General features: G+C 66.1%; 45 protein-coding genes (1 of these 45 running past the window's edge). 25 read left to right on the forward strand and 20 right to left on the reverse strand.

Going from position 1 to position 57,671, the window contains the following annotated elements; all coding sequences use genetic code 11:
• Window positions 1–425: 425 nt before the first annotated feature.
• From NT151_07690 to NT151_07735, 10 genes are all read right to left on the reverse strand, one after another.
• Window positions 426–1,598 carry a hypothetical protein gene (locus NT151_07690; protein MCX6538798.1) on the reverse strand — a complete coding sequence of 391 codons (1,173 nt, stop codon included), beginning with the start codon at window positions 1,596–1,598 and terminating at the stop codon, window positions 426–428.
• A gap of 10 nt (window positions 1,599–1,608) precedes the next feature.
• Window positions 1,609–1,806 carry a hypothetical protein gene (locus tag NT151_07695; protein ID MCX6538799.1) on the reverse strand — a complete coding sequence of 66 codons (198 nt, stop codon included), beginning with the start codon at window positions 1,804–1,806 and terminating at the stop codon, window positions 1,609–1,611.
• Between the two features lie 276 nt (window positions 1,807–2,082).
• Window positions 2,083–4,170, reverse strand: coding sequence for a hypothetical protein (locus NT151_07700; GenBank protein MCX6538800.1), 2,088 nt, complete (start codon window positions 4,168–4,170; stop codon window positions 2,083–2,085).
• Window positions 4,171–4,300: 130 nt separating this feature from the next.
• Window positions 4,301–4,975 (reverse strand): response regulator transcription factor, encoded by a 675-nt coding sequence (locus NT151_07705; protein MCX6538801.1) that lies wholly within the window; start codon window positions 4,973–4,975, stop codon window positions 4,301–4,303.
• A 217-nt stretch (window positions 4,976–5,192) separates the two neighbouring features.
• Window positions 5,193–7,235, reverse strand: a complete 2,043-nt coding sequence (locus NT151_07710; protein MCX6538802.1) for a HAMP domain-containing sensor histidine kinase — start codon at window positions 7,233–7,235, stop codon at window positions 5,193–5,195.
• A 58-nt stretch (window positions 7,236–7,293) separates the two neighbouring features.
• On the reverse strand, window positions 7,294–9,393 hold the full coding sequence (locus tag NT151_07715) for a tetratricopeptide repeat protein (GenBank protein ID MCX6538803.1): 2,100 nt from the start codon (window positions 9,391–9,393) through the stop codon (window positions 7,294–7,296).
• 76 nt (window positions 9,394–9,469) lie between these two features.
• The gene (locus NT151_07720) at window positions 9,470–10,144 is read right to left on the reverse strand and encodes a response regulator transcription factor (protein ID MCX6538804.1); all 675 of its coding nucleotides are present in this window, start codon (window positions 10,142–10,144) and stop codon (window positions 9,470–9,472) included.
• Window positions 10,145–10,247: 103 nt separating this feature from the next.
• Window positions 10,248–12,158, reverse strand: coding sequence for a HAMP domain-containing sensor histidine kinase (locus NT151_07725; protein ID MCX6538805.1), 1,911 nt, complete (start codon window positions 12,156–12,158; stop codon window positions 10,248–10,250).
• Window positions 12,159–12,401: 243 nt separating this feature from the next.
• A complete protein-coding gene (locus NT151_07730; protein MCX6538806.1) occupies window positions 12,402–13,604 on the reverse strand; it encodes a hypothetical protein in 1,203 nt (400 codons plus the stop codon).
• A 204-nt stretch (window positions 13,605–13,808) separates the two neighbouring features.
• Window positions 13,809–14,903 (reverse strand): VCBS repeat-containing protein, encoded by a 1,095-nt coding sequence (locus tag NT151_07735; protein MCX6538807.1) that lies wholly within the window; start codon window positions 14,901–14,903, stop codon window positions 13,809–13,811.
• 410 nt (window positions 14,904–15,313) lie between these two features.
• Between NT151_07735 and NT151_07740 the strand changes: the two genes are divergently transcribed.
• Window positions 15,314–18,733 (forward strand): S41 family peptidase, encoded by a 3,420-nt coding sequence (locus tag NT151_07740; GenBank protein ID MCX6538808.1) that lies wholly within the window; start codon window positions 15,314–15,316, stop codon window positions 18,731–18,733.
• A gap of 149 nt (window positions 18,734–18,882) precedes the next feature.
• On the opposite strand, the gene NT151_07745 is transcribed toward NT151_07740, so the two are convergent.
• Window positions 18,883–20,712 (reverse strand): ATP-binding protein, encoded by a 1,830-nt coding sequence (locus NT151_07745; GenBank protein MCX6538809.1) that lies wholly within the window; start codon window positions 20,710–20,712, stop codon window positions 18,883–18,885.
• A 103-nt stretch (window positions 20,713–20,815) separates the two neighbouring features.
• On the opposite strand from NT151_07745, the gene NT151_07750 reads away from it, so the two are divergent.
• The 8 genes from NT151_07750 (at window position 20,816) to NT151_07785 (ending at window position 30,152) form a co-directional block, all read left to right on the forward strand.
• Window positions 20,816–21,790 (forward strand): ABC transporter permease, encoded by a 975-nt coding sequence (locus tag NT151_07750; GenBank protein ID MCX6538810.1) that lies wholly within the window; start codon window positions 20,816–20,818, stop codon window positions 21,788–21,790.
• Window positions 21,787–22,806 carry an ABC transporter permease gene (locus NT151_07755; protein MCX6538811.1) on the forward strand — a complete coding sequence of 340 codons (1,020 nt, stop codon included), beginning with the start codon at window positions 21,787–21,789 and terminating at the stop codon, window positions 22,804–22,806. The genes NT151_07750 and NT151_07755 overlap by 4 nt, the downstream gene beginning before the upstream one ends.
• Window positions 22,807–22,915: 109 nt before the next feature.
• Window positions 22,916–25,561 (forward strand): serine/threonine-protein kinase, encoded by a 2,646-nt coding sequence (locus tag NT151_07760; GenBank protein ID MCX6538812.1) that lies wholly within the window; start codon window positions 22,916–22,918, stop codon window positions 25,559–25,561.
• A 61-nt stretch (window positions 25,562–25,622) separates the two neighbouring features.
• Window positions 25,623–26,504, forward strand: coding sequence for a dihydrodipicolinate synthase family protein (locus NT151_07765; GenBank protein MCX6538813.1), 882 nt, complete (start codon window positions 25,623–25,625; stop codon window positions 26,502–26,504).
• Window positions 26,505–26,578: 74 nt separating this feature from the next.
• Window positions 26,579–27,607: an alanine--glyoxylate aminotransferase family protein gene (locus tag NT151_07770; GenBank protein MCX6538814.1), complete on the forward strand. Its 1,029-nt coding sequence runs from the start codon at window positions 26,579–26,581 to the stop codon at window positions 27,605–27,607.
• 17 nt (window positions 27,608–27,624) lie between these two features.
• Window positions 27,625–28,359 carry a monofunctional biosynthetic peptidoglycan transglycosylase gene (gene mtgA / locus NT151_07775; GenBank protein MCX6538815.1) on the forward strand — a complete coding sequence of 245 codons (735 nt, stop codon included), beginning with the start codon at window positions 27,625–27,627 and terminating at the stop codon, window positions 28,357–28,359.
• A 93-nt stretch (window positions 28,360–28,452) separates the two neighbouring features.
• Window positions 28,453–29,322: a hypothetical protein gene (locus NT151_07780; GenBank protein ID MCX6538816.1), complete on the forward strand. Its 870-nt coding sequence runs from the start codon at window positions 28,453–28,455 to the stop codon at window positions 29,320–29,322.
• A 125-nt stretch (window positions 29,323–29,447) separates the two neighbouring features.
• Entirely contained in the window at window positions 29,448–30,152 is a 705-nt protein-coding gene (locus tag NT151_07785) for a hypothetical protein (protein MCX6538817.1), read from the forward strand.
• Between the two features lie 48 nt (window positions 30,153–30,200).
• Here NT151_07785 and NT151_07790 read toward each other — a convergent pair whose 3' ends face one another.
• Window positions 30,201–30,716, reverse strand: coding sequence for a C40 family peptidase (locus NT151_07790; protein MCX6538818.1), 516 nt, complete (start codon window positions 30,714–30,716; stop codon window positions 30,201–30,203).
• 187 nt (window positions 30,717–30,903) lie between these two features.
• On the opposite strand from NT151_07790, the gene NT151_07795 reads away from it, so the two are divergent.
• Both NT151_07795 and NT151_07800 read left to right on the forward strand, forming a co-directional pair.
• Window positions 30,904–31,398 (forward strand): hypothetical protein, encoded by a 495-nt coding sequence (locus NT151_07795; protein ID MCX6538819.1) that lies wholly within the window; start codon window positions 30,904–30,906, stop codon window positions 31,396–31,398.
• A gap of 19 nt (window positions 31,399–31,417) precedes the next feature.
• The gene (locus tag NT151_07800; protein MCX6538820.1) at window positions 31,418–31,933 is read left to right on the forward strand and encodes a Rieske 2Fe-2S domain-containing protein; all 516 of its coding nucleotides are present in this window, start codon (window positions 31,418–31,420) and stop codon (window positions 31,931–31,933) included.
• 43 nt (window positions 31,934–31,976) lie between these two features.
• Here the strand turns inward: NT151_07800 and NT151_07805 are convergent, their stop codons facing one another.
• A complete protein-coding gene (locus tag NT151_07805) occupies window positions 31,977–32,909 on the reverse strand; it encodes a sugar phosphate nucleotidyltransferase (GenBank protein ID MCX6538821.1) in 933 nt (310 codons plus the stop codon).
• A gap of 369 nt (window positions 32,910–33,278) precedes the next feature.
• Between NT151_07805 and NT151_07810 the strand changes: the two genes are divergently transcribed.
• The 6 genes from NT151_07810 to NT151_07835 all read left to right on the forward strand — a co-directional run bounded on the left by NT151_07810 (window position 33,279) and on the right by NT151_07835 (window position 40,858).
• Window positions 33,279–33,812, forward strand: coding sequence for an HNH endonuclease (locus tag NT151_07810; GenBank protein MCX6538822.1), 534 nt, complete (start codon window positions 33,279–33,281; stop codon window positions 33,810–33,812).
• A 212-nt stretch (window positions 33,813–34,024) separates the two neighbouring features.
• A complete protein-coding gene (locus NT151_07815; protein ID MCX6538823.1) occupies window positions 34,025–34,954 on the forward strand; it encodes a gluconolaconase in 930 nt (309 codons plus the stop codon).
• A 386-nt stretch (window positions 34,955–35,340) separates the two neighbouring features.
• Window positions 35,341–36,846, forward strand: a complete 1,506-nt coding sequence (locus tag NT151_07820) for an amino acid permease (protein MCX6538824.1) — start codon at window positions 35,341–35,343, stop codon at window positions 36,844–36,846.
• A 244-nt stretch (window positions 36,847–37,090) separates the two neighbouring features.
• Window positions 37,091–39,100, forward strand: a complete 2,010-nt coding sequence (locus NT151_07825) for an SPFH domain-containing protein (protein MCX6538825.1) — start codon at window positions 37,091–37,093, stop codon at window positions 39,098–39,100.
• A gap of 187 nt (window positions 39,101–39,287) precedes the next feature.
• A complete protein-coding gene (locus NT151_07830; protein MCX6538826.1) occupies window positions 39,288–40,001 on the forward strand; it encodes a TonB family protein in 714 nt (237 codons plus the stop codon).
• Window positions 40,002–40,054: 53 nt separating this feature from the next.
• The gene (locus tag NT151_07835) at window positions 40,055–40,858 is read left to right on the forward strand and encodes a PEGA domain-containing protein (protein ID MCX6538827.1); all 804 of its coding nucleotides are present in this window, start codon (window positions 40,055–40,057) and stop codon (window positions 40,856–40,858) included.
• 90 nt (window positions 40,859–40,948) lie between these two features.
• Here the strand turns inward: NT151_07835 and NT151_07840 are convergent, their stop codons facing one another.
• From NT151_07840 to NT151_07850, 3 genes are read right to left on the reverse strand one after another with little or no spacing between them, the layout of a single operon-like run.
• On the reverse strand, window positions 40,949–41,770 hold the full coding sequence (locus NT151_07840) for an FAD binding domain-containing protein (GenBank protein MCX6538828.1): 822 nt from the start codon (window positions 41,768–41,770) through the stop codon (window positions 40,949–40,951).
• Between the two features lie 36 nt (window positions 41,771–41,806).
• On the reverse strand, window positions 41,807–42,322 hold the full coding sequence (locus NT151_07845; GenBank protein ID MCX6538829.1) for a (2Fe-2S)-binding protein: 516 nt from the start codon (window positions 42,320–42,322) through the stop codon (window positions 41,807–41,809).
• Between the two features lie 14 nt (window positions 42,323–42,336).
• Complete coding sequence (locus NT151_07850; GenBank protein MCX6538830.1) at window positions 42,337–44,646, reverse strand: xanthine dehydrogenase family protein molybdopterin-binding subunit; 2,310 nt, start codon at window positions 44,644–44,646, stop codon at window positions 42,337–42,339.
• Window positions 44,647–44,799: 153 nt separating this feature from the next.
• Here NT151_07850 and uvrA point away from each other — a divergent pair, with 153 nt between their 5' ends.
• The 8 genes from uvrA (at window position 44,800) to NT151_07890 (ending at window position 53,997) form a co-directional block, all read left to right on the forward strand.
• On the forward strand, window positions 44,800–47,661 hold the full coding sequence (gene uvrA / locus NT151_07855; GenBank protein ID MCX6538831.1) for an excinuclease ABC subunit UvrA: 2,862 nt from the start codon (window positions 44,800–44,802) through the stop codon (window positions 47,659–47,661).
• A 62-nt stretch (window positions 47,662–47,723) separates the two neighbouring features.
• Window positions 47,724–48,449: a hypothetical protein gene (locus tag NT151_07860; protein MCX6538832.1), complete on the forward strand. Its 726-nt coding sequence runs from the start codon at window positions 47,724–47,726 to the stop codon at window positions 48,447–48,449.
• Between the two features lie 26 nt (window positions 48,450–48,475).
• Window positions 48,476–49,195 (forward strand): ATP-binding protein, encoded by a 720-nt coding sequence (locus NT151_07865; protein ID MCX6538833.1) that lies wholly within the window; start codon window positions 48,476–48,478, stop codon window positions 49,193–49,195.
• The gene (locus tag NT151_07870; protein MCX6538834.1) at window positions 49,195–49,659 is read left to right on the forward strand and encodes a response regulator; all 465 of its coding nucleotides are present in this window, start codon (window positions 49,195–49,197) and stop codon (window positions 49,657–49,659) included. The genes NT151_07865 and NT151_07870 overlap by 1 nt, the downstream gene beginning before the upstream one ends.
• Before the next feature lie 42 nt (window positions 49,660–49,701).
• Window positions 49,702–52,008 carry a PAS domain S-box protein gene (locus tag NT151_07875; GenBank protein ID MCX6538835.1) on the forward strand — a complete coding sequence of 769 codons (2,307 nt, stop codon included), beginning with the start codon at window positions 49,702–49,704 and terminating at the stop codon, window positions 52,006–52,008.
• Window positions 52,009–52,128: 120 nt separating this feature from the next.
• Window positions 52,129–52,374 carry a flagellar FlbD family protein gene (locus NT151_07880; GenBank protein MCX6538836.1) on the forward strand — a complete coding sequence of 82 codons (246 nt, stop codon included), beginning with the start codon at window positions 52,129–52,131 and terminating at the stop codon, window positions 52,372–52,374.
• Window positions 52,371–53,171 carry a flagellar motor protein gene (locus NT151_07885; GenBank protein MCX6538837.1) on the forward strand — a complete coding sequence of 267 codons (801 nt, stop codon included), beginning with the start codon at window positions 52,371–52,373 and terminating at the stop codon, window positions 53,169–53,171. Before NT151_07880 ends, NT151_07885 begins: the two co-directional genes overlap by 4 nt.
• The gene (locus NT151_07890) at window positions 53,164–53,997 is read left to right on the forward strand and encodes an OmpA family protein (GenBank protein ID MCX6538838.1); all 834 of its coding nucleotides are present in this window, start codon (window positions 53,164–53,166) and stop codon (window positions 53,995–53,997) included. Before NT151_07885 ends, NT151_07890 begins: the two co-directional genes overlap by 8 nt.
• Window positions 53,998–54,102: 105 nt before the next feature.
• Here the strand turns inward: NT151_07890 and NT151_07895 are convergent, their stop codons facing one another.
• The 4 genes in view from NT151_07895 to NT151_07910 are tightly spaced (at most 33 nt apart) and all read right to left on the reverse strand, a layout consistent with a single transcriptional unit that may run on beyond the window.
• Window positions 54,103–55,737: an NAD(P)-binding protein gene (locus NT151_07895; protein ID MCX6538839.1), complete on the reverse strand. Its 1,635-nt coding sequence runs from the start codon at window positions 55,735–55,737 to the stop codon at window positions 54,103–54,105.
• 33 nt (window positions 55,738–55,770) lie between these two features.
• The gene (locus NT151_07900) at window positions 55,771–57,267 is read right to left on the reverse strand and encodes a polyamine aminopropyltransferase (GenBank protein ID MCX6538840.1); all 1,497 of its coding nucleotides are present in this window, start codon (window positions 57,265–57,267) and stop codon (window positions 55,771–55,773) included.
• Window positions 57,267–57,485 carry a DUF350 domain-containing protein gene (locus NT151_07905; GenBank protein MCX6538841.1) on the reverse strand — a complete coding sequence of 73 codons (219 nt, stop codon included), beginning with the start codon at window positions 57,483–57,485 and terminating at the stop codon, window positions 57,267–57,269. Before NT151_07905 ends, NT151_07900 begins: the two co-directional genes overlap by 1 nt.
• A gap of 31 nt (window positions 57,486–57,516) precedes the next feature.
• Window positions 57,517–57,671 carry the 3' portion of a hypothetical protein gene (locus NT151_07910; protein MCX6538842.1) on the reverse strand. It continues 22 nt past the right edge of the window, so only the last 155 of its 177 coding nucleotides appear in the window; its start codon lies beyond the right edge, outside the window — the gene reads right to left on this strand; its stop codon occupies window positions 57,517–57,519.

Raw genomic sequence — 57,671 nt, forward strand, 5'->3', positions numbered from 1 at the left:
TCCCGGAGCTGATGGTCGCCGTGATCGAATCTCTGGAGACCATTCGCGCCAACCGGCGCAACCTCCGAGGCTGCATTACCCACTCGGCCCTTCCCTCTTTTTTGCGCTGACTGTGCCATTATTTATGCAGATGTCATTAGTCCCGACCCCTGCTGATCTCAGCCGGCGGCGGCCAGGCCACAGAACGCCCGTGATCGGACACCACCGGCGCCGCCACACATCGCGAGCGCCTCCTTTCAGCCAACGGTCCACGTGAGGGCGCGGCCGTCGCCCCCAGGACACGGACCAACAGTGACAGGCGAAGTCAAACCCTTTGTGAACATCTTGACATGGGCGATCACCGGGTCGATCAGCGACAACGAGGGTCATCGCGATGGTGACCCCCTCGTCGGCCTATCCAACGCCGCCGCGAGTCTCGCCGTTCGTTACCGCATCTGGTAGACGTTGATGGCCAGTTTCAGCGGCTTGCCGTGCTCGACGGCCGCGAGCACTAGATCCGTGCTACCCAGGAGCACGTACCCCGCCGGTGGCGTGATGGTGGACGGGAGGAAGAGCAACGAGCCCGTCACGAGTCCAAGCCCTGCCGGCCCGGCGACGCCCGTGTCCCCCTTGGGGCCTTCGAGTCCTGGCACACCCTGCGGGCCTTGCGGCCCCACCGGCAACAGTCCTGGAGCGAGCGTGCCGACACGTCCGTCGGGTTGGATACCGACCACAGCCGCGTCTGCGCTCAACGGGCTTTCGACGATGCCCGCGATCCATGTCCTCAATTGGTTGCCTGCGGTGCCGATGCGAATGACCCCGCTATCAGTCTCGGTGCCCTTGTTGCCCACCCAGATGTTCCACCAGCCGGTCGTCGCGCCCGATCCGGCGTCCTTGCCGATCGCGATATTGTTGCTGCCCCCATTGAGCCGCATGGCCGTAGAGCCGATCACGGTGTTGTAACTGCCCGTCGTATTCGCCTGCATGGCGTAGGGACCGATCGCAGTGTTTTCGTATCCCTCTGTGTTGGCGCTAAGGGCCCCCACGCCGCTCGCGGTGTTGAAATAGCCCGTTGTATTGTCGTGGAGGGTAAACGCGCCGATCGCGGTGTTGGAGGAGCTCCCGTGTTCGAGGGAGCCCGCGGCGTTGGAGTAGAGCGCCCTGAATCCAACGGCCGTGTTGCGGCTCCCCGTGGTGTTGGAGTAAAGCGCCAGACTGCCGTTGGCTGTGTTCTCGAAGCCGTCAGTGTTGTTGAAGAGCGCCGTGAAGCCACTAGCCGTGTTGTTTTGGCCTGTGGTGTTGGAGAAGAGAGCCCCACGCCCGATCGCGGTCAAAGACAGCGGAGAGTCTGTCTCAATGACGTCGGCGCCTGCTGGCCCCGCGTCTGCCCTCGGTGCCGGCATGCTCGTGAACACGATCCGACTGCCGAACTCCATCCCCTCGGATAGCCGGCGGAGCACCTGCTGCTCGGATGGGAAACAGGGCTGTGTTGCCGTTACCGTGCGGATCTGGCCGGAGTTGTTCACGCACGCGCGCACCACCCGGTCCTGCGCGGCGGCCGTTCCACCCAACCAGAGCCCCGCGATGAGGACGCCGACGAGCCAAAGAAGCCGTCTCATGGTTTGCCTCCTAGATGGATGAATGATACCGAGGGGGCCAACTGGCAACGCTGGCCAGCGGGCCGTCTGCGACCGTCTCGGCCGCATTCTCGAGACGCTCCTGCGCGCGCTGGGCCGCGAGAGCCCGATCCTGGGCGATCAACTGCCAGGCGAGCCATCGCATTGCCAGCGAGAGCATGCCCGTGACGCCGAGAAACAACGTCAACACGTGCCGCGGCGGACGGAACCAGCGGCCGGACGAAGGCGCGACGGGCTGGTGGGTCGACGGTCCAAATCATGCCAGGTTTCATTCCGGCCCTGTGCCAGGTTTGTGTGAGAGTAATGGACATTCCCGGAGTGACCAGCGCGTCCCCTCAGACGTGCGCCGGGGCTCAAGCCCCGCCTCCGGTGCGCGGCCCCGGCACCCTCTGTTCCGCGATCGAGGCCGGGTCTTCAGGCCCGGCACTCAGCCACCAGGCTCCCGTCCGCGGCCGACGCGTCCGACCTACTTCGCTTTCGCGCCAGGCGCGGCCGGCTTCGGCAGGAAGTTCTCCATCACCCAGACCTCTAGATCCACTTTGACATCGGTGATCGCCAGCCGGCGGCCGTCGGGATTCAGCCGCACCCCCTGCATCTGACGGGCCGCGACGAGCCCGATCCGCTGCTGCTCTCCGCCCTCGGCTGCGGCACGCCACAACTCCCATTGCCCTTTCTTTCCGCTGACGGCCTTCAGAAAAGCGACCGACCGGCCGTCCGGCGTCCACGACGGCGAGCCCGGAAAACCGCCTTCGAGTCTGACTACCTCCCGGGCTTCTCCCCCGGCAGCCGGCATAACGAGCAGCACCTGGAACTTGCCGTCGTAGGTGGCGAGCAGCAGTCGCTTGCCATCGGGCGACACCACGCCCGCGTAGAGCCCTTGTTTCTCGATGACGACCTTCTCCTGGCCGGACCGCAGGTCGCGGGCCACAATCCCAAACCCGTTCATGTCTGCGGGGGCAGCCGGCTTGAGATAGAAAAGCGTGTTGCCATCTGGAGAGATCTCGAAGCGCGTAAAGCCGGCCGGAAGCGCCATCAGGGAAGTCAGCTGCCCGGTTTGAACATCAATCCGCAGCAGGTTCTCGCCCTTCCCGCGCTCGGATGCTGGAAGCACGACGGCCTTCCCGTCCGGCGTCCAGCGGAGGGGACCCCGCACAGTCCTCTCGCCGACCTGAAGCTCTCGCTCGTCGCCCGTGTCCATGGATCGGACCACCACTGTCCGGTTCGGCTCGCGGCCGAGAATGAACGCGAGAGAGCGGCCGTCGGGCGACCAATCTGGAGCCTGCGTGTTTCCGCGTCGCGATGCCGGCAACGACGGCGAGATCCCCTTCGCGCTGGAAGCGTCGATTTCCGCAATCTGGACTTCCCAAACGTTGTTGCTGACCGCGTAGTAGAAGGCGCCCGAGCGGGTGAACCCCATGGGCCAAGAGCCCCAGTCCTTCCTGACGAACAGGGGTTCGCCCTGCGCCTTTCCGCCGTCCACCGCAACGAGCCACGCGTCGGCGGATCCCGAACGTTCACTGGAAAAAAGAATGTGCTTCCCGTCCGGAGCCCAGCCAAGGACGCTGTGGCGCGACCGATCCGGGATGAGCGGAGACTCATTTCCTGTCTGAAGGTCGAACAGCGCGAACCCCTCCGGGGTCGCCCACGCGATGTACCGGCCGTCAGGCGAGAACACCCCGCCCGGCAACAGCTCCTTTCCCATCGCCTTCAGCAGTTTCGTCGACCCGTCAGCGACGGCTACCAGCATCATGTCGCGGGTGCCGTCGGCCTTCGCGAATGCGGCGAGCACGTGTCTGCTGTCAGGCGACCATGCCAACGGAATGTGGTCCCGGACTCCGTCTCCGGCGGTCCGCAGGGCCCTCGGGTTCGAGCCATCGACCCCGACGACGCAAAGGTCGAAGGAGCTGTTCGGGTTCAGCCAGGAGTAAGCGACACTCTTGCCGTCTGGCGAGGGCACGGAATACTCGGAGAACCGCGACCCGGTCAGGCTACCTGTGCTGGTCAAGAGTCGGCTTTGGCCTGTGGCGAGGTCGCGGATGGCGACATTTCCCTCCGCCCCCCAGTCGGTGAACGACACGAAACGGCCGTCGGGCGACACCTTGCCCGTCACATCCGCTCCTGCCCACACCCTCCTCACGGTCAGCGTCGATCCGGCTGTCGCGCCAGCCGCTCCCGGAAGTGCCGCCAGGCGCTCACGCGCGTGGGTGACGGCGTCCTGCTGGTCGCCGTACTGGGCGACGATGGTCTCGTAGGCCTTCCGCGCTTCGGCTGCCTGAGCCGCGCCGAGCTTCTCGTAGCACTGACCGAGTCCGAGAAGTGCGCGCGCCGCGACCGGCCGGTTGGTGCCGTACTTCGCCAGCACGTCGCGGTAGATCGTGATGGCCTCGCCGAGCTTGCCCTCGACGACCTGTTTGTTCCGCGCGGCCTGCATCAGGAGTTCGGCCGGATCGGCCTTTTGCGCGAACATCGCCATCGAAGCTGCGACAAGCGCCACGACGGTCAGCGCCATCACCGCGATTCCCCACCACGCCCGAGAACGGTTGGTCTTCGGCATTGTCGTTTCCTCCGCACCCATCGTCTCGCCCGCAGATGGAGAACACATGACATCCGTATCAGGTTCGTGTGAGGTGTCGCGAACCACCGCCTCACACTACCGATGCGAATCGGCTGACGCGGTTCGGCCACTACCCGTCGAAGCGATACCCGGCGCCCCGCACGCTCACGACGAATTGCGGGACGGCTGGATCGGGCTCGACCTTGCGGCGCAGGTTGACGATGTGCGTGTCGACGGCGCGATCGGTGACATAGATGCCGTGTCCCCACACCTGATCGAGAAGCTGCTCCCGCGAGAGCACCCGCCCACGATGACGGATGAAGGCCGACAGCAGCTTGAACTCGATCGTCGTCACCTCAACCGGCGCGCCGCCCGACCGGAGCTCCCGCCGGCCGAAGTCCACCTCTACCTGGCCGAAGCGGTAGACCTCGGGCGTTTCGCCGGACGCCCGGCGCAGCACGGCCTTGATCCGCGCCCGCAATTCGCGTGGGCTGAACGGCTTCGTGACGTAGTCGTCGGCGCCGATCTCGAGGCCCATCACCTTGTCCGATTCCTGCGTTTTCGCGGTGAGCATGATGATCGGCATGCGCTGGCCCGAGGCGCGCAGTTCGCGGCACACCTCGAAGCCGTCCTTGCCGGGCAGCATCACATCGAGGATCGCCAGATCGAAGCGGCCCGCCGCTGCGGCGGCAATGGCTGCCTCGCCGTCGCCGACGATCTCTATTTGGTAGCCTTCGAGTGCGAGATCGTCGCGAAGCAGTGTGGCGATCGGCAACTCATCTTCGACTACGAGGATGCGTGCCATGACTCCCTCAGCCTCCTGCCAGACATCTTCTGTGCTTCCATGCGCGTCATCCTACAGAATGACGCACGCTTGCGTCACCCCGGCGGCCGGGGCCCCCGACGCGGCACCCGCGTTGGGGTGGCAAGCCGAGGTCCAGAGAGGTACACGACTGGATTCCGGCGTTCGCCGGAATGACGAACTGGAAGCATCGCTCTCGGCCGTGTGAGGCGTTGCTTCGCTACGTTGTCGCCGGCAGCGTGATCGTGAACGTGCTGCCGTCGCCTGGCGTGCTGTCCACCTGCACGTTTCCGCCGTGCGCGCCGACGATGTGCTGCACCATCGCGAGCCCCAGGCCCGTGCCCTTGGCGCCGATGGCGGCCGCGTTGGCGCCGCGCGCGAACTTGTCGAAGATGCGGCGCTGGTCGGCGGGCGGCACGCCGACGCCGCGATCCCGCACCGAGATCTTCACGGAATCGTCACTGACGGCAGTTGTCAGCCACACCGTCTTGTGCGATGGCGAGTACTTGACCGCGTTGTCGAGGAGGTTCCAAATCGCCCGCCCAAGCGCTTCGCGATCCGCCGAAACACAGATGCCCTCAGACTGCAGCGTCGTCTCCACACGATAGCCCGCCACCGCTACGCTCGCCGAGAACTCGTCGGCGACCGCGCGCGCGAGCGCCGTGATGTCGACCGGCTCGGGGCGGTACTCCCGCGCGCCCGATTCCATGCGGCCGAAGTCGAGCAGCGATTCGACCAGGCGCTGCAGCCGCTGACTGTCGCGCTGCTGCATCCGGTAGTACTCCTCGCGACGCGCCTCCGGCACCCGTCCCTCGAGCAGCAACTCGCTCACTTGCCGCATCGACGTGAGTGGCGTTCGGAACTCGTGCGACACGGCCGCGACAAAGTCGGTTTGCAGCCGCGAAACCTCCAGTTCGCGATTGACAGCGCGGACGATGAAGGTGCCGCCGGCCAGCACGAACAGACCGAGAGCGACAAGGCCGGCGAGGACGACCTGACGACGGCTCGCAGTCATCGCGATTTCCGCGCCGGGATCGGCGTCGATGATGCGGACGGACCAGGGGAGCCCGGTGTCGGCAATTGCGCGCTGCACCTGACGGTCGCTGCCGGTGAGCGCTTCGCCGCCCGTCCGCCGGCCGGCGCCGGGAGAGTGGCCATCGGCGTCGGCGAGGATCGCGCGGGCGCGGTAGCGGGTGAGCGCGGCACGGGCAGGCTCGACAAAATGCGCGTCGATGAACCGAGGTCCAGCAACCAATGCGGCTACACGTCCGGCTGTGCTGCGCCACGCGACCAGCACGGTGGCGCTTTCAGCGGTCACCACCCTGCTGCCGGTGGCCGGCGTCGCGGATGCGCGGGCGGTCTCCCACTCGCTCCAGATCGTGGCCATTGCGGCCGACAACCGCTCACTCCCGGCCGCCGCCATCTTCTGCTCGGAGACGCGCGTCGGGGGCTGCCAGGCGCGAGCCTGCGCCTGATAGAACTTGTATTCGGCGCGCGTCAGTCGCCACGTGCCGGCGTTGAGATCGCGTTCGAGCGCGGCGGCTTCTCGGCCGAGGTCGCCGCCTCGTCCAAACTCTCGCAGCACAAGGCATCGACCGTATCGCGCCAGGAGTCCGGCCGGCATCTCCTCGGCGGGGGTGGCTCCCAATCCGGCCAGTTGCTCGTAGGCGCCGAGCGCGCGATCGGGCTGGTGGAGTTGTGCCCGAATCCGGGCGGTTCGAAGGAGCGCGCCTGCGCGAAGCTGTGGGTTGGTCGAGCGTGTGAGCGGATCGAACGCGCGGAGAGCGCCGGCGAGGTCGCGACGCTGGAACTCGAGCCCTTCGCCGGAGGCAAACGCCGCGATCGTCGACTCCGGCGAGTTTCGTGTGAGCGCCGCAGCCGGGTAAAAGACGAGGCGGCCGGCAGGCCAGACATCGAACGCCCGATCGCCAGTCAGGATCAACGCCGCATCGTCTCCAACGGCCGAAGCCTGCGCCATGAACTCGGCCGGCGCCAGACTGGGAGGCAGCTTTGAGAGCGCGTCGAGCCGCTGCATGATTTCGTCGATGCCGTGCCGGAGCACGGAGACCGCTGTCTCGGCGGCGTTGTCGAGTCGCTCCTGCGCGCGCTGGGCCGCGAGTGCCCGGTCCTGGGCAACGAACTGCCAGGCGAGCCATCCCATCGCCAGCGAGAGCACGCCCGTGACGCCGAGAAACAGCGTCAGCACGTGGCGTGGCGGGCGGAACCAGCGGCCGAACGAAGGCGCGATGGGCTGATGCGTCAACGGTCCAGATTATGCCGCGTCTCCCGCCAGCCCTGTGTCAGGTTTGTGTGAGAGTGATCTACTTCGCTCTTGCGACGGGAGCGGCGGCCGCCTTCGGCAGGAAGTTCTCCATCATCCACGCCTCCGCACTGGTCTTCCACGTGCCAATCGCCAGTCGGCGGCCGTCGGGGTGCAGGCGCAGCCACCACAGTTCGTCCACGGTCAGTCCGAGCCGCTGCGGTTCGCCGCCCTCGGTCGCGACTCGCCAGGCCTGCACGTTTCCCGTCGGCCGGCCCTTCTGACCCTTGGCGAAGATCAGATAGCGTCCATCCTGCGTCCACGATGCCCACACGCGATAGTTCGCCTCGTCGGCGGGTATCCTGACGACTTCGCGCGCTTCTCCTCCCGTCGCTGGCAGGACACGCAAGACCAGCGACCGGTCTTCCTCCACGCCGATGACCAGCCGTTTCCCGTCGGGAGATACCGATACCCAGTTGAGTCCGACCCCTTCGATGACTTCGGTTTCGCGGGCGGACTGTACGTCGCGCGCCAACAGTTGTACCCGGTTGGCGTTCGGAACGTCACGGTGCTTCATGTAGAAGATCGTCCTGCCGTCGGGAGACAAGTCGAATCTCGGGTAGTTCCAGTTGCCAGGCAGCGGCATCAGGGGCGTTGCGTGCCCGGATTGCGCGTCTACACGCATCAGGTTCCCGCCTCTTCCGGACTCGAACGCCGGCACCACGATCGCGCTTCCGTCCTGTGCCCATCGAAGACCCATTCCGATTGTCATCTTCCCGACCTGCAGTTCGCGTTCCTCGCCCGTGCTGGTGGAGCGGACGACGATGGAAGAGTCCTTCGAAGTCGAATTGCGGATGTAGGCCAGGAACCTGCCGTCGGGCGACCAGTCCGGGTTGCGCGAGACGCCGACCCAGCGTTGTGAGACGGGCTGGAGCGGCGTGACAAGGCTGCCGGTCGCCGGATCCCATTCCGTGATGTGCACCTCCCTGGCGAGATTGAAGAAGGAGTAATAGAAAGCCCCGGCGCGCGTGAAGCCCAGCGCGTGGCCGTTGTAGCCCTTTTTCACCAGTTCGGGCTCGCCGGCGGCTTTCCCGTCGGCCACGGCGACCAGCCACAGGTCTTTCGACCCCGACCGCTCACTCGAGAAGAGGATATGCCTGCCGTCGGGAGCCCAGCCCAGCACTTCGTGTGGTGCAAGATCCGGAACCAGCGAAGACCCTCTTCCTGTCTGGACTTCGAACAGCGAGATGCCGTCCTTGACGGCCCAGACGATGTACCGTCCGTCCGGCGAGAACACTCCCCCGGGCGACCGGTCCGCCCCCATCGCCTTCAGCAGCTTCGTCGAGCCGTCAGCGACAGCCATCAGCATCATGTCGCGGGTTCCATCAGTCTTGCCGAACTCTGTCAGCAGGTGCCGACTGTCGGGCGACCACGCCAGTGGATCGACCCTGGACACACCGTTTCCGGAGGCCCGAAGCACCCGCGGCTTCGAACCGTCGAGGCCGACAACGCGTAGGTCGTACGAGCCGTCAGGGTTGTACCAGTTGTACGCAAGCTGTCTGCTGTCGGGCGAAATCAGCGACGACTCCACGGACTCCCCCGACGTGCCATTCAATGCGTTGTTCGTGACAGGCCGATCCTGACCTGTCGCGAGGTCGTGGATGACGAGACCGCCAGTGCCCCAGTCGGTGAACGACACGAAGCGGCCGTCAGCGGACACGGAACCGATGGAAATTGAGGAGCCGGCGCCAGGACCAGCCCAGACGCGCTTCACGGCCATCGTCGATCCGCCCGCCGCGCCGCCGCCCCCGGCGAGCGCCGCCAGCTTGGTGCGGGCCTCGGCGGCCACGGCGGCCTGATCGCCGAACTCCCTCACAATCTGCTCGTACGCCTTGCGCGCTTCTCGCGTGTCGGTGTCGCCGAGCTTCTCGTAGCACTGGCCCATCCGCAGAAGTGCCTTCGCGGCCACGGGGCGGTCGGTCGCCTGAGCGAGCTTGCGGTACAGCTCGATGGCCGTCTTCAGATCGCCATCGACCACTTCCTTCTTGATTGCCGCCTCGAGTTGCACGCCGGCGCTTGTCTGCGCGCCGGTCGTTTGCTGGCCACAAACTCCGCCTGCCGCGAGCACTGCCAGGAGCACCACTATCCATAGTCGCTTCATGGTCTTCCTCCTGGTGCCCAGAATAGGGTGGCCGTGTCTGCCGGCCATCCGGCGATTGTCCAGCCTTCGTCTGGTATCAGCCATCAAAGCGATATCCCATGCCGCGGACGCTGATGATGAAGCGCGGCTCGGCCGGATCCGCCTCGATCTTGCGGCGGAGGCCGACGACGTGGTTGTCCACCGCGCGATCGGTGACGTGAACATCGCTGCCCCAGGCGGCATCGAGCAACTGGTCCCGGCTGAGGACGCGGCCGCGTTGCTCGATAAACGCCGTCAGGAGCTTGAACTCGAGGCTCGAGATGTCGACTAGCGCGCCTGCGCGCCGCACTTCGCATCGTCGGAAATCCACCTGGATGTCGCCGAATGTGTAGACGCGGGGGAGTTGCCCAGACGAGCGGCGGAGCACGGCTTTGATCCGCGCCCGCAACTCCATCGGGTTGAATGGTTTGGTCACATAGTCGTCGGCGCCCATCTCGAGCCCCAGCACCTTCTCGGCGTCCTGCGCCCTGGCGGTGAGCATGATGATCGGCGTCGCGACGCCGGCGTGGCGCAGCTCGCGGCACACCTGGTAGCCATCCTTACGGGGCAGCATGATGTCGAGCACGATCAGGTCGAACGTCCGCTCGCGCGCGCGGCGGACGGCGTCCTCCCCGTCGCGGGCCACTGCCACCTCGTAGCCATCGAGCCGCAGATCGTCCTCGAGGCCCATGGCGATCCCCTCGTCGTCTTCCACGATCAGGATGCTGATCATGCTGTCGTCTCCAATCTCCGCACCACGACTGGACCCCGGCTTCCGCCGGGGTGACGAAACACGTGCTTCATTCGGCAAGACGAAGCCTGCGGAAGACGTCTGCTTATGCCGTCGTCTCCACGGGGATCACCATCGTGAACGTGCTTCCGCGGCCCACCTCGCTCTCCAGCCGCACCTCGCCGCGGTGTGCGTGGACCACGTGGTGGACGAGCGCGAGGCCGATACCAGTTCCCTGGACGCCCGATTCCGCAGCCTGAGCGCCACGCTCGAACTTGCGGAAGATGCGCTGCCGGTCCTGCCGCGGGATGCCGATGCCGCGATCGCGCACGGCGATTGACGCGTGCTTTGCATCAATCGACAGATCAACCCAGATCATCCGGGACTCTGGCGAGTACTTCATCGCGTTATCGAGCAGGTTCCACAGCGCGAGCGAGAGCATTTCGCGGTCGGCCCGCACAGGGCACGGCGTTGATGGCGTCGAGATCTCGAGAGACCAGTCGCTGGCGTAGCTCCGGAATTCCGTCGTCACCGCGCGTACCAGGTCGCCCGCATCGAGCGATTCGAAGCGGTAGCGTCCGGCGCCGGACTCCGCGCGGCCAAAACTCAAGAGCTTCTCCACCAGGCGATGAAGCCGCTCGCTCTCGCGTACGAGCACCTCGTAGTACTGCCCGCGGCGATCATTGCTGATGACGCGTCCCTCGAGCAGCATGTGCGAGAGCTGGCGCATCGAGGTCAGCGGCGTGCGGAACTCGTGTGACACGGCGGACACGAACTCGGATTGCAGGCGCGCGATGGCCAGCTCGCGCTGGATGCCGCGAAACGTGAAGTAGCTGCTCCCCAGAATCAGGACGCCGACAATGGCCAGGCCGGTAAGCAGGAGGCGGCGCCGGGCGAGGGCCTCGGCGACGGCACGATTCGGATGGCTGGCGGCGACGGCGATGGTCCAGGGCAGTCCCGTGTCTGCGGTGGCGCGGGTCGCCTGTGTGCCCGACACGCGCCCGAGGATCGGTTGACCATCACGGTCAGCCAGCGCCACCTGCGCGTTTGCGTCGATGCTCACCTGCCGGCAGATCGTCTCGAGATACTCTCGGCCGCCGAGCACAGCGCTGATCTGCGGCGGTGCGGTCTTCCACATGGCAAGGACCGGCCGGTCCGCGTGGCGGATCACTGCCTGCCCGGCGGTGGGCCGATCCTGCCACTGCTGCCACAGCGCGTCGGTGGCGACCGCGAGAGCAATGGCCGCATCAAGTCCGTTGATGGTTGTCGCACCCGGGCCAGCCCAGGTGGAAGCTTCGCTGAAGACGAACTCCCATGCGGCGCGTGTGAGTGCCCAGTGGCCGCTTGCGAGATCGCGGCGCAGGTCATTGGCCTCGCGCTCGAGAAGGGCGCGCTGGCCGGTTTCGTCAAGCACGCTGCAGCGGGCTTCGCGGGCTATCAGATCCGCAGGCCGTCCGTCGATGCGCACATCCTCCACACGAGCAAGCTCAGCGTACGCCTGGAGGGCTTCGGTGTGTCGTCCCGCCTTGCGCAGCGTGCGCCCGAGGCGCACGAATGCACCGGCGCGAACGGCGCGCGATCGTGCACGTGTCAGGGCTCGGTAGATATCGATTGCGCTCGCCAGACCCGCCTTGCCGAACTCCGCGCGTTCGCCGGCGGTGAAGACACCAGGAGGCACTTCTGATGATGGCGGGACGACGGGAACAAATATCAGGCGGCCGGCCGGGCGGCTGCGGATGGACACGTGATCCGCGATGACGGCCACCGTGTCCGGCGGGAGTGGGCCATCTTCGGATAACGCCTGCCGTTCCAGTTCGTTGAGGCTTCGCTGAAACACCGCAACCGCACGGTCGGCGGCGACTTCGAGCTGTGCCCGCGCGCGCTCTGACTCGACGGCCTGTTCCTGGGCGAGCAGGCGTCCGGCGAGCCACGCGAGGCACACCACACCGGTGACGGCACCGGCGAGGTACAGCGTGAGCAAATATCGCGGCGGGCGAAACCAATGGATCAGTGGCATCGCGTGGCGTGAAGGCCCTCCGGGGGCTCGCCGGCCTCACGTTGTCATCGTTCCACGGATTCTATGCGCAATTGTCCGGCCGGCGTCGAGCTTCTGTCAGGGATCGATATGGTGTGCCGGTCGGCGGGGCTGAAGCCCCGCCCTCCATCGGAGAAACATGCAGGCCGGGTCTTCCGCCTTCGCGTGCAGCTTCGGCGGACCGCCGTAACCTCTGTGGAAGCGGTCAGACCCGGCGCTCGACGATCACTTGTTGGCGTTGCGGATGCGCGCCGCGAACTGATCGAGGTACTGCTTCAGCCCTTTGATAACGGCATCGGCGTGCGCGCTCGATGCGCTGCCCGCGACACCACCGCTGCGTAGCAGCGACACCTGCACCAGCAGCGGCGAATCCTCGTACGAGAGCTTCGCCGTCGTGTAGGTATAGAGGATGGCGTCGTATCTCGACACGCAGAAGCCGGTGGCCATGCTGGTCGTCATGATGTTGACGTAGACGTACGTGTCTTCGTCTGCGTTGCGCGCGACCTTCAGCCCCGCGTCGGAGAGGCTCTTCGAGACAGTCGCTTCAATCGCATCCTGTTTCAGCCCGCAGGTTGTGGCCGACGAGTCCAGGCCCTCAACGACCATGCCGAGTCTGGTGATGCCCTTGAGTTCTGCATCCGGCTTCTGGGAGCCGATCGGCGCCTGGGCGGCTCCCGTCACGGCAGGCACATCCTGCTTGCCGGGCTCGGCCGCCGCTGGCGGGAGCGCCGGGCGGTTCGGATCGTAGGCTTTGGTCGCGTCTCTCAGACCGGAGGCGGGCGTCGGCTGCGCACCTGCCTGAGCGGCACCAACGGGCGTTGACGGCTCATCGGCACGCGTGGGTTCGTACACGCGCGTGATGATGTCGCGGCCGCCGCGCTCGACAAACTGTACCTGCACGATCAACTGTGACGGATCGAGCTTGCGCGAGTAGGTGTACCGGACCTCACGGCTCTTTTCCACCTTGTATCTCACCACCAGCAGCGCGCCCTCCCACCTCGCGGTCGTGGTCACAGGCGACGCGTCGAGCGGCTGGAACTCGTCTTTGCCGTCCGGATGGAACCGGCGTGATCGGCCCTGATCATCCGTGATTGAGATCGCGGTCTCCGATTGCACGATGGTCAGGTGCGGGGAAGGCGTTCGGACTTCGTCCACCAACTGTCTGGCGTTCCGGGCTTCGGCCTCGCTCTCGTTGCGCGGCACGAAGGCGGCTGCCCCGCGGCCTTCCCTCTCATCCGAACCGGCCCCTGGCGGAATCACGTCCATGCCAAAGCCGACCTCACGCGGAAACTGGCTCAGGGTGCGATTGAGCGTCCATCTGCCGGCGAGGCTCGGATTGTCGGCCGCCGCGACCGTCTCCCAGCCAGCCACCGCCGCCGCGATGACGGTCGCCCCTATCAAAACCACCATCGAGATCCACCGGCTCATGTGCATGTCCCTTCGAATTCCTGTCCCGACTACCCATCTACTTTCGACGCACGCCGCCAACTTGTGGCCTTGTCGCGCGCCGTGTCGCACGCCGGGTCTGACCGCGTCCACCGAGGTTACGGCGGTCCGCCGGAGCTGCACGCGAAGGCGGAAGACCCGGCCTCCAGCTAGAATACCCCCTCCAGCCCGAACAATCCGGCTCCGTCACCGCTTCTCCGTGTACTTCCAGATCACATTTCTGCTGCCCACGAGAAACGACTGACCGCCCCAACCGGTCGGCGTGCCCTGCAGCGCCACCACCGCCTCGGCATCGTCGTCGGCGCTGTCGGCATAGACCAGGTCCCCGCCGCCGCCGTACACGTATGTGATGTGGTGATGCCGGCTGCCTTTCGACGTGCCCAGACAGACGAAGCCCGCGTCACTTCCCGCTACCGGCATCGGCATGCCGCGTGGCCTGGAGAGGCGATTGCCCCAGGGCGCCTTGAGCGAGCGCACCACATTCCCGTTGATGTCGAGGAACACCAACTCCTCGACACCGTCGCTCAGCACCATGAAGGACGGGCGCGCCCCGCCGGCTGAGCGCGCCACACTGAACCGGTTGAACACGTGCGGCGACGTCCAGGTCGCGAGCGGCCGGCCGTCAGCCGAGAAGACCGCCATCTGGTTCTTGCCGTCGGTGTGGTTCTCGGCGACGACGTCGGCGCGGCCATCGCCATCCATGTCCGCGCAATCAAAATACAACGGGCGCCCGGCAGCGGTGATCGGCCGGAGTGACACGCCAGCCAAGCTCCGTACATCGAGGCCGGCCCCGCCCGGGCTGACGATTTCCACGCGGCCGTCTCCATCCAGATCGGCCGCGATGGGCTCCTGGAACGAGCCGCCAGGTGAGGTCCAGACAACGCCGCCGGACTCATCGAACAACACGGTTTGACCGGCCTTCGGGAGGTTGCCCAGGAACCGCAGTTTCCCGTCGGCAGCTCCCGTGACAGCTCTGACCGCCCACGGCCCTTCGGGTGAGCGGAACGGCGCGAATCGTTTTTCCTTGCCGTCGGGCCCAAGCAGATGGATCCCATCACTCGCGACCGCGAGAATCTCGTCGGCCCCGTCCTTATCGAAGTCGCCCTGGCGCAGGTCCGACACGAGGTTCATGTTCGGCCCACGGAAGAGCACGCTCTTCTCGTACTTCACCTTCTCGATGAGGACCCCGTCCGGATACGACACCGGCGAGTAGCAGGCGACAACACAGACCGTCGCCGCTGTTGCCAGAACGGCGAACCCGATGACATGCGATTGGCGCATCACTGGCGTCTCCCTTCACCTCGATGCTGACGATCTACCAAGGCGTCAGCACTTCCTTGTCGCTCTTCGGAATCGCGAACAAGCCCGGCGACACGGTTTCCTCCTGAATCGGGCCGCATTCTCCTTTGCCGCGACGTGGATGACAAGCGTATTCCTGGGACGAAGACGGGGCCTGCCACCGTCCCTTGCCACAGCGGACAGCCACAGCAGCCACAGCGGCCTGCCTTGACGCCCGGGAGCGCGGGGCGTAGCATCCTGCCCGGTTCCCGATTCGTCGCGCCCGAACGCGAAGAACCGGCGACGGCGGCCCTGGCACGCCGAAGCCGAAGGCGCCTTCGCTGCCTACGGCAGCTTCGGTGTCCCGAGGGCGAAGGCGGCTGTCCGCGGATGGCGACAATTGAGGTGTGGACATGATGCGAAGAGTCACGATCCTCGGCGTGTTGGCCTGTTTCATTCTCGTAGGCGTGGCCGCGGCGGCGCCGGTCCGGTTGGCCCGCCATCCCGACTACCACGCGGGCAAGATTGCGTTCAGTTACCTCGGCGACATCTGGGTCGCGGGCGAGGACGGCTCCAACGTCGTGCGCCTGACCGACAACACGGGGCGCGACGTGTATCCGCGATTCTCGCCGGACGGCAAGTGGATTGCCTTCTCGTCGAACCGCTACGGCAACTACGACGTGTTTGTCGTTTCGGTCACGGGCGGCGCGCCGAAGCGGCTGACCTATCACACGGGCAATGACGAGGTGGTGGGCTGGTCGCGCGATTCGCAGCGTGTCGTGTTCCGATCGGCCCGCGGCGACGGCGCGTTTCCGAGCGTGGCGACCCTCCACGAGGTGCCGGCTGTTGGCGGTCCCGAACGGGCGCTGCCGGTCGACTGGGGCTACTGGGGCGCTTACTCGCCAGACGGGAAGCAGCTCGTCTTCAACCGCCATCCGAGCGTCTGGTCGCGCAAGCACTATCGCGGCAGTTACGCGGCCGACATCTGGATTGGTGACCTCGCGCAGAAGACCTACAAGAAACTGCCCGGTGACGAACGCTACAACCGCTACTGGCCGATGTGGGGACCGAAAGACGAAATTTACTACGTGGCCGATCCGTTGCCAAACGACAAGGCGGTCAAGCCCGGCAGCCCGGACGTACGGAAGAGCGTGAACAACATCTACAAGATCGGCATCGCCGGCGGCGCGCCCGTCCAGGTGACCAAGCACACATCCGGAAGCCTGTTCTGGCCGTCCATGTCGAGTGACGGGAAGGTGATTGTCTACGAGGAGAACTTTGGCATCTGGAAGCTCGATGTCGCCTCGGGCCGCACGACCGAGATCAAGATCGACATTGTGGCCGACGAGAAAGAGAACCAGGTGGATGTCGAGACGGTCGAGAACGAACTGGACGGCTTCGATCTGTCGCCGTCGGGCCGGCGTGCCGTGATCTCGACGCGCGGCCAGATCCTCACGATCGCGACCGACCGGGGCGACATCACGCGCGTGGCGCCCGACGCGATGGCGTCGCGCAGCCAGTCGCCGAAGTGGTCATTCGACGGGAAGTACGTGGCGTTTATTTCCGACCGCTCGGGCCGCGACGAGATCTGGCTCTGCGATCCGGAAGGGAAGAACCTCAAGCAGATCACGACGCTCGACAACGAAAAGGGCGCGCTGGTGTGGACGCCCGATTCGAAACTGCTGCTCTACACCGCGGCCGACAAGAAGCTCTACAGCTATTCAGTGGCCGACGGCAAGACGGCGGTCATCACATCGAGCGATGTCGGCCGGATCGGGTCGGTGGCGATCTCGCCCGACAACAAGTGGGTGGCCATCTCGAAGCAGGATCGGACGATGAGGACGCACGTGTACATCGCGCCCATCGCGGGCGGCGAAGAGCGGCACGTGTCGGACGACACCCTGCTCTTCTCGGAGAACAACGCCGTCTGGACGGCCGACGGCAAGTACATCGTGTTTACCTCGTCGGCCGGCGTCAGCACCGGCGTCGCGTCCACGGGCGGGCGCTTTCCGAACACGATGCAGATGTGGGCGGTCTCGCTGCGCGACCAGGAGAAGAACCCGCTCAATCGCGACATCGACAACGAGGCGCAGGGCCTGGCGGCGGAAGCCGCGGCGAGACCGGCTGGCGGAGGGCGCGGAGCCGGTGCGGCGGCGCAGACGGCGCCGGTCGAGGTGAAGATCGACTGGGACGGCTTCGCGCGTCGCGCACGACGGCTCAACGCGACGGGTGACACGTTCGGGGGTCTGACGCCGACGCCTGATGGCCATTCAGTGGCCTTCACGTCATCGGCCGCGCCGGCGGCCGGTGCCGCGGGCGGCGGCGAAGGCGCATCAGGGCCCGCTATCTACATCCTCAACGTCGAATCGGATCAGGCGACGCGCGTGCCGCAGCCGGCGGCTGAGCCGACGACGGGCGGACGCGGAGGACGGGGCGGTGGCGGCGGCTTCGGCGGCGGTGGCGGCATCGCGTTCACGCGTGATGGCCGCACGATCTACTTCCGCTCCGGGCGCGGTCTCTATGCGGCGCCGGTTCCGGCCGGTGGTGGGGGAGGGGCGACGGCCCCGGCGGCAGCCGCGGCGGGTGGTGGCCGTGGAGGGCGCGGGGCGGCTGGCGCGACCGCGGAGCCGGCGGCAGGCGGCGGCGCCACGGCGCGCCGGGTGAGCTTCAGCGTCACCCTTGAGGTCGGTCACAAGGCGCTGCGCACGCAGGTCTTCAACGAGGGCTGGCGCATCATGAAAAACCGCTTCTACGACGCCAAGATGCACGGCGCCGACTGGAACGCGGCCAAACTGATGTACGAGCCGCTGCTCGAGTACCTCGTCGACGAGGAGGAATTGCACGCGGTGATGATGATGATGATCGGCGAACTGAACGCGTCGCACACCGGCGTGAGCGGCGGCCCGGCCGCCGCGGAACGTTCGCCCGCGCAGACCCGGTATCCGGGGTTCGACCTTGTCGCGGACGCCTCGGGCTACTACCGCGTGGGCCACATCTACAAGACGGGTCCGGCCGATCACGACTACATGAAGGTCAAGAAGGGCGACTTCGTCATCATGGTCGACGACCACGAGCTGAAGACGTCCGAGAGCTACTGGAAGTACTTCACGCTCTCGGTGGGGCGCAAGTTCCACTTCCTGCTCAACAGCAAGCCCGCAAAGGACGGTGCGTGGGAGTTGACAATCGATCCAATCAACAGCGGCGCGTTCGGCAATCTGCAATACGCGAAGTGGGTGGACGACCGCCGCGAGATGGTCAGCAAGCTCAGCAACGGCGAGATTGGGTACCTGCACATCCGGGCGATGGATGCGCCGTCGCTCAGGCAGTTCGAACTCGATCTGGCGGCGAACCGCACCAAGAAGGCGCTGGTCATCGATCAGCGCTTCAACGGCGGCGGCGGCATCGACCAGGAACTGCTCGGCATCCTGGCGGGCCGCAAGTACCAGTACGCCGTCGGCCGCGATTCGGACCTGCAGGTCTGGCGCCCGCAGAACTTTTACGGGCCGATGGTCGTGATGGAGAACGAGCGCTCCGCCTCGGACGCCGAGATGTTCCCGCAGGGCTTCAAGGACCTGGGACTCGGCAAGGTCATCGGCGTGCCATCGATGGGCGCGGTGATCGGGACCGGGTCGTACACACTGCTCGACGGATCGGTGATTCGGACACCTGGCAGCGGTGTGTGGACGGCGCGCGGTGAGAACATGGAGAACTTCGGCGTGCAGCCCGACGTGTACATCGACAACACGCCGACTGATTTTGCTGCCGGCCGCGACATGCAGATCGAAAAAGCCGTGGAGGTCTTGAAGGCGGAACTGGCGGCGGGGAAGAAGTAGCCGCCAGTGTCGAGTCTCGTGCAGGGGAGGGGCGTCGAGAGTGGCGCTCCTCCCCGCGCCGTGTACGGCTACTTCGCCGGGCGGCGCTGTCTACGATGACGCGAATTCTGGGTCGGTTAGGCCTGTGGCGCGGGCGAATTCTGTGCCGCTCAAGGCTTGCTTGAGGGAGCCGCCGATGGCGCGGCCGGGATCAGGAACTCCACGGTCGTGCCCACGCCCAAGTCGCTGGTCACCGCCACGCTCCCGCCGTGCTGGTTGACGACGACGTACGCGGTCGCCAAACCGAGCCCACGGGCACGCGGCTGGGGTTTCGTGGTGAAGAACGGCTCGAACAGGTGGGCCAGCACGTCTCTTGGTATGCCCACGCCTGTGTCGCGAACCACCACCTTGCCGTAGCGCCCAGGCCGAACGGCCCGCGTAATGGCCTCCTGCGGGTCGAGATCGACCCACCCGGTTTCAATCGTCAGCCTGCCGCCGTGTTCCATCGCCTCGCTCGCGTTGGTCGCGAGCGGCACCAGCACTTCACGCAGGTAGTCGGCCGAGATGGCCACCAGCCCCGGGTCGCGGCCGAGCGTCGCGTCGAGCACCGCCGGAGGCTTGACAAGCGCCCGAATTTCCGGCATCAGGTCCTGCACCGTCTGGTTGAGGACAACCGCTGTCGGACGGAACGGCTGGCCCCGGCTCAGAATGAGCAGTCGTTTCGTGAAGCCGGTGGTGCGCCGCACCACGTCGTGTGCGCGCCGGAGGTTCTCGGCATGTACGTCATCGGTGCCGAGATCGTCGAGCGTGAGGTCGATGTAGCCGCCAATCGCGTTGAGGAGGTTGAGGAACTCGTGTGTCACCACGCTCGACAATCGGCCGAGGGCTTCCATCTTCTTGGCCTCGCGCAGACGTTGGTCGAGCGCCGCCCGTGCCCGGGCGGCCGCCACGCGCTGTGGTTCGAGGATCCGGTACGCGACGATACTCATCCCGCCGATCAGGGTCATTGCCGCCAGCGCGACCACGTTCTGGGCCGCCTCAACCGTTGGGGTCAGCATGTCCATCTCGTGCAAGGCGAAGTGCACGAGCGGGAAGCAGGCGCCGAACGCGATCAGCAGGAAGGCCACCTTTGTCGGCTCGCGATCGCGCGTGGATTCGCCTTGTGTGGCCGCGGGCTCGGCCGAACGCCATTCGAGATGTCGCAGCCGGAAGGCCACCAGCAGGCACAGGGGCGGCACGCCCCAGATCACGTCGGTTCCGGAGCCGCCCGGCAGGTGGATCACGCGCATCGCGACGAGCGTGTCGAGCACGTTGGTCACCAGCACAGCGCCGATGGCCGTCGCGATCGACGCGTAGAGCAAGGTCCAGCGGCGCGATCGGCAGTCGACAGCCACGCTCACGAATCGGGCGATGATCAGGACGTCGAGCATGATGAACAGCGGACCAGTCGCCGGCAGCGCGCCAGACCACGTCGGATCGATCGCGATGGGCACCACGACGAAGTACGCGAACCAGCAGAGGCTCACCAGCCCCAGGCCCGACCAGGTGAGCCAGCGAGCCGTCGACCCGTGGCCGGTGACTTGCGGCAGGTGCGGCGTGTACTCGGCGGCCAGCAGAAAGGGAACATAGAAGCACAGGTAGCCGGCAGCCACCATGGCGTCGCGGGCCGGGTTGCCGCCCGTGCGGGGGAACGCGGTGACCAGCATGATGGTCACCAGCCAGAACAGGCTCCCCACGCCGAGCGTCTGCCAGAACCGCCGCTCGTCGCGGTCGTCGATGCGATTGAGGTTGTAGAAGGCGGCGGCGACGGCGGCGGCCACAAACGGGATCTCAAAGCGGGAGACGCCGAAGGCGGTCAGCGCGGCGGGATCGAGCAGCGGCACCGCGTAGATGGCGGTCTCGATAGCGATCATCCACGCGGCCAGCTGCACCATGTGGTCGTGCAGCAGCACGTTCATCGCGGACGGACGGACAGAGGCCAGGGCCTGATCGGATGACATAGATCGGTCTAACGGTACATCGGCGCGAACCCCGTTCAACTTTCGGCTCCGGGAGAAAAACAGCGGCCTCCCGTCGCATGGCTAGCCGTGCAAGAATACGGCGATGGCGCGTTACCTCGCAAGGCGTCTTGTGTTCTCGCTGCTCCTGGTCCTCGTGGTGGCCTCCGCGGCGCTGGTCCTGACCAGGCTGGCTCCCGGCGATATCACGGCGGAACAGGTGGGCACCGGGGTCTCCGGCAGAACGCTGGCCGCCGACCGCTTGCGGCTTGGGCTCGACCGGCCGCTGGCCCAGCAGTACCTCGAATGGGTGGGCCGGGCCGTGCGGCTGGATTTCGGGACGTCGATCATGTACGGGCGCCCGGTGGCAGGGCTGGTGGCCGAGCGGGCCCGCAACACGGCGCTGCTAGCGGTGGTCGCGCTGCTGGTCGCCACCCTGATCGGGCTGCCGCTCGGTGTCATCGCGGGCAGCCGGCGCGGTGTGGTGTCGACGCTGGTCAGATCGGGCTCGGTGCTGGCGCTCTCGCTGCCGTCGCTCGTGAGTTCGCTGCTGCTGGTCTTCGTGGCCGCACGCACGGGCTGGCTGCCAACCGGCGGCATGACCGCGCTGGACCCCGGCGCGGGCGGATGGTTCGCAAGCGTCGTGGATCTGGCGCGCCACCTGGTGCTGCCCGCCGCGGCGCTGGCCCTGCCTCTTTCGGCGACGATCGAACGCCTGCAGGCCCGGGCCGTCGCCGACACGCTCCGGGAACCGTTCGTGGTGGCGGCGCTCGCTCGCGGCGTACCCGCGTCGCGCGTGCTGTGGCGCAGCGCCCTCAAGCCGGCCCTGCGTCCAGTGACGGCCATCTATGGTTTGATCTTCGGCAGCCTGCTCAGCGGATCGTTCGTGGTCGAAATTGTGACGTCGTGGCCGGGTCTGGGCCGCCTGATGTTCGATGCGCTTCGGTCGCGCGACTTGTACCTGGTGGCCGGATGCGCGGCGGCGGGCGGGGCGTTTCTCGCGGTGGGCGGCCTGCTGTCTGATCTCGCCCTGGCCATTGTCGACCCGCGTCTGCGTGGGTCTGCCGGGACCGACTCATGAAGCGCGTCGGCTGGGTCGTGCTCATCGGCATGGCGCTGGTCGCGCTTATCGCGCCGCTCCTGACACCCCACACGCCTGGCGAGCGTTTCGCGGATCGCCTTTACGCGCCGCCGATGCGGCCGCACATCATCGATGCCGATGGGCGCTGGCGCGCGCCCTTCGTCTATCCCGTGCAACTGGTTGATCGGCTCGAGCGGCGCTACGAGGAAGACCGCGCGCATCCCATCCAGCTGCGATGGTTCTCCGGAGGCGTGATCGTGGGCGTCTCCACCGAAGACGGGGCGCCGTGGCTGCCGCTTGGTGGCGACGGATCCGGGCGCGATGTGTTCGCGCGCCTCGTTTACGGCGCGCGGTTGTCGCTCGGCGTCGCGCTCATCGCCACGCTCGGCGCCTTGCTCATCGGCACGCTGGTTGGCGGCGCGGCGGGAGTCGCGGGCGGACTGGTCGACGACGGGCTGATGCGGCTATCGGATTTTGTGCTGGTGCTGCCCGCGATGTATGTGGTGCTGGCGTTGCGGGCGGCGATGCCGCTGGTGCTGGCCACGCCGGCCGTCTTCGCACTCGTGGCCGGCATCATGGCGATTGTGGGTTGGCCGCTCGTCGCTCGCGGCGTTCGCGCCATTGTCGCCGTGGAGCGCGAACGCGACTACGCGCAGGCCGCGCGCTCACTGGGCATGGGACGATGGCGCCTGCTCGTCCGGCACCTGCTGCCCGCCGCGCGCGGATACCTCGCGACACAGGCCACATTGCTGCTGCCCGGCTTCATCCTCGCCGAAGCCACGCTCTCGTATATGGGTTTCGGGTTTCCGGATCCGGAGGCGAGCTGGGGATCGATGCTCCAAGAAGCAGCCACTGTCGCGGCCATTGCGGACGCGCCGTGGACGCTCGCCCCGGCGCTCGCGATCTTCGCCGTGGTGCTGGCCGTCAATCTCATCGTCCAGGCGCCGGAGTTCACCTCGGTGACCGGGCTGGGTGCCGGTACTGGATTCAATCGGCGCCACCGACCGATCGAGTAGAACCGCCGGGGCTCACAGATTCTCACGAATTCTCGCGTCTCGCGCCGGCATTCTATCCGATAATACGCGCTGATCACCCTACGCATTTCCCATCCACTCGGAGGCAAAAGTGGACCCCTCGTCGGACGCGGACACCAGGCTCGGCTCGGTCGCATCGCACCCGTTGCGCGCACACGAGTTCACGCCCGGCACGATCCTCGCTGACCGCTATCGCATCGTCTCGCTGCTGGGGCGCGGCGGAATGGGCGAGGTCTACCGCGCCGACGACCTGCGTCTGGGCCAGAGCGTGGCGTTGAAGTTTTTGCCGGAGCTGCTGGCCGAGGACCCACTGGCGCGCGACCTGCTCGTGGCCGAGGCGCGCCACGCGCGCGATGTCGCGCATCCAAACGTCTGCCGCGTGTACGACATCGGCGAACTGGGCGGTCCTTCGGCGCTCGACGAGTTCAAGTCGCCCGGAGCCGGTCGAGGGGCGGCAGGCCCACGGAGGGGTCGCACGTTCCTGACGATGGAGTACATCGACGGGGAGGACCTGGCGACGCTGCTCCGACGGATTGGGAAGCTGCCGCCGGCGAAGGCGCTCGAGATCGCGCGCCAGTTGTGCGCCGGGTTGGCGGCCGCGCACGATCGCGGCCTGCTGCATCGCGACCTGAAGCCGTCCAACGTGATGATCGACGGCAGGGGACACGCTCGCATCACGGATTTCGGTCTCTCCGTGAAGCGGACCGATGACCGCACGCCCGCGGATTTCGCGGGGACGCCGGCCTACATGTCGCCGGAGCGGCTGCACGGCGCGCCGGCGACCGCGCAATCCGACCTGTATGCGCTGGGGCTGATTCTGTACGAGACGTTCACCGGGCAGCCGGCATTCAAGGCCAGCACGCCTGATGACTGGCGCCAGGTGCACGCGAGTTCAATACCGCGGCGTCCGTCGTTGCTCTCACGCGATGTTGAACCCGCCGTCGAGCGCGTCATCCTGCAATGTCTCGAGAAGGAACCTGAGAGGCGGCCGAGGTCAGCGGCGCAGGCGGGAATGATGCTGCCTGGCGGTGACCCGTTGGCCGCGGCCATCGCGGCCGGTGAAACGCCATCTCCGGAAATGGTGGCGGCGGCTGGCGCCGAAGGCACGCTGTCGCGGCGAACGGCGTGGGGCCTGCTGGCGGCGTGTGTCGCGAGCCTGTCGCTTGCGGCCCTGCTGTGGCAATGGACGGGGCTGGCCAACCTCGTGCCGTTTGAAGGTGGAGGCGACGTATTGCGGGCACGGGCACGAGCCGTCCTCTGGAACCTCGGGTACGAGGATCCGGTCCGTGACGATGCATGGTGGATCGTTCCGGACGACCAGCAGCTTCGGCGTCTCGCGTCCCGCGTGTCCACGGCGCAGCGGTTCGCGGACACGGGCTCCGTGATGCCCACGCCATTGTCATTCCGCTACCGCCAGAGTCCCGCTGACCTGAAGCCGCTCGCCGTCAACGGCATGGTGAGCGGAACCGATCCTGTGCCCGAGGTTCCGCAGGACGCTCTGGTGTACCTGGACAGCCTTGGCCGGCTGACGCTTCTTCGAGTCGTGCCGCCGACGCGCGAACCCGGACCTGGCGACGTGCGGACCCCCGATTGGAAGCCATTGCTGGCGGCCGCTGGTCTGAACGCCTCCGAACTCGTCGCGGTTGCGCCGCTCTGGGTACCGCCAGTCGCCTTCGACGCGCGGCAGGCATGGACGGGAATGGTCAACGGCGAGCCTGTTCGGTTCGAGGCCGCGGCGTACCGGAGCCGCGTCGTGTTTGGCACGTGGCGCGACGATCGCGCCGAGATGCCCGCGCCCTCCGAGAGCGAGGGAGTGACCAGGAGGCTGGTGGCGACCGCGGTGGCAGCGCTGTGGATGGTCAGTCTCGCGGCCGTCGCGCTGCTGGCGCGGCGCAACGTGCGCATGGGGCGCGGCGACCGGCGCGGCGCTCTGCGCGTGGCGGCGTGCATGCTGGTGCTCTCCGTCTCTGTCGACATGCTCTTCGAGCACTGGGTGCCCGATCTCTCGTGGGTGTGGTCCATGCTCCGTACGGATTGGGGATTGGCTCTCTTCCGCGCGGCGACGGTATGGCTCTTCTACATGGGCCTGGAGCCGTTCGTGCGCCGGACGTGGCCGCAGTTGCTGATCGGCTGGACTCGCCTGGTCGATGCGCGCTGGCGCGACCCGCTGGTGGGACAGGGGATTCTGGCCGGCGCTGTGTACGGCGCGCTGATCGCTGCGGTCGGCACCTTGCCCGAGACCTGCGGTCGGCTGCTCAACCTTACGGGCACCCAGCCGCACTACTCGCTGGGGTCACTCGGGTCAACCGTGCGTTACGTTGCGAATCTGGGAAGTGCCCCCGTGAACGGCGTCACCTTTGGCCTGGGTCTGGTGGCCATCATGGTCACGATGCGCTTCGTGCTGCGATCGGATCGCGCGGTATTTGCCGCGGCGGCTCTCGTCGCGACGACGTTCTCGATTGCGGCCGTGGAGCCCCGATGGCTCGACCTCGTCCAGGCCGCCATCATCGGTGTGAGCATGGTCGTCTTCGTGCGCGGGTACGGCCTGCTCGCGCTGATAACCGGGATCGCCGTCAATTACGTGATCCGCATGACGCCCTGGACGTTGGACGCCTCGAAGTGGTTTGCCGTGCGCCCGGGTTTGACGGTCCTTGTGGTCATGGCGCTTGCCGTCTGGGGATTCGTCAACGTGCTCGGCCGGCAATCGGCGTTTCCGCGTGGTGTGCTCGACGAGTAAGAGATACGGTATTCTTGCTCCTTACCCTTTGCTCCTTGCTTCATCTGGTTGAGTGCTTACCATGGACTACTCCGGCATCTATCCACCCGCTGCCACGCCCTTTAAGGATGACGCGATCGACACCGCCGGTCTGGCGCACAACACGAAGCGCTGGATGAAGACGGGCCTGCGTGGGTTGCTTGCGCTCGGGTCGAACGGCGAGGCGGCGTTTCTCGACGAGGACGAAGCCGAGCGCGTCGTGGTGACGATGCGCGAGCACACGCCGCGCGATCGGATGCTGCTCGTGGGCACAGGTCGCCAGTCCACGCGGGCGACCATCGCGGCCACCAGGCGCGCGGCGAAGGCCGGAGCCGACGCGGTCCTGGTGCTGACGCCGTTCTACTTCAAGAGCCAGATGACGCAGGAGGCGCTGGTGGAGCACTACCGCGCCGTGGCGGACGCGTCGCCGGTGCCGGTCCTGCTTTACAACTTCACCGCCGTCACGGGGATCAACCTGGCGCCGGATACGGTGGCCACCCTCTCGCAGCATCCCAACATCGTCGGCCAGAAGGACTCGAACGGGGACGTGGGCCAGGTCGCCGCCATCGTCGCCCGTGTGCCGTCCGACTTTCCGGTGCTGGTCGGGTCGGCGGGCACGCTCTACCCGGCGATGATGGTGGGCGCCGCCGGTGCGATCGTTGCGGTGGCCAACGTGGTGCCGGACGTCTGCGTGAAGCTGTACGATTTGGTGCACGCCGGGCGCCACGACGAGGCGCGCGTGCTGCAGCGGCGGTTGACGCCCCTCGCCGTCGCGGTCACGGGCACCTACGGCATCGCGGGATTGAAGGCGACGATGGAGATGGCCGGGTACGTGGGGGGGACGCCGCGCATGCCGCTGCGGCCGGTCAAGCCCGAAGCCCGCGAGACGTTAAAGCGGCTGTATGACGAATTGGTGGCGACATGATTTCCCTTCCCGAGTCTGAGAGGATTCTTCTTGGCCCCGGCCCCAGCATGGTGTCGCCCCGGGTGATGCGCACGATGGCCGCCCCCGTCCTGAGCCATCTCGATCCTGATCTGATGGCCATGATGGACCAGATGCGCGGGCAACTCGCGCAGGTCTTCCGTGCGCCGGCCGGGTCGTTTGCGTTCGCGGTTTCCGGTACGGGCACGTCGGCGATGGAAACGGCCGTGGCCAACCTGGTCGGCGACAAGACGCGCGTCCTGTCTCTGGTGGGAGGCTACTTTGCCGATCGTATCGCCGGCATGTGCCAGCGTTACGGCGGGCAGGTGACCAGGCTCGATTACGAGTGGGGCCGCGCGGTCGACCCCGAAGCCGTGCGCCGCGCCCTCAAGGAGAAGGGCGCGGACATGATCACCGTGGTGCACGCTGAAACCTCGACGGGCGTGCTCAACCCGGTCGAGCAGGTCGCGGCCATCGCCCGCGAACACGGCGCGCTGGTGATCGTCGACGCGGTCACCTCGCTTGGTGGCCATCCGCTGGATGTGGAGAAGTGGGGCATTGGCGCCTGCTACAGCTGTGCGCAGAAGTGCATCGGCGCGCCGTCTGGCCTCGCGCCCATCGTGTTCTCGCCCGCCGCGCTGGAGCGCCGGGTCAAGGCGCGCAGTTTCTATTTCGATCTCGCGCTGCTCGAGGATTATTGGCTGCGTCGCAAGTACCATCACACGATCTGCGCGTCGCTCGTCTACGCGCTGCGCGAAGCGTTGTTGATGGTCGAGGAAGAAGGGCTTGAGGCGCGATGGACCCGGCACCGCGAGCATCACATCGCCCTGGCTGCCGGCCTGAGCGGGCTGGGCCTCTCGCTGTTGCCGCCCGAGCCCGAACGGCTGTGGACGCTGAATGCGGTTCGCGTGCCCGACGGCGTAGACGAGACGGCGGTGCGCAAGCAGATGCTGCAGCAGTTCAACATCGAGATTGGCGCGGGCCTCGGGCCGCTTGCCGGTAAAATCTGGCGCGTTGGCCTGATGGGCGCCAGCTCGACCCCCAATATCATCCTGTTGTTGCTGGGTGCGTTGGAATCCGTGCTACGCGCACAGAAACACAGGTGACGAAGGTTGAGGCGCGGATGATCCGGAAACTGTTCACCGGGATCGTGGTGCTGGCGGTCGTCGGATTCGGTTGCGCGGTCTACGCGTACCTCACGCTGCCAGACGTCCGCTCGTTGCGCACGGCCAACCCGCCGACCACGACCTTTATCGAGTTGCGAATGCGCGAGGCCGAGAGCGCCGGCAAGAAGCCGCGGCGCGTGCAGACGTGGGTGTCGTACGAACGCATCTCGTCGCACCTGAAGCGGGCCGTGCTGGTGACCGAAGACGCCGCCTTCTTCCAGCACGAGGGTGTTGATTTCGACGAACTCGAGAAGTCGGTCGAATTGAACTGGAAAAAGGGCCAGTTCCTGCGCGGCGGCAGCACCATCACGCAGCAGCTGGCCAAGAATCTCTACCTGTCGCCGTCGAAAAACCCCGTGCGCAAGTTCCGCGAGTTCTTGATCGCGCGCCGGCTCGAAGCCGAGCTGTCCAAACGGCGCATCTTCGAGATCTACCTGAACGTGATCGAGTGGGGCGATGGGCTCTATGGCGCCGAGGCGGCAGCCCGCCAGTACTACAAGGTTCCGGCGGCTGCGCTCGGGCCCGAGCAGGCGGCGATGCTGGCGTCGATGATCTTCAATCCGCGCAAGTACAATCCCGCGCTGCCGACCCGGTTTCTGCAGAAGCGCCAGCAGCTCATCCTGGCGCGCATGGGCGCCATCGCGCCCCCGCCCGCCGACCAGCCCGGCCCGCCACCGGTTCCCAAAACCTGAGACGGTAGGCTAAAGCCCGACCGACAGGAAGCCGACACTCATTCCGGAGCCTGGTGCGAAGTGACCGGGCATCTCCGGAATCTCCCAGTTCGCATGTTCAATTACACCGATCATGTCCGCCGCCTGATGGAGGACATTGTCTCCCGCGTGCCGGCACTTTCGGCCATCGACGTACGCGACGTGCTGGTCTTCGCCCGGTTGGGCCGCACCAGCACGCACGGCGCCTACGCCACCTGTCACAGCCTCATGCTGCCCGACAGCGAGCCGGCGTACTACTTCTGGCGCGACCGGCGCACCGGGCGCTTGACGCGGCGGTCGGAGTGGTTCGTCACGCGGTCGCCGTACGTCCGCGTGGACGGCCGGCGCGTCACCCATTTGATCTCGCTCTCGCTGCCACGCTTCTGCGACCAGACGCTGAAAGGGTCGGCCAAGCAGGACACCTATCCGCAAGGGCTCGACTGGCACGCGAAGCTCGACACGATCGTCCACGAGCTCTACCACGTGGATCCGCATGGTGGCGGCATTCGCGCGTCGACGCGATCCGACGGGCGGCCGTCGGCGCAGACGCACACGGCCCAGTTTTTCCGGGACGTGTCACGCATGGTGCGAGAGTACCTGGATAGCCGGCCCGATCCGGCCATCTCGGAATTCCTTGCGCTGAGCTTCGACGAGTTCACGAGGCTCCATGGAGCCGTCGTCGCCACGACGTTCCGGGCGTTTCCGTCGTTTCCCCAGCGTTTTCGAGAGCGGATGATCGAGCAGCCTCGCATGCCGCGCGTCGCGCACGTCGTGATGCTCGACGGCCGCCAGCATCAGCGTCTCTACACCGACGTCCATCTTGAAACCCGCCAGTTCCTGGCGCGATCCACCCGGCGAACCGCGACCAGCCAGCACGCGGGGACGATCAAAGGCGTCCATCCTCGCCAGCCCTCGAGCCTCGCCGCTCATCGCCAGCCCAGATAACGGTAGGCCGGTTTCGGATCCTGTCGCCGGTTTCCGACCGCCGCTTCCTGTTCCGCGCACCCCAGACTGTGGTAGTAGTAGGCGTACCGGGGCCATGCCACGTGTATCTTCTGGCGGAGGATCCCATGCGTAAGTTGATGCTGGTTGCGATCGTCGTTGTTGCGGCCGCTGGCTTTGCGGGGTCGCCCGCGTTTGCCGGAGACGCGTTTGCGCGATCGACATGGCAGCCGTGCGCCAGTCGGCCGGCGCGCGTGAATCCCTGGAGAGTAAACTGGTCCCCCGCGCCCGGAGGGACCCCGGCAACGTCGACAGCGCCAGCCTCGACCCCCGTGAAGTTCGGTATCCCCGAGACCGCTGATCAAGGAACGCAGGGGCGGCGAAGGCCGGTCGCCTTCGAGTACAGCGAGGGCTACAAAGTCAGGGCCAGGATCCACAAGGTTGCGAGCATCGCGACGCTGCCGCTCGTTGTCGCGGAGTACCTCGTGGGTTCGGACCTGTACACCCATCCCGACAGCGTCACCGGCGCCAAGCGCAGCACGCACACGACGCTGGCAGCGTCAACGGGCGTGTTGTTTGGCATCAACACCATTACTGGCGTCTGGAATCTCGTCGAAGCGAGGAAGGACCCCAACCACCGCACGCAGCGGACCATCCACGGCATCCTGATGTTCGTGGCCGACGCGGGGTTCGCGGCTACCGGCGCGACGGCGCCGGGGTCGGAACGGGGGCGCGTCGATGGCGGATCGCGAACGACACACCGGACGCTCGCGCTCACGTCGATGGGAATCGCGACAGTCAGCTACCTGATGATGCTGTTTGGCCGAAACTGAACAACCCAGCCCAGCCCAAGCCCGGCGCGGCAGGGACCACGTCGCTTGTCAGGGCATCGGGTCGGACCAGACGAGACGCCGAGCGCCTGCATAGTGCTGGGACCAGTACGGCGACGTCAACGGCTCGACGCGGACCACGCCCCTCGAATTCGGCGCGTGCACGAAGGCATCATGGCTGGTGGCAATCCCCACGTGCGTGAAGCCGGGGCCCGTGGTGCTGAAGAACACCAGATCTCCCGGCCGGATATCCTCACGATCGACGTGCCGGCCGACGCCCGCCTGGATGGCCACATTTCGCGGCAGTTCCACGCCGTGCAGGCGATACACGTACCAGACAAACCCGCTGCAATCGAACCCGGACGGCGTCGTGCCGCCCAGCACGTACGGCGTGCCAAGATACCCAAGCGCGGAGCGCACAATGGTCGAGTCTGATGGCGGCGCGGCCGACGACGAACGAGGAGGCAGGACGCGCAGCCGCGGCCCGTGGCTGGACGCGCACCCGGTCAACAGGGACGCAAACAACCCGAGCAGGAGCAGCGACGCGCTGGCGCGTGCAACAGACATCTCTGAAGCTCTATCGGTCGAAAGGGGTCTCGAGTTCAGGCATCCTCGCGTGACGCGGGCCGGCCGGCTTTCCGTTCCCGCGTCTAAAGAAGAGTGAGATAGTAGTAGGAGTGCCTGCCAGCAACATCGATGGTCGTGTCGGGTATCAGATCCCTGATGATACCCTTTGGCGGAGGTCAGTGACGTGATGATTGACGCACCACAGTCGCTCGTCGAGGCGTTCCAGGGCTGGGCGCATCTCTACAGCAAGACCAAGGCGGTCTCGATGGCCGTGACCTATGTCCACTTTGCCGGATTGCTGCTCGGTGGCGGCGCGGCCGTGGCGGCCGATCGCCAGACGTTACGCGCGGCAAAGGAAGCCGATCCGGTGCGCGCCGACCATCTCAAGTTTCTCGGCACGGTCCATACCATCGCCATCGCGGGACTCGCCATGCTGGCGGGATCCGGCCTCCTGATGCTGCTGGCCGACCTCGAGACCTTCTGGGCGTCCAAGGCGTTCTGGTCGAAGATGACGCTGGTCGTGCTGCTGCTCGTGAACGGACTGATGATGCGCCGCGCCGAACAACTGGCCGGCACCACACCGGATCGCGCATGGACGCAATTGAAATGGACGTCGATCGCCAGCCTGGTGCTGTGGTTCGCCATCGTGCTCGCCGGCACAATTCTGGTTGCCACCGCGTAAGAAGGGAACACGAACGGCCATGAAGGACGAATCCGCCTCCCACGGGTGCGACCCGTGCGGATGTCTGAATCCACGCCGGGATTTCATCCGCCAGGTTGCCGTGCTGGCGGCGGGCCTCGTCGCGGGGAGCTGTGGCTTCGCTGCGGCCGCCGAACTCCCGATTGCCTTCGGCGGTTCCCTCGGACGGGCGGGCGACGAGATTAGCTATCCGATCCCCGCCAATGACGGCGTGACCATCGACCGTGACAACGCGGTCATCATCGTGCGGTCTCAGGGGAAGGTGATGGCCTTCAACCTGTCATGCCCGCACCAGAACGCGGCCGTGCGCTGGCGCCAGGCCGACCTGCGGTTCGAGTGCAGCAAGCACGACTCGGTCTACACGCCCGACGGCACGTACGTCGGCGGTCGCGCCACGCGCAACATGGATCGCTTCGCTATCAAGCGGAGCGGCAGCTCGATCATCGTCAATGTGGCGCAGATGATTCAGTCGGACGAGCAGAAGGCCGCGTGGGACGCGGCCACCGTCGCGGTCTAGAACCGCCCCGACGCGACTTCACCGATATCGTCCGGCCACCCGGTCAGGCGGTCGCCTCCAGTTCGGCGACTGACCGCTGGGCCGGCGTGCCGTCTGGCAGTTGCGCGATCCGGGGCTGCCGGCTTTGATAGGCATGAAGCCGCGCGGGCGTGCCGAGATCGCTCCATCCGCACGGGGGGATACGGACGACGGCCAGGCTCGCGGTCAACTTTGTCAGGACATCGCGCGACATGTCCGCACTCGGCAGGTTGCGGTAGAAGTCGGTCAGGCTTGGGGCCGCCGCGCCCGCTGCTTCCCTGGCCACAAACGCCTGCACGAGTTCCGGCACCGTCTGTTGGCATGCCCGCAGTAACGCGCTCGCCTGCGCGACAAACATGAAGCTGTTGACGAGCGCGCCACGCCGCATCAAGGCGAGCGCCCCGTCGAGGTTCGGCTTCTCCACGAAGTGCGCCACACCAGCCTGTGCGCCACCTCCCGCCGGCAGGATCCAACCGTAGTCGGCGTCGCACTTTTCCGGTGTCATGCCCAGCAGCAGGATGCGGCGGTGGCGTGAGTCCCGCGTCCTCAGCACGTCGAGCAGCGCGTCGCGCAGGACGTCTTCGTCGGCGACGTAGTGGTCCGAAGGCAGCATCAGCAGTCGCGCCTTCGGGTCACGGCGAAACAGGACATGAACGGCCGCCAGCAGTACACCGGCCGCCGTGCCGCGATTCCGGGGCTGAACAAGGATGTTGCCGGCAGGGATGTCCGCCAGTTCCCGTTCCCAGTAGCGCCGGTGCTGCTCGGCGACCACGAACAGGATGCGGTCGCGCGCCACCACCCCAAGCGCCCGGGCGAATGCCCAGCGAATCATCGATTCGCGCCCGCCAAAGGCACAGTACTGTTTGGGAATGGGCTGGCCGTCGTCGCCAGCCGTCAGGGAAGCCACGCGCTGTCCGTCGCCACCCGCCAGCACGACCGCCCACAAATGCGTGCTCATATCCGGCTCCCAGCCCGAGTGTACGCCATCCGGTTGTCGTGCTCAAGTCCCGGGGGCTGTGCGTGAAACCGGGGCGACGCCATTCTGATACGACAAGGCGTCCCCCTGCGAGTGACTATGCAAGTCACTCGCCGATCGCTCGGGGTAGAAAACCCGCGAAACTCGCGCCGTCCTTCCGAAAAGCGCTGTCGGTATCGCGACATGATCCGTGTGGCCGACACCGGGCGTGACGTGAAGTCCGACACACGGCGGCCATCGCCGCCGCATGCACGCGCTGCCAGCTGCGGCCATGTCGGCGGGGACCGCGAAGGCGTGCGTGCGCGCCTCGGGCGCCTTGACACTCCGCTGGCCGTTCTGCACAATGCCCACATGGAGCAGACGCTCCTCCTCAACGCCTCGTACGAGCCATTGAAGGTGGTTCATTGGCGGAAGGCCGTGACCCTGTGGTGCCAGGGCAAGGTAGAGGTGATCTCTGTCTACGACCGCGAGATTCGCAGCGTCTCGATTACGTTCCGGCTTCCGTCGGTCATCCGGCTGCTGCGTTACGTCAGGATTAGACAGCGATTCGACTACGTGCCGTTCTCCCGGGCGAATATTTACGCCCGCGACGGGCACACGTGCCAGTACTGCGGCCACCCGATGCCCACCAGCGAGCTGACGTTCGACCACGTTGTGCCGGTGGCTCACGGCGGCCGAAAGGCATGGGAGAACATTGTCACCTGCTGCGTGTCGTGCAACCGGCGAAAGGGCGGGCGCACGCCGGCCGGTGCCGGGATGCGCCTGGTCCGGCTGCCCAAACGGCCCGAATCGGTGCCGGCGCTGCGGATCACCATCGGGCTCAGGCATGCGCCAGAGAGCTGGCGCGATTACGTGTATTGGAACGTCGAACTTGAGGACGATTAGTGCCCCGAATCCGAAACACGTTGGCAATAGTCCGGAGCGTGGCGCCCGGGGCCCCCAACGCGGCAGCCGCGCCGGGGACCCCGCCTGGATGGCCTGGCCCATGAACGGTCTTACCCTCCGTGTCTGAAACCCCCGACTGCCGCGTGACGTCGGTTGAGCCTGCCTGGGCAGTGCCCGGTGCGCGGGTGACGGTACACGGGAAGGCCTTTCCTGTGTCCGGGGAGCGTCTGCCTGTTGTCCACGTGGCCGGACTCGACGCGCATGTGGTCGTCGCGGGGACAAGTCGGCTTGGCGTGATCGTCCCGGAGGGCGCACCAGGCGGCCGGGCCGTCGTGACCGTTGACGGGGCGGCAGGTAACGCCGAACTCGAAATCGGCGCGGTCGTCGCGAAAGAGGTTCACCAGGTTGACAATCCCGCGATTGCGCCTGCCGGCACGTTGTATGTGACCTGCAGCGGGCGGCGCGGTCAGCAGGTCCCGGTCTCGGTCATCCGCGTGGGCGCCGATGGCATTCAGGAGCCATATCTCAATGGCATCGTCAACGCCACGTCCATGGCGTTTGACGCCCACGGGGCCCTGCACGTGTCCAGCCGCTTCGATGGCACGGTCTACCGCGTGAAGCCCGATCACACCCTCGAGGTCGTGGCCGGGGAACTCGGCGCCGCCTGCGGGATTGCCTTCGGGTCGGACGGGACGTTGTTTGTCGGCGACCGCGGCGGGACGATCTTCCGGATCGGGCAGGCGGGCCGGGTGGTGCCGTTTGTGACGCTGCCGCCAAGCGTGGTGGCGTACCACCTGGCCATTGGGCCCGACGATGACCTGTTCGTGGCGGCGCCGACGTTTGACACCTGTGACCGGGTCTACCGGGTCAGCCCGCTGGGCGAGGTACGGGTCGTGTCCACCGAGTTCGGGCGTCCCCAGGGATTGGCCTGTGATGCGGACGGCAATCTGTACGTATCGGAAGCGGTGGCTGGTGGGGCGGGCCTCTACCGGGTTCGCGAAGGCCAGCCGCGCGAACTCGTGATGGCGGCGTCGGTGCTGGTCGGGTTGGCCTTTGACCCGCGCGGTGGATTGGTGGTCGCCTCCAACGACACGGTGTACAGGTTGGATGTGCCAATGCGGCCATGGGTGGCCAGGGCGTGAGGATCGGGCCCGACGGCGTTGTCGTCATTTCTTGCGCCGTGCTTCTTGCTTCTGTTCGGGCGCGATGAATCGCGGCTCTACGACGAATGCCTTCTTGGTGTCCCGTAGGGGCGCAATTCTTTGCGCCCGAACGGCGGACTTGTGGTGGTGTCGGGGCAACCCCCCGTGGTTGCCCCACGTGATTCGGGCGGGCACAGGGGCCCGCCCCTACGGGTTCCTGCCGTCTCCTGACAATTGTGTTGCCGGGTCTGACCGCCTCCGCCAAGGCTACGGCGGTCCGCCGAAGCTTCTTGCGAAGGCGGAAGACCCGGCCTACACTTTGTCCTCCGTCTAGCGTCTACCGACTGCTGATTCAGGAACGTGACCTGCGGGATACTGATAGCCGATTGGAGGTCGTTCTGCAACTCTTCCAGCGTAAGCCAATAAGCGAACTCTTGATCGACAGTGATCGGCCGGATGCTTTGAAACGCGTCCTCGGTGCGGGCGACCTCATCATGTTGGCGATCGGCGCCGTGATCGGTGCGGGCATTTTTGGCGCGATCGGGACGGCTGCGGCCGGCCAGGTGGACGCTGCTGGCCATGTTGTTCGCAGCGGCGCCGGCCCAGCACTGGTGTTGTCATTCCTGCTGCTCGGCGGGGCCTGTGCACTCGCCGCATTGTGCTACTCGGAATTAGCGGCGATGATCCCGCAGGCTGGGAGTGCGTACGCCTACTCGTACGCCACGCTGGGGGAGCTTGTTGCCTGGATCATTGGCTGGGACCTCATCCTCGAATATGCCGTCGGCAATGTCGCCGTCGCGATCTCGTGGGGCGACTACTTCACGACGTTGCTGCGGGGAATCGGGGTGACGCTGCCGGTGTGGTTGACCACTGGCTACCGCACCGCCCTCTTGAGTTCGGACCCACAGACGCACGCGCTGCTGCAGTCGGCGCCCAGCTTTGCTGGCATTCCCATTCTGATCAATGTGCCGGCCTTCGGTATCGTCATGGCCATCACGTGGTTGTTGGTCCGGGGTGCCCGCGAGAGCACGACTGCCAACAACATCATGGTCGTCATCAAGCTCGCTGTTCTGACGCTATTCGTCGTTGTCGGGGCTACCCACATCAATACGGCGAACTATCATCCGTTTGCGCCCAACGGCTTCACCGGCATTCACCAGGGCGCGGCCATCGTCTTTTTTGCTTATATCGGCTTCGACGCGATCTCCACCGCAGCAGAAGAGACGCGGAACCCACAACGCAACCTTCCGATCGGTATTCTCGGGGGATTGGCTATCTGTACGGTGATCTATGTCGTTGTCGGAGCGGTGCTGACCGGAATCGTCCCCTATCAGAAACTGGCCGTTGCCGACCCCCTGGCCAGGGCTCTCGAAATTGCAGGCTTCAGCACGGTTGGCTGGCTCGTGGCCCTTGGCGCAGCCGTGTCGATGGCGGCCGTTCTGCTGGTATTTCAGTACGGCCAGCCGCGTATCTTCTTCGCGATGGCGCGTGACGGACTCCTTCCCAAATGGGCCGCGAAAGTCCACCCGGTGCACCGCACGCCGGTTGTCACGACGATTGTCACGGGGGTGGTCGTGGCGTTGGCTTCTGCGGTGGGGGATGCGGCGGAAACGTACGACCTCACCAACATCGGAACACTGTTTGCGTTTATGCTCGTGTGCGCGGGTGTGCTGGTGTTGCGCTATACGGAGCCGGAGCGGCATCGTCCTTTCCGCGTTCCGTTCGTCTGGCCCGTCACGCTTCTTGGAGCGGCGGCCTGCCTGTTTATCATGCAGGGCCTGCCGCCACAGGCTTGGCGCCGATTTGGCTGGTGGCTGGCAATCGGATTAGTGATCTACTTCGCGTACGGCGTGCGTCACAGCCGGCTTCGCGCGTCGAACCGGGCGTCGTGACGCCAGAGCGGGCGCCCCGCAGCTCCAGCGCCCGCAACAGGATGCGGGCGTCTGCAACCCCATGTCACGTGACCACGTAACTGAAGATGATGTGCCCACATCAGCAGGAGCGCGATAGATGCTGGACGCGATGATGAACGCCCCGATCGTCGTCGGCATGGTCGTGCTCGTCGTTCTGCTGGCTGTGGCCGTCGTCTTCGTCCGCCGATAAGGACCTGGCCCTCAGCGCCGAAGACGGGCGGCCATGAGCTGGCGAAAGGAAATCGTCATGCTCGGAGGGTTGGTCGGCATCGTGGTCGTCGCGACGGTGGTGGTCCTGGCGCTGCTGTCGCTGGTCTCGTTCTACTCGATCGGGCCCACCGACGTCGGGCTCGTACGGAAACGCTTCGGCCGCAAGCTGCCGGGCGACAACCCCGTCGCCTTCCTCGGCGAGGCCGGCTACCAGGCGCAGTTGCTGATGCCAGGGCTGCGCTTCAAGTTCATCCTCATCTACGCCGTCACTAAGTCCCCGTGGGTGCAGGTGCCGGCCGGACAGATCGGGGTCGTCATCGCCCAGGTCGGCCAGCCGACGCCAATTGGCGCGAAGTCGGCGGTTTACAAAAAGGACTTCGGCAACTTCACCGACATGCATGCCTTCGTGAATGGAGGCGGACAGAAGGGCGTGCAGCGGCCGGTGCTCTCGCCTGGCACGCTCGCGCCGATTCATCCGGTCGGCTTCCTCGTGATAACCAAACCGCACGTGTTCGGCGTGCCGGCGGCCGAAGAACTGAGAGGCAAGACCACGATGCTGAGCGTCGCGTCGTTCGGCCTGACCGGCGAGCAACTCGACGTGACGCGCATCGAGCCGAAGGCGACGGAGAGCGGGAAGGTGCTTGACATGGTCGGCATCATCACGAGCCTCGAGGGCGACTCGCTGCCGGCCGGCGACATCGCGAGCCGCCTCGGCGGGTTCGACGACATCAAGGCCGTGGAGGACAGGGCGCGCGGCGCCGGCGCCGACATCAGCAACGCGGTGCTCATCGAGACCATCCTCGGATCGAAGAACGGCGAGCACCACTCGTATCAGGATTTCCAGACGTTTCTCGATCGCGGCGGCAAGATCGGTCTGCAGCACGACCCGCTGCTCTACGGCGCGTACAACCTCAACCCGTTTCTGGTGCGCGTCGAGAAGGTGCCCATGCTCGTCGTCGAGCAGGGCCAGGTGGCGGTCATTAAGTCGTACGTGGGATTGCCGACCGAAGACACGTCCGGTTCGGAATTCAAGTTCGGCAGCCTCGTGCGCCCCGGCCATCGCGGGATCTGGGAAGAGCCGCTGCGCACGGGCAAGTACCCGATCAATCCGCGCATCTACCAGGCGGAGGTCGTGCCGACCTCGATTCTCAACCTGAACTGGTCGAAGGCCACCTCGCAGGCGCACAACCTCGACAAGGGACTCGACCCCATCACGGCGAAGAGCCGCGAAGGGTTCGTGTTCAACATCGACCTGCAGGTGCTCATCCACGTGCCCGACACCAAGGCCCCGCGTGTCATCTCGATGGTCGGGTCGATGATGAACCTGGTCAACGAGGTGCTGCAGGCGGCCGTCGGCAACCTGTTCCGCGACAAGCTCGGCGGGATGAAGGCGACGTCGTTTATCGAGACGCGCCAGACCGTCCAGCAGGAGGCCTTTGAGCACATCTCGCGGCAACTGGACGCCTACGAGGTCGAGACCAGGGGCGTCTACATCCAGGACGTCATCTATCCGCCAGAACTGGTGAAGGTGCTGACCGAGCGCGAGATCGCCAATCAGGAGATCGAGACGTTCAAGAAACAGAAGGAGGCGCAGGACCAGCGCGTGGCGACCGAGGCCGCGACCGGCAAGGCCGACATGCAGAAGGACCTGGCACGCTCCGAGGTCGGCATCACCATCGCCGACAACAACGCGAACGCGAAGGTGGCCGAGGGCCGCGGGCAGGCGTCGTTCACGAAGCAGACGGGTGAGGCGCAGGCCGACGTCATTCGCGCCCAGGGCGTGGCGAAGGCGCAGGGCTTCAAGGCGCAGACCGAGGCCATCGGTCAGACCGGCACGCTGGCGGTGAACGTGGCGACGGTGCTGGCGGACAAGAAGATGCAGATCGTGCCGCAGATTCTCGTGATGGGCGGCGGCGGCGGATCGATCGAGGCGCTCGCGGCGACTCTGACGAAGATGTTCGCGACTCAGGCCGGCGTGGGCCCGCCGTTGTCGGAACAAGAGGAGGGGGCGTCGGCCCCGTAAGCGGCCGAACGCTCGGGTCGCATCCGCGCATGCCACAGCCGTGGCGCGACATTCACGGTGACGCTCGCCGACTCCCTGGGTCGGCGAGCGTCACCTTTTTGCGTATTGGTGTCTAATCTTTCAGGCGACCACCTCTGGCCAGAGTCGGCTGCCTTGTGGAGTGCATCACACAACACAAGGAGGGCGTATGCCGCGCGAACTGTTCGGAGATGTCGTTCACTCTTCGATGACCATCGGCAACCGGAAGTGGTACACGCTGCCGCTCTCGGTCATCGTCCACGCGCTGCTCATTACGGTTGTGATTATCGTGCCGGTGCTGGTCGCCGACGTGCTGCCGGCGATGCCGGTGATGCTGGCGTTTGGGTCCGCGCCACGCCCGCCGGGTCCTCCGCCCGCGCCACCACCGGTGCAGCGTGCGGCAGCCCGGGCCGCGCCTGCCGCCAATCCGGATGCCGCGCCAGTGAACGCGCCTTCGGGCATCAAGCCGGATGACGGCATCGTGCGCGATCCGGAACCGGCCGATCCCTCCGGCGTCGAAGGAGGCGTGCCTGGAAGCGTGCCGGGCAGCATCGTGGCTGGCCTGAATGAGCCGCCGCCTCCACCGATGCCCGTTGCGCCGATTCGCGTGTTCAGCGGCATCAGGCCGCCAACTCGGATCAAGGACGTGCGGCCGGTCTACCCGGACCTGGCTCAGAAAGCCAGGGTTTCTGGCACCGTGATCATCGAAGCGGTGATCGGACCGGACGGCAAGGTGACCGACGCCCGCGTCCTGCGATCGATCCCGCTGCTTGATCGTGCCGCGCTGGATGCGGTCTCCCAGTGGCTCTACACGCCGACGCTGCTCAGCGGCATGCCGGTGTCGGTCGTGATGACCGTGACGGTGACGTTCACGCTGCAGTAGCAGGTGGCGGGCGCTGTCACACGTCTTATACTTCGTGCAGGAGGCTCTTGCGCATGTCGGTGTTTGACCATGAACAGGAATCCGGGCGGGGCGGGATGGGCAAGGTGCTGGCGATTGGGGCAGCCGTCATCGTGCTGCTCGCGGCTGGCTTCTTCGGGGTGTCGTACTTCATGAAACCGGCGCCCCCGCCGAAAGAGGCGCCGCCTCCGGTCAAGACCGAAGCGCCGCGCCCGGCGCCCAGGGCGGTCGAGCCCGACGTGAAGTCCGAGGAGCCAAAGGCCGCGACGCGCCCGAAGCCGAAGAAGGAGAAGCCCGTCGACGCGGCGCCCGCGCCGCCGGCCCCGACCGGTCCCACACTGGTTATCGAGAGTGACGTACCCGGCGCCTCCGTGTTTGTCGATCGCAAGTATCTCGGCACCACGCCGCTGCGCTCGACCGAGGTGACGGCCGGCACACACCAACTCAATGCGTCGGCTTCAGGGGAGGACGGCCTGGTTCAGAACGTCGAGGTGGGCGGAACCGGCGAGACGAACATCACGTTGAAGTTTCGCGAGGTGCGCCTGAACGCCCAACTGTCCACCGTGCACAAGCACGGCATCGGGTCGTGCAGCGGGACGCTGACGGCCACGCCGGGCGGCATGAGGTACGAGACCGACAACAAGAAGGACGCGTTCGCGTTCGCGCTGAAAGATCTCGAGGTATTCGAGATCGACTACCAGAAGAAGGAACTCAAGGTGAAGCAGCGCGGCGGCCGGACCTGGAACTTCACCGACAAGTCGGACAACGCCGACAAGCTGTTCGTGTTCCACCGCGACGTGTCGAAGGCCCGCGAGAGACTCGCCGCGCAGGCGAAGTAGGGACCGGCTGGCGGCGCCGGAAGGGGCGCTTTCCGCCCCAGGGCTGGACCCCGGCTTCCGCCGGGGTGACGAACTGTCATTGGGAACAGGTCAGGCCGTGGTGGCCCAGAAGTCGGCCAGCAGGTTCGCCGCGACGCGACGGCGGTAGGCGGAAGTCGAGCGGTTATCGTCAATCGGCGCGATCTCGGTCTGCAGGATACGCTGGGCCTCTGGCATCGAGGCGCCCGAGGCGAGCGCCGCCTCGGTTTGCGGGACGCGGATGACGGTGGGCGCGACGCTGCCGAAACTGATGCGAGGATGGACGGCGCGGACACCGGCGATGACGACCTTCGAGATCGATTGCGCGGCCCGCGTACCCACCTTGCGAAAGAACTGGACGCCTTCGACCCGCGGGATTTCGATGGCCGTGATGAGCTCGTCGGGCCGCATCACGGTCTTGCGATAGCCGGTATAAAAACTGGCGAACGGCACTTTCCGGGTCCAGTCGACACTCTGTAATTCCACGAGCGCGTCTGACGCGGCCAGCACCGGCAGCGTGTCACCGGCGGGCGACCCATTGGCGATGTTGCCGCCGATGGTGCCGCGATTCTGGATCTGGATCGCCCCAATCTCGCGCGCGGCCGAGACGAGCATCGGAAGATGGCGGCCGACCAGGGGCGATGCGATGATGTCCGTGTAGGTCGTCAGGGCCCCGATGCGCAGCACACCCTCGCGCCGCTCGATGCCGCGCAACCCGTCCAGGTGCCAGATGTCCAGAAAGCGGGTGTCGCCGAGCGTGCCAAAATTCAGGCCGACGTAGACGTCGGTGCAGCCGGCCAGCGGAACCAGTGGACCCTCCGCGCGCAGCAGCCGCAGCGCGTCGCGCAGCGTTCGCGGGTGCCGGAGGTGAAGCGGGGAGATCGCGGTTCTCATCGGTGATCGCCGGGTCTGAAGACCCGGCCTCCAGTTCTAAAGACTCGGCCTACGCTTCGGCTTGGTTCCACCGTCTACTGACGACCGATTACTGGCCACCTTCTTCTTGGTTCTTCCTTCTTGCTCCTTGCTGCTTCTTGTCGCCGCCTTGATCGCTCTGTAGATCCCCATGTATCCCGTGCACCGGCAGAGATTGCCCGCCAGCCCGGTTCGTACCTCATCGAGCGTCGGGTGGGGTCCAAGCGCGATCGCCGCCATGACCATCCCGGGCGTGCAGATGCCGCATTGGGCGCCGCCCTGTTCCGCGAAGGCGCGCTGCAGGGGATGGCGACCCTTCAGCCCTTCGATTGTCGTGACCGTCGCGCCGCGGACCTGCGCGATCGGCACGAGGCACGCGTTGACGGCCCGGCCATCAAGCGCGACCGTGCAGGCCCCGCACTCGCCCTCGCCGCATCCTTCCTTGGTGCCTGTCAGGTGGCAGTCCTCGCGCAGGACGTCCAGCAGACGCTTCATCGGATGCGCACGGACCGACGTCCGTTTGCCATTCAGCACGAACGTGATGGGTTTCAGCGCTTCGCTCCATTGCCGGGCTGGAGCCCGGCGATCCCAGGCTCGTCCAGTCCCCGACTTTCGACTCCCGAATTTCGCTTGCCACGCCGGCGCCCTTCGACAGGCTCAGGGCTTCGCTGTCGGCTTGGTTCGAGGGGCCGCTCCGGAAGCCGTCCTCTTACCTGCACGGGCAGCGGCTCCTGCGCGTCCCTCCCTCTTTCGTGACGCTCCATTGCCTCCATCACCCGCTCCGGGGTCGCCGGCACCTGCCGGATGTCGATGCCGAGGCTACGAATCGCATTGACCACGGCCGGCGCGACTCCGTCAAATGGCATCTCGCCCACGCCTTTGGCTCCGTACGGCCCGTGCGCGTACGGCCGCTCCAGGATGATGATATCCATCGGAGGCGTATCGAGCGTCGTCGGAATGATGTAGTTCGTCAACTGCGCATTGGCCATCGCGCCGTCGCGCATCACCACGTCCTCGAGCAGGGCGTAGCCGAGGCCCTGAGCCGTGCCGCCTTCGATCTGGCCCCGTACGCCCAGGGGGAAGATCGCCTTGCCGATCTCCTGCGCCGTGGTCACACGCGTCGGCCGCACTTCGAAGGTCACCGGATCGAGTTCGACTTCGACGACCTCGCACCCCCAGCCGAACGAGCCGTACGCGGAGCCGCGATAGTTCTCGTCATCCCACACGAGCCCCGGCGGCGGTTCGTATTGTTTCGTGATGACGAGCCGGCCATGCGTGCGCCGGTACTGGCCGGGCGAGCGCGATCCCAGCCGCTCGCGCATCTCCTCCGCACACCGCTTCAGCAGTCCCCCGACGACCATCGTCGTTCGCGACGCGACCGTTGGTCCGCTATTCGGCACGAACGCCGTATCGGCGGCTTCGACCTCGACGCGGTCGAGCGGGATGCCCAGCGTGTCGGCCACGATCTGCGCGTGCACGGTGCGCTGCCCCTGGCCGATCTCGGTGCTCGCCACCAGGATGCGCACGCCGTCGGTCGTGAGTTCCAGCGACGCCTTCGACGCGAGGTAGACCTCGCCGCTGCCCGTGAAGCCCGCGCCGTGGAAGAACAGCGACAGGCCGATGCCCCGATTGGTGCCGCGGAAGGCCCGGCGCTTCTTGTGGAAGTCGCTCCGCGCGACCGTCGCGCGCAGCACGTCGAGCGCGGCGGTATCCCGGCCGAGCCTCTGCCCGGTGGCCGTCACATCACCCGGTCTGAACGCGTTCTTCTCGCGCAGCCGGACCGGGTCCATCCCCAGCGCTTCCGCGATGCGCGCCATGTGGACCTCAACCGCAAACAGTGTCTGTGGCGCGCCGAATCCGCGGAACGCGCCGTTGGGTGGGGTGTTGGTCATCACCACGCGCCCGTCGACGCGGACGTGCTCGCATCGGTACGGGCCGGTCGCATGGATGCAGCCGCGCGACAACACGACGGGGCTCAGCGTGCAATAGGCCCCGCCGTCCATCACCACCGAGATGTCCATGGCCACAAGCCGTCCATCGCGCATCACGCCGGTCCGGTGCCGCACGATGGACGGGTGGCGCTTGGTGGTGGCGAGCATGTCCTCCACGCGGTCGTAGACGATCTTGACCGGCCGCCCCGCCTTGAGCGCGAGCAGGGCGGCATGGCCCGCGATGATCGACGGATAGTCTTCTTTTCCGCCGAAGCCGCCGCCGGTTTCGGCCTGCACCACGCGCACCTTGTCGGCTGGCAGATCGAGCAGCGTGCAGAGCGCCTTGTGCACGTAGTACGGGCATTGGAGCGATCCGTATAGCGTCACGCCACCGTCGCCGGGTACGGCGAGCATGCCGTTGGGCTCGATATACAGGTGCTCCTGGTGGCCGGTCCGGTACTCACCCTCGATGATCAGATCGGCGCGCGCGAACCCGTCGTCGAGCGAGCCCTTTTCGATCCGCACGTGCTTGAAGATGTGCGTGGACCTGTCGGCATCGAAGACCGGTGTCGCGGGGAGGTAGTCGACCTCCACGTGTGCGCCATGGAGGCGCTCGGGATCCTCGTGTGCGATGAGCAGAATCGGTTCGGCCGCGTGGCGCACCAGGCGGCTCGCCAGGCACGGTTGATCGTCGGTGATGAGCGACACCACATTACGACCCGGGATGTCGCCGGCGTCCACCACCGTGAACCCTGAGCGGTCGAAGCCGAACCTGATGCCGGTGATCTCGCCGCACGGGATGGAGGATCGAATCGTCCGGCCATAGAGCAGCCCGGGCCACGTGAGGTCGTCAACGTAGCGGGCCGTGCCTGCAGTCTTGCTGGCGGCGTCCTTTCGCGCCACGTTGCGTCCAACGTACCGGCTCATTGGGGTCCTCCGAGGCTCCCCGATTATATCGTCGCGCATGCTAGAATGGCGGATTGGGCGATCTCCAGGGCACCATACAGAGGGACTGTGGATCGGTGGGGGACCCGAATCCCTAATCCCCAACCCCTAATCCCGGACCCGGGATCACATCCTATGAGCCAGCGCTGGATCTCCGTTCGCGGCGCGCGTGTCCACAACCTCAAGAACATCGACGTGGACATTCCGCGCAATCAACTCGTGGTCATCACGGGTCTGTCCGGATCCGGAAAATCGTCTCTCGCCTTCGACACGTTGTACGCGGAAGGTCAACGCCGCTACGTCGAATCCCTCTCGGCCTACGCCCGCCAGTTCCTGGAGCAGATGGAGAAACCGGACGTCGACTCGATCGACGGCCTCTCGCCCGCGCTCTCGATCGAGCAGAAGACGACCGGGTCGAACCCCCGTTCCACGGTCGGTACGGTCACCGAGATCTACGACTACCTCCGCCTGCTCTTCGCCAATATCGGCGTCGCCCACTGCCCGTTGTGCGACCGGGAAATCGCCTCGCAGACAGTCGACCAGATCGTCGACCTGGTGATGACGTACCCGCACGAGACGCGGATCAGCGTGCTGGCTCCGGTGGTGCGAGGGCGGAAGGGCGAGTTCAAGAAAGAGCTGGCGGGATGGCGCCAGCACGGCTTTCTCAAGGCGCGCGTCGATGGCGCGCTCAAGGCGCTCGAAGACGACATCAGCCTCGACCGCCGCCGCAACCACTCCATCGACATCGTGGTCGATCGCCTCATCGTGCGGCCGGGCATTGAGCGGCGTCTCATGGAATCTGTGGAGATCGCACTCGGCCTGGCTGGCGACGTGGTGGTGATCAACTCGCTCGACGAAGGCGATCGGCTCTTCTCCCGCAAGCTGGCCTGCGTGGTCTGCGGGCTCAGCATTCCGGAACTCTCGCCCCGCGCGTTCTCGTTCAACTCGCCGCACGGTGGATGCCCCGATTGCCAGGGACTCGGCGCGCTGTGGGATTTCGACCCCGACCGCCTCGTGCCCGATCCCGCGCTCTCGCTCGCCGATGGCGCGATTGCGCCCTGGGCGCGCGGTGACCGACGCCTGGTCGCCGAGGCCATCGCCGCGTTGGGCCGGAACTTCGACATCGACATCTCGGTGCCCTTTGGCCGCCTGCCGCGCAAGTCGCGTGATCTGCTGTTGTACGGTCCGTCGGCCGCGTCACGGGCGGGTTCGGCCATCGGCGCCAGGTCAGCAGGGAAGCCGTTGTCGGCCGCTGCCCGCGAACGCGATCCCTACGGCAAGGGATTTGAAGGCATCATCCCGAATCTCCGCAGGCGGTACGAAGATGCCACCTGGGTTGATCAGGTCGAGATGGAGCCCTACCGGGCCCTGCGCCCGTGCCGGAGCTGCCACGGCGAGCGCCTTCGTCCGGAGAGCCGGGCGGTGCGCGTCACGGGCCGGACGATCTCGGAGTATGTCAATCTGCCGGTCACCGACGCGTTCACCGCGATGACCGACCTTCCGTTTACCGACCGGCAGGAGTTGGTGGCCGGACGCATCCGGCGCGAAATCGTCGATCGCCTGCGCTTTCTGGTGGACGTCGGCGTCGGGTACCTCACGCTCGGCCGCAGCGCGGCGACCCTGTCAGGAGGGGAGGCGCAGCGCATCCGGTTGGCGACGCAGATCGGCGCCAACCTCCGAGGCGTGCTTTATGTCCTCGACGAACCCTCCATCGGCCTGCACCAGCGAGACAACCGCCGGTTGCTGACGACACTCAAGCGGCTGCGCGACCTCGGCAACACCGTGATCGTCGTCGAGCACGACGAAGAGACCATCCGTAGCGCCGACTATGTGATTGACCTGGGCCCGGGCGCAGGCGAACACGGCGGGCACGTGATCTTCCAGGGTACGCCTAGCGCACTGCTCGCCGAAGACCGCAACTCGCTGACCGGGCAATACCTGCGCGGCGAGCGCGCCATCTCGGTGCCGGGCTCCCGGCGCCTGCCGCTGCGCGGCGACCTCGTGGTTCGCGGGGCCCGCGCCAACAACCTGAAGAACATCGACGTGCGCATCCCGATCGGCATGCTGACCGCGGTCACCGGTGTGTCGGGGTCGGGCAAGTCCACGCTCGTCAACGATATCCTCTATCGGGCGCTGGCCCGCACGCTCTACCGCGCCACCGACGAGCCCGGGACCCACGATGGCATCGACGGGATCGAACTGATCGACAAGGTCATCGAGATCGACCAGTCGCCGATCGGTCGCACGCCACGCTCCAATCCGGCCACCTATACCGGGCTGTTCACGTTTATACGCGACCTGTTCGCCTGGCTGCCCGAGGCCAAGGCTCACGGCTTCAAGCCCGGCCGCTTCTCCTTCAACGTCAAGGGCGGCCGCTGCGAGACGTGCCAGGGAGATGGCGTCATCGCCATCGAGATGCACTTTCTGCCGAATGTCTACGTGACGTGCGAAGAGTGCAAGGGGCGCCGTTACAACCGCGAGACGCTCGACATCAAGTACCGCGGGCGCTCGATTGCCGAGATCCTCGATCTGACGGTTGACCAGGCGCTGCCGCTGCTCGAGCCGTTTCCCCCGATCGCCAACAAGCTCCGCACGCTTCAGGACGTGGGCCTGGGCTACATCAAGCTCGGCCAATCGGCGACGACGCTCAGCGGCGGCGAGGCCCAACGCGTCAAGCTGTCGAAGGAACTCTCGCGGCGCGGCACCGGCCGCACCCTCTACATCCTCGACGAGCCGACGACGGGCCTGCACTTCGACGACGTGAAGAAGTTGCTGGACGTGGTGACCAAACTCGTGGACCAGGGCAATACCGTGGTGGTCATCGAGCACAACCTGGACGTGATCAAGACCGCCGATCATCTGATCGACCTCGGACCCGAAGGCGGCGAGGCCGGGGGGCGCATCGTCGCCGAAGGGTCGCCCGAGGAGGTGGCCGCCATCGAGGCGTCCTACACTGGCCGCGTGCTGAGGGCCTTTCTTCTTGGCAAGGCCGGGTAGGATAACTACACTCGGCTTACGTACTCGCCCCCTCCGCATCGTGTACGTCGTCAGACATCCACATGGCACAACACGTACGGTCGAATAATGGTGCAGGCACCCTGTGGGGTTTCTTGACAGCCGCGCGAGGAACGGCAGCGTGGCTGAAGCGATTCCTGACGCTATCGCTCACCCTTGTGGCGTTGGCCCTGATCTTCGGCGTGTACATCTACTATGACTGGGAAGCCCAGCGGATCCAGACCCAGAAGTACAACGAGATCGCCGCGATCGCCCGGATGAAGGTCGATCAGATTCTGAGATGGCGGCACGAACGGCTCGCCGATGTCCGCCGCACCGCTGAAAGTCCCACGCTGAGAGCCACCGCCGCCGAGTGGCTGCGCGACCCGGGCCAGCCTGTCCTCCGTGCCGAGTTGCTGGGCCGCCTGATCCTCGAGCGGGACACGGGCGAGTATGATGACGCAATCCTGGTCGATGCGGAGGCGCGCCTCCTGCTGTCTGCCCGGGCCGCGCCGGGGCCACTCAATGGGGCCGTCCGGCGGACCGTGGCCATGGCGCTCAAGAGTTCCGGCCCCGTGCTTGGCGATCTCTACCGTGTAGGTCACGGTCCGATCGGGATCGATACCGCTGAGGCGATGAGGGATTCGTCTGGCCGTGTGCTTGCCGTCATCATCCTGTCCAGCCCGGCCGCCGATTTCCTCTATCCGATGATCCAGAGCTGGCCGACGCCAAGCCAGAGCGCGGCCCGGATGGGCGGCCCGTCCGGCTGTTCGGCACCGTCCAGGATGTGACCGAGCGCAAACAGCTTGAAGAGGTTTTGCGCAAGCGCAATGAAGAACTGGTTCGGTTCACCTACACCGTGTCGCACGATCTCAAGAGTCCGCTGGTGACCATCCGGACCTTTCTCGGCTTTCTCGATGAGGATCGCAAGCTGGCCGATCCCACCCGCGTCGAGAAGGACATCGGTTTCATCCGCCGCGCGGCCGACAAGATGACCGATCTGCTCGACGACCTGCTGGAACTCTCGCGCATCGGCCGGAAGATGAACCCGCCGGAAGATATCCCGCTGCAGACGCTGGTCGGGGAGGCGTTGGACATGGTCGCCGGGCGCATCACCCAGCGCCGCGTGATGGTCACCGTGACCGACGTCCCCGTCACCCTGCACGGCGATCGGCGCCGCCTGATCGAGGTCTTCGCGAACCTTCTCGACAACGCGGCCAAGTTCATGGGCGACCAGGCCGATCCCCGCGTGGAGGTCGGTATCGACGAGACGGGTGCCCAACCCGTACTGTTTGTGCGCGATAATGGGCTCGGCATCGACCCGCGCCACGCGTCGAAGCTGTTCGGGCTCTTCGAAAAACTCCACCCGGAAGCCGAAGGAACCGGCATCGGGCTTTCGCTCGTCAAGCGCATCGTGGAAGTCCACGGCGGCCGGATCTGGGCCGAGTCCGCCGGGCCCAGGCAGGGTTCGACATTCAGGTTTACGTTATCCGGAATCAAGCGGAATCAAGCGGTAGCACAGCAGGAGACCACGTGATGCTCAATGGCGGCCCCGTAAGGATACTGCTCGTTGAAGATGATCCTGCGCACGCGGAGATCGTCAAGCGCAACATGGCGGATTGCCGCATCGCCAACCAGCTCCACCACGTTGCGGATGGCCAGGCGGCGCTCGACTATCTGTACCAGGAGAACGGGTATGCCTCGGCCGACTCGGCGCCGCGGCCCGACTTGATCCTGCTCGATCTGCGCCTGCCGAAGGTGGATGGCCAGGAGGTGCTGCAGCGACTCAAGGCGGATGTTGACCTCAAGTCCATTCCGGTTGTGGTGCTGACGACGTCAAAGGCCGAAGTTGACCTGCTATCGGCCTACGATCATGGCGCGTCCAGCTACCTCGTCAAGCCCGTCGACTTCGACAAGTTCAAGCAGATGCTGGAAATATTCGGCTTCTACTGGTTGATGTGGAACCAGTTTCCGCATCCCGAGGAACCGTCGAAGGCGTAACCCGAGGCTCGGCATGCCGTATCTCACACCTGGAGTGCGACGATGACCGCCGACCAACTTCGTGTCCTGCTGGTTGAGGATGCGGAGCCCCACGTCGAGGCCGTCCGCCGCGCGTTCGAGAAGGCCGCGGTCACGGTCGATATTCGCGTCGCCTCGTCGCTGCGCGAGTACCGTGAGGCAGTGGCCGCCGGCGTCCCCGATGTCGCGCTGATGGATCTCAATCTGCCCGATGGCCGATCGATGGATCTGCTGACGTGGCCTCCCGAGGACGGGCTGTTTCCCATCGTCGTGATGACCAGTCAGGGCGACGAGGATACGGCGGTGGCCGCCATCAAGGCCGGGGCTCTCGACTATGTCGTGAAATCAGCCGAAGCGTTTGGCGACATGCCGCACACCGTGGATCGCGTGCTGCGGGAGTGGCAACTGCGCGTCGATCGCAGGCGGGCAGTCGACGAGCTGCGCAACCGTGTGGCGCGCTATCGCGCCGTGACCGAGACGGCGGCCGACGGCTTCTTGACGATCGATTCCAGCGGGCGTGTCGTCGACGTCAATGAGGCCTACATCCGCAGGTCGGGGTACAGTCGGGAGGAGCTCCTGGCGATGCGGATCAACGACCTCAAGGCCAGGGAGTCGGTCGACCAGACGGCCGCCCGTCTCGAAAAGATCGCGCGCGAGGGCAGCGGCATCTTCGAGACGCTGCATCGAGCGAAAGACGGGACCGTCTGGCAGGTCGAGGTCGACGTGTCGTACTGGCCGATCGACGGTGGACTCTATTTCGGGTTCCATCGCGACGTCACCGAACGGAACAAGGCGGAGGAGTCGCTGCGGCGTTCGCGGCAGTGGATGGATCTGCACGTGCAGAACACGCCGCTGGCCGTCATCGAGTGGGATGTTGATTTCAAGGTGCTCGAATGGAACCCGGCCGCCGAGCAGATCTTCGGCTACACGCGCGCCGAGGCCGTCGGCCGGTATTACAGCTTTATCGTGCCGGATTCGGCCAGGCCTGCCGTCAACGGGACCGGCGTCGAGTTGATCGAGAACCGGGGAGGCTCCCGCTCGACCAACGAGAACATTACCAGGGCCGGCAAGATCATCATGTGCGAGTGGTTCAACACCACCCTGGTTGATGGCCATGGCAAGACGATGGGCGTGGCGTCGCTCGTGCAGGACATCACAGCGCGACGATCGCTCGAGGCGCAGTTGCGCGAGTCGCAGAAGCTCGAAGCCGTCGGTCAGTTGGCGGGCGGCGTCGCCCACGATTACAACAACATCCTGGCGGCGACGGTGATGACGCTGGGCCTGCTCGAGGAACGGACCGATCTCAGTGCGGATGTGCGGCAGGCCATCGCGGACCTGAACGGGCTGGCCGATCGCGCCGTGAACCTCACGCGCCAACTGCTGCTGTTCAGCCGCCGATCGCCGCTCAACGTGCGCACCCTCAATCTGAACCAGGTGCTGACCGATCTCCACAAGATGCTGCACCGCCTGATTGGCGAGCACATTCACTTCGAGTTCACCGGTGATCCCGGACTGCCGTCGATCCAGGCCGACAGGGGCATGATCGAGCAGATCGCCACCAACCTGTGCGTCAACGCCCGTGATGCGATGCCCAAGAGCGGGCGGTTGGTGGTGCGCACGTCCGTCGTGGAGGTGGATCCCGCGCGCGCCAGGACCCATCCGGATGCCCGCGTCGGGCGATTCGTGTGTCTGTCGGTGAGCGACAGCGGAAGCGGCATGTCTCCGGATCTCGTGAGCAGGATCTTCGAACCGTTCTTCACGACTAAGGAGAAGGGCAAGGAAACGGGCCTCGGATTGTCCACCGTGTTCGGCATCGCAAAACAGCACAACGGGTGGGTCGAGGTGGAAAGCACCCAAGGCGTTGGGTCGACATTCCGGGTGTTGCTGCCAGCCGACACGGCCGCTGTCGCGGAGGTTGACCAGGCGAGAGCCGGGCCGGCCAAGGGTGGCCACGAGGTCATCCTGCTGGTCGAAGACGAACTCTCTGTCCGGAACACCATCACCCTGGTCCTGAAGCGCCATGGCTATCGGGTGCTGCAGGCCGGCGATGGTCGGGAAGCCCAGCAGGTGTGGCAGGCGTGCGGCGGGCGCGTGGACGTGCTCCATACCGACATGATCATGCCCGGCGGGATGACGGGCCTGGAGCTGGCCCTGCTCCTGAAGTCGAAGCAGCCCGATCTCAAAGTGGTGATTTCGAGCGGGTACAGTGACGAACTGGCGGGACCGGCATCCTCGGCGAACCCGGAGTTCCAGTACCTGCCCAAACCGGTTCCGACCCACGAACTGCTGGCTGCCATCCGAACCAGTCTGGACGGCACCAAGCCCCTGTAACCCGGGCGGCCGCCGATCCCATTCACGTTATCCGGCGCGGTGCCGATTGCCTCTGCAGACGCGGCGTGTCGTCAGGCCGCCAGCGTCCCCGCGCGGCTGGCGACAGCAGGGAGGGGATCGGTGATTGCCGTAACGCGCCTCGACGGCCAGAAGCTGTTTGTCAATGCCGACCTTATCGAGAGCATTGAACAGACGCCCGACACGATCATCTCCTTCACGAGCGGGCACAAAATGCTCGTCCGCGATCATCCTGAAGAGCTGGCCCGCCGTGTGATTGAGTACAGGCGGGCGACGCTGGCGCCGCTGGCCGAACAACCCGAACCACCAGCCCAGCTCGGTCCGGCGACCACGGCGGAGCGATCATGAGCCACGACAAAGGCGTGCGCATCGACGTGTCGTCGTTTATCGGCGTCCCGCTGGCCATTGGTCTGATCCTGATCGGTCAATGGTACGAGGGCGGCTCGGTTCTCTCGTTGCTGCAACCGACGGCCGCCATGATTGTGTTTGGCGGGACCTTTGGCGCCGTCATGCTGAGCTTCTCGAGAAACGACATCATTCGGGCCTTCGGTGCGCTGAGGACGGTGTTTCTCTGGGATGGGGAGGCGCCGTCGAAGACGATTGATACGATTCTCCAATACGCCTATCGTGCACGGAAAGACGGCATCCTGTCGCTCGACTCGGACCTGGACAAGATCACGGACCCCTTTCTCGAGAAGGCCATCCACCAGCTCGTCGATTCCAACAGCCCGCAGACCCTGCGTGACGTGCTCGAAATCGAGAGCCGCGGTCGGGAGGATTACGACGAGATTCCCGCCAAGGTCTACGAGGCGGCCGGCGGCTATGCGCCGACCATCGGCATTCTGGGGGCCGTGATTGGCCTGATCCAGGTGATGCAGCACCTGACGGATCCGACCAAGCTCGGCCAGGGCATTGCCGTGGCCTTCGTCGCGACGGTGTACGGGGTGGGATCGGCGAACCTGTTCTTTCTGCCGGCGGCGACCAAGTTGAAGATGAAGGCCCGGCACGAGGCGCGGCGCCGCGAACTGACGCTCGAAGGTGTCCTCGCGATCCAGGAGGGCCTGTTCCCCCGGATGATCCAGGAAAAACTCTACGGCTTTGCCGCCCAGATCGCGCCCAAACAAGAGAAACCACATCGTGCATAGCAGTCGATTCAGACGACACGATCGCGAACCTGTCGAGGTGCCGAAGCCCCGGCCGAGGCCCCGGCGTCCACGTGCACCAGAGCACCCGAACCACGAACGCTGGCTGGTGTCCTACGCCGACTTCATCACGCTGCTGTTCGCCGTGTTTGCGATGATGTACGCGTTGTCGGTCGTCGATGCGAAGAAGTTCGCGGCGCTCGCCCAGTCCCTACGGTCGGCGTTCAACGAGACGACACCCGCCGACCTGCACGCCGTAGGCACCGTGCTCATCAATGACAGGAACAACCCGCCATCGGCCAAGAAGCCTGGCGCCGGAGGCCTCGTCGATCTGGCCGAGGTGCGTGCCCAACTGCAACAGCGGCTCGCGAAAGCGATCGGCGCGAACCAGGTCGACATGGAAATGGACCACCGGGGGCTGGTGATCTCGATTCGCGAAGCGGGGTCGTTTGCCACCAGCCGGGCAGAACTCTCGGCGACGGCGCACGACATCCTGGCCGAGATCGGGCTCGCGCTCGCCAATGTGGGAAACAGCGTGAGAATCGAGGGGCACACCGACGATGTGCCCATCCACTCGGACCGGTTCGCGTCGAACTGGGAGTTGTCGACCGCACGGGCCACGACCGTCGTCCGCTTCATGCTCGAACGCGCCGGGCTCCAGCCGAAACGACTGTCGGCTGCCGGTTACGCCGAGTACATGCCGCGTGTTCCGGGCGTGTCGGATGCCGCCCGTGCGCGGAATCGACGCGTCGATCTCATCGTGCTCAGCCCGCCGACGCAGGCGGCCGAAGAGCCCGTCGCCATGACGAGCCGGCCGCCCACACCGTAGATCACCCGGGGTGCCGGTCCTGAATGCCGGGTCTGACCGTCCTCACCAAGGTTACGGCGGTCCGCCGAAGCGGCACGCGAAGGCGGAAGACCCGGCGGGGGCGTGTCAGATCGACGAGGCGTGGGCGACGTGGTGGCGCCGCAGGACGCGTTCGGCGGCCCGGACGCCTCGGTACTGCGCTTCCTCGAACAACGAGAGCCCGCTGAGATCCGAATGCGCGAAGTGGAGCGGGCCGTCAAGCGCGGCCACCCGCTGCCTCGCCTCGCCCCACACAAAGCCGGGTCGCGGGCAAATCATGGCGTGTCCCCACAACATCATGTCGAGGTTGGTGACGAGCGACGCGATCTCGGGATGCGGACGCGACAGGTCCTCGATCATGAAGTCGGCCCAGCCCTCCCAACCGCGAGAGAGCAGCAGCGTCCGCGCATCCGAGGCCGGCCGGCCGGCCAGCGCGTGGTAGAAGGTCAGCACCGTCTCGCGTGGCCTGCTCTGCAGGCTCTGGTGGGTCGCCACCACGTACCCGAGCGTCGGGCTCTTGTAGATGACGTTGTCCCACGCGATCGGCACGCCGGCTCGTGCCGTCGGAAACGCACGGAGCGTCAGGTTGGCGACCAGCCACGGCGCGTAGTCGAACTGGGCGAGGTCGTGCCGGACCTCCGCCTGGAGCGTCGGGACGATGTAGTTCGCAAATGACGACGGACACGCCAGGATGACATCGTCGGCCACCAGCCTGGTGGTGACGCGATCCCGGGCGTTGTACGTGTCGACGGTGGCGCCGGTGCCGGTGGGCGTGATGCGGAACACGAGCGCGTCGCGCGTCACGTGACGCGCCAGCGAGTGCGCGAGGCGAGTGACGATCCAGCCAATGCCCTCCGGCCAGGTCAGCAGCGTGGTCTCCGACACCCTTGCGCTCTCACCCTCGCGACTCGCGAAGTAGTGCACGCCGGCCCACGCCGACACGTCACTCGAGTAACTGCCGTAATCATCGCGACAGCAGTAATCCACGTACCAGTGCAGCGCCGGGGCATCGAGCTTCTGTTCGAGGAGAAAGTCGCGCATCGACATCCGATCGAGCGCGATCAGATCAGGCTCACGCGCACTCATCTCCATCGGAATCGCGAACGCCGGCCGGCCATCGGCATCGCGCCGGTCGCGGTAGCCGGCGACCAGATCCCTGAACCGATCCAGCTGATCACGTTCCCGGCGGCTGATGCCCAACGTGGGCACGAGACCGTCCTGCCACTTGCCGTTGATGTAGAGCCGTTCCTCCGGGGCACCGCAGACGAACGTCTCCTCGTAGATCGGTTTGCCCGAGGTGTCGTAGCCCTGGATGATGCCGAGCTCCTGGAACAGTTCCCGGACGGCGCGTGACTCGCGCGTGGGAAACGGCACGTAGTGGGCGCCCCACGGGAACGCGCTCACGGCGTTTCGCCCCGAGCGCGCGTTGCCGCCGGCGTCAGCTTCAAGTTCCAGAATCTCGAAGTCCGTGAACCCGGACTTGCGGAGCTTCCAGCCCGCCGACAGGCCTGCGACGCCGCCGCCCACGATGACCACCGGCACGCGCCGCTCGGCATACGGTGCCGGCAGGCCGCCCTGCCTGAGCAGATGTCCCACGCTCTCGCTCGCGCCCACGATGCGCCCGTCGAAGGCGAATCGCCGGCCTGACGATCGTGTGCATCCCGACACGGCCAGGGAGGCCGCGACACCAGCTGAACCGATCAGGAATTGTCGTCTCTTCATCGGGTCGCGCGGCTGTTGGGGGCCGCAGGCCTCCTACTGGGTGACCTGGTGCCACTCGGCATCGTAGTACTGAACCAGGATCTGATTGTCGAGCCGGTTCACCTCGACGGCCACCGGCTGCATGTCCGGCGGAAACAGGAACAGCTGCCGCAGGACGTCGACGGTCAGGAACCGCAGCCCCGGCGGCATCGTCGCTGGCACCTGGTACGGCCGTCGCGACGCCATCACGAAGCCCCATTCGCCAAACGACGGGACGTAGACGTGGTACGGGAACACGGACAGGCCGACCGATTCGATGGTCCTGACAATGCACCAGTAGGACTTCCTGGCGAAGAGCGGCGACGTCGACTGCACCACGATGATGCCCTGGCTCGACAGGTGGCGCTCGAGCAGGCGGTAGAACGCGGTCGTGTAGAGCTTGCCGATGGAGTGGTTGGTGGGATCGGGGAAGTCCACCACGACGAAATCGTAGAACCCGGGATCCGATTGCAGCCAGATGAAGGCATCCGCGTTGATGACCTTGACGCGAGGGTCGGCAAACGCGCCCTGGTTCAATGCCCGAAGTGCCTTGTGTGAGGTGAACAGCTTTGTCACCTCCGCGTCGAGGTCGACCAGCGTGATCGCGCCGACGTCCGGCCGCTTGACGATTTCCCGCAGGGCGAGCCCGTCGCCGCCGCCCAGCACGAGCACCTGCGTCGGGCGCGCCAGGGCCTGAAGCCCGGGATGCACGAGGGCTTCGTGGTAGCGGTACTCGTCCTTCGAACTGAACTGCAGGTGCCCGCCGAGGAAGAGCCGGATGTCATCCTGCCAGCGTGTGACGATGATGCGCTGATAGGGGGTGGTTTTGGCGAGGATGATCTCGTCGGCGTAGAGACCCTGTTCGGCGTAGGTGGTGATCTGATCGGCGAGCCCAAAGCCGCCGGCGAGCACGACGATCGCCACCACGCACTGGCCGGTCAACGCGCGCACGCCCGGCAGGTCGCGGCGGAACATCCAGGCCGTGGCGAGCGCCACCACCGCGTTCAGCAGCCCGAACAGCAGGCACGTTCGTACCAGGCCAAGCTTCGGGCCGAGCAGCAGCGGAAACAACAGCGACGCCACGAGCGCACCCAGGTAGTCGAACGTCAGCACCTGCGACACCAGGTCTTTGAACTGGATGCGCGACTTCAGAATCCGCAGGAGCAGCGGGATCTCGAGGCCGACCAGGATGCCGACGGCGATCACGAAGGAGAACAGCACGAGGCGCAGCGAGCCGAGATAGGAGAACGCCAGGAACATTGAGGCCGCCGAAAACCCGCCGACCAACCCCACGGCGATCTCAATCTGAATGAAGCGCGTGATGAGCCCGCGGCCGATGAACCGCGAGAGGTACGAACCCACCCCCATCGCGAACAGGTACGTGCCGATGATCGTGGAGAACTGCGTGATCGAGTCACCCAGCAGGTAACTGGCCAGCGCGCCCGACACGAGCTCGTAGACGAGCCCGCACGACGCGATGGCGAACACCGAGAGCAACAGGGCGTAGGTCACTACCCGTGGATCGCGGCCGCGATGATGACGCAGATGCCGAGCGACATCGCGCCGACGACAATCGCCAGGGCCACGTTGTGGTCGTCAATGATCTCCTTCCACAAGTGGTAGGGCGTCAGTCGATCGATCACGACAAACGACAGCCAGAAGACGATGATGCCGAGGAAGGCGTAGACCACGGCATTAGCGACCGCGGCGAGGGGGGTGATGCCAGTCATAGGGTTGTCCTCACGGAAGCGTGACCGCCGTTCACTTGTGATAGTAGCGCTGGTACACCGTGCGATACGCGCCCGGGTTGTCCCGGATCGACTTCGGCACGTTCTTGACCTCGTCGTAACTGGTGAGGCTCCAGCCGGTGTAGTTGGCCCAGCCCAGCAGCCCCAGCACGACCGCGCCGTACGTCA

The organism is Acidobacteriota bacterium (genome assembly GCA_026393675.1).
Classification (GTDB): Bacteria; Acidobacteriota; Vicinamibacteria; order Vicinamibacterales; family JAKQTR01; genus JBAXOX01.

Excerpts from the sequence above, each read along its gene's own strand:
- NT151_07690 (MCX6538798.1), bottom strand. The coding sequence starts at position 1,598 with ATGAGACGGCTTCTTTGGCTCGTCGGCGTCCTCATCGCGGGGCTCTGG.
- NT151_07700 (MCX6538800.1), bottom strand. The coding sequence starts at position 4,170 with ATGCCGAAGACCAACCGTTCTCGGGCGTGGTGGGGAATCGCGGTGATG.
- NT151_07705 (MCX6538801.1), bottom strand. The coding sequence starts at position 4,975 with ATGGCACGCATCCTCGTAGTCGAAGATGAGTTGCCGATCGCCACACTG.
- NT151_07715 (MCX6538803.1), bottom strand. The coding sequence starts at position 9,393 with ATGAAGCGACTATGGATAGTGGTGCTCCTGGCAGTGCTCGCGGCAGGC.
- NT151_07720 (MCX6538804.1), bottom strand. The coding sequence starts at position 10,144 with ATGATCAGCATCCTGATCGTGGAAGACGACGAGGGGATCGCCATGGGC.
- NT151_07725 (MCX6538805.1), bottom strand. The coding sequence starts at position 12,158 with ATGCCACTGATCCATTGGTTTCGCCCGCCGCGATATTTGCTCACGCTG.
- NT151_07730 (MCX6538806.1), bottom strand. The coding sequence starts at position 13,604 with ATGAGCCGGTGGATCTCGATGGTGGTTTTGATAGGGGCGACCGTCATC.
- NT151_07735 (MCX6538807.1), bottom strand. The coding sequence starts at position 14,903 with ATGCGCCAATCGCATGTCATCGGGTTCGCCGTTCTGGCAACAGCGGCG.
- NT151_07740 (MCX6538808.1), top strand. The coding sequence starts at position 15,314 with ATGATGCGAAGAGTCACGATCCTCGGCGTGTTGGCCTGTTTCATTCTC.
- NT151_07745 (MCX6538809.1), bottom strand. The coding sequence starts at position 20,712 with ATGTCATCCGATCAGGCCCTGGCCTCTGTCCGTCCGTCCGCGATGAAC.
- NT151_07750 (MCX6538810.1), top strand. The coding sequence starts at position 20,816 with ATGGCGCGTTACCTCGCAAGGCGTCTTGTGTTCTCGCTGCTCCTGGTC.
- NT151_07755 (MCX6538811.1), top strand. The coding sequence starts at position 21,787 with ATGAAGCGCGTCGGCTGGGTCGTGCTCATCGGCATGGCGCTGGTCGCG.
- NT151_07765 (MCX6538813.1), top strand. The coding sequence starts at position 25,623 with ATGGACTACTCCGGCATCTATCCACCCGCTGCCACGCCCTTTAAGGAT.
- NT151_07770 (MCX6538814.1), top strand. The coding sequence starts at position 26,579 with ATGGCCGCCCCCGTCCTGAGCCATCTCGATCCTGATCTGATGGCCATG.
- mtgA (MCX6538815.1), top strand. The coding sequence starts at position 27,625 with ATGATCCGGAAACTGTTCACCGGGATCGTGGTGCTGGCGGTCGTCGGA.
- NT151_07780 (MCX6538816.1), top strand. The coding sequence starts at position 28,453 with ATGTTCAATTACACCGATCATGTCCGCCGCCTGATGGAGGACATTGTC.
- NT151_07785 (MCX6538817.1), top strand. The coding sequence starts at position 29,448 with ATGCGTAAGTTGATGCTGGTTGCGATCGTCGTTGTTGCGGCCGCTGGC.
- NT151_07790 (MCX6538818.1), bottom strand. The coding sequence starts at position 30,716 with ATGTCTGTTGCACGCGCCAGCGCGTCGCTGCTCCTGCTCGGGTTGTTT.
- NT151_07795 (MCX6538819.1), top strand. The coding sequence starts at position 30,904 with ATGATTGACGCACCACAGTCGCTCGTCGAGGCGTTCCAGGGCTGGGCG.
- NT151_07800 (MCX6538820.1), top strand. The coding sequence starts at position 31,418 with ATGAAGGACGAATCCGCCTCCCACGGGTGCGACCCGTGCGGATGTCTG.
- NT151_07805 (MCX6538821.1), bottom strand. The coding sequence starts at position 32,909 with ATGAGCACGCATTTGTGGGCGGTCGTGCTGGCGGGTGGCGACGGACAG.
- NT151_07810 (MCX6538822.1), top strand. The coding sequence starts at position 33,279 with ATGGAGCAGACGCTCCTCCTCAACGCCTCGTACGAGCCATTGAAGGTG.
- NT151_07825 (MCX6538825.1), top strand. The coding sequence starts at position 37,091 with ATGAGCTGGCGAAAGGAAATCGTCATGCTCGGAGGGTTGGTCGGCATC.
- NT151_07830 (MCX6538826.1), top strand. The coding sequence starts at position 39,288 with ATGCCGCGCGAACTGTTCGGAGATGTCGTTCACTCTTCGATGACCATC.
- NT151_07835 (MCX6538827.1), top strand. The coding sequence starts at position 40,055 with ATGTCGGTGTTTGACCATGAACAGGAATCCGGGCGGGGCGGGATGGGC.
- NT151_07840 (MCX6538828.1), bottom strand. The coding sequence starts at position 41,770 with ATGAGAACCGCGATCTCCCCGCTTCACCTCCGGCACCCGCGAACGCTG.
- NT151_07850 (MCX6538830.1), bottom strand. The coding sequence starts at position 44,646 with ATGAGCCGGTACGTTGGACGCAACGTGGCGCGAAAGGACGCCGCCAGC.
- uvrA (MCX6538831.1), top strand. The coding sequence starts at position 44,800 with ATGAGCCAGCGCTGGATCTCCGTTCGCGGCGCGCGTGTCCACAACCTC.
- NT151_07860 (MCX6538832.1), top strand. The coding sequence starts at position 47,724 with ATGGCACAACACGTACGGTCGAATAATGGTGCAGGCACCCTGTGGGGT.
- NT151_07870 (MCX6538834.1), top strand. The coding sequence starts at position 49,195 with ATGCTCAATGGCGGCCCCGTAAGGATACTGCTCGTTGAAGATGATCCT.
- NT151_07875 (MCX6538835.1), top strand. The coding sequence starts at position 49,702 with ATGACCGCCGACCAACTTCGTGTCCTGCTGGTTGAGGATGCGGAGCCC.
- NT151_07885 (MCX6538837.1), top strand. The coding sequence starts at position 52,371 with ATGAGCCACGACAAAGGCGTGCGCATCGACGTGTCGTCGTTTATCGGC.
- NT151_07895 (MCX6538839.1), bottom strand. The coding sequence starts at position 55,737 with ATGAAGAGACGACAATTCCTGATCGGTTCAGCTGGTGTCGCGGCCTCC.
- NT151_07905 (MCX6538841.1), bottom strand. The coding sequence starts at position 57,485 with ATGACTGGCATCACCCCCCTCGCCGCGGTCGCTAATGCCGTGGTCTAC.